The 46093-nt window shown below is 71.7% G+C and carries 48 protein-coding genes and 1 pseudogene (1 of these 49 running past the window's edge); 19 read left to right on the top strand and 30 right to left on the bottom strand.

Annotated features, from left to right (window positions below; all coding sequences use genetic code 11):
- Window positions 1–858 (top strand): aldo/keto reductase (locus VIG79_RS15585; RefSeq protein ID WP_331887313.1); only part of this gene is annotated, 858 nt, incomplete at its 5' end.
- Here the strand turns inward: VIG79_RS15585 and VIG79_RS15580 are convergent.
- The 6 genes from VIG79_RS15580 to VIG79_RS15555 form a co-directional block, all read right to left on the bottom strand.
- A complete protein-coding gene (locus VIG79_RS15580; RefSeq protein WP_331887311.1) occupies window positions 855–1436 on the bottom strand; it encodes a DUF6529 family protein in 582 nt (193 codons plus the stop codon). The two genes, VIG79_RS15585 and VIG79_RS15580, sit on opposite strands and share 4 nt — an antisense overlap.
- A 79-nt stretch (window positions 1437–1515) precedes the next feature.
- Entirely contained in the window at window positions 1516–2151 is a 636-nt protein-coding gene (locus VIG79_RS15575) for an MBL fold metallo-hydrolase (protein WP_331887309.1), read from the bottom strand.
- 19 nt (window positions 2152–2170) lie between these two features.
- A complete protein-coding gene (locus VIG79_RS15570; protein ID WP_331887307.1) occupies window positions 2171–3205 on the bottom strand; it encodes a sulfate/molybdate ABC transporter ATP-binding protein in 1035 nt (344 codons plus the stop codon).
- Window positions 3202–4008, bottom strand: coding sequence for a sulfate ABC transporter permease (locus tag VIG79_RS15565; RefSeq protein WP_331887305.1), 807 nt, complete (start codon window positions 4006–4008; stop codon window positions 3202–3204). Before VIG79_RS15565 ends, VIG79_RS15570 begins: the two co-directional genes overlap by 4 nt.
- Entirely contained in the window at window positions 4005–4868 is an 864-nt protein-coding gene (gene cysT / locus VIG79_RS15560) for a sulfate ABC transporter permease subunit CysT (RefSeq protein ID WP_331887303.1), read from the bottom strand. Before cysT ends, VIG79_RS15565 begins: the two co-directional genes overlap by 4 nt.
- A gap of 4 nt (window positions 4869–4872) precedes the next feature.
- The gene (locus tag VIG79_RS15555) at window positions 4873–5925 is read right to left on the bottom strand and encodes a sulfate ABC transporter substrate-binding protein (protein ID WP_331887301.1); all 1053 of its coding nucleotides are present in this window, start codon (window positions 5923–5925) and stop codon (window positions 4873–4875) included.
- A 168-nt stretch (window positions 5926–6093) separates the two neighbouring features.
- On the opposite strand from VIG79_RS15555, the gene VIG79_RS15550 reads away from it, so the two are divergent.
- Both VIG79_RS15550 and katG read left to right on the top strand, forming a co-directional pair.
- Window positions 6094–6528 (top strand): Fur family transcriptional regulator, encoded by a 435-nt coding sequence (locus tag VIG79_RS15550; protein WP_331887299.1) that lies wholly within the window; start codon window positions 6094–6096, stop codon window positions 6526–6528.
- Between the two features lie 3 nt (window positions 6529–6531).
- The gene (gene katG / locus VIG79_RS15545) at window positions 6532–8769 is read left to right on the top strand and encodes a catalase/peroxidase HPI (protein ID WP_414672643.1); all 2238 of its coding nucleotides are present in this window, start codon (window positions 6532–6534) and stop codon (window positions 8767–8769) included.
- An 81-nt stretch (window positions 8770–8850) separates the two neighbouring features.
- Here katG and VIG79_RS15540 read toward each other — a convergent pair whose 3' ends face one another.
- The 5 genes from VIG79_RS15540 to VIG79_RS15520 form a co-directional block, all read right to left on the bottom strand.
- Window positions 8851–10215: an FAD-binding oxidoreductase gene (locus VIG79_RS15540; RefSeq protein WP_331887295.1), complete on the bottom strand. Its 1365-nt coding sequence runs from the start codon at window positions 10213–10215 to the stop codon at window positions 8851–8853.
- Window positions 10216–10231: 16 nt separating this feature from the next.
- On the bottom strand, window positions 10232–11431 hold the full coding sequence (gene serA, locus VIG79_RS15535) for a phosphoglycerate dehydrogenase (protein WP_331887293.1): 1200 nt from the start codon (window positions 11429–11431) through the stop codon (window positions 10232–10234).
- 4 nt (window positions 11432–11435) lie between these two features.
- Window positions 11436–12167, bottom strand: coding sequence for a GAF and ANTAR domain-containing protein (locus tag VIG79_RS15530; protein ID WP_331887291.1), 732 nt, complete (start codon window positions 12165–12167; stop codon window positions 11436–11438).
- A 53-nt stretch (window positions 12168–12220) separates the two neighbouring features.
- Window positions 12221–12946, bottom strand: coding sequence for an ANTAR domain-containing protein (locus VIG79_RS15525; protein WP_331887289.1), 726 nt, complete (start codon window positions 12944–12946; stop codon window positions 12221–12223).
- An 85-nt stretch (window positions 12947–13031) separates the two neighbouring features.
- Window positions 13032–14120 (bottom strand): acyl-CoA desaturase, encoded by a 1089-nt coding sequence (locus tag VIG79_RS15520; RefSeq protein WP_331887287.1) that lies wholly within the window; start codon window positions 14118–14120, stop codon window positions 13032–13034.
- A gap of 80 nt (window positions 14121–14200) precedes the next feature.
- On the opposite strand from VIG79_RS15520, the gene VIG79_RS15515 reads away from it, so the two are divergent.
- Window positions 14201–15298, top strand: coding sequence for an alpha/beta fold hydrolase (locus VIG79_RS15515; protein WP_331887285.1), 1098 nt, complete (start codon window positions 14201–14203; stop codon window positions 15296–15298).
- A gap of 222 nt (window positions 15299–15520) precedes the next feature.
- Here VIG79_RS15515 and VIG79_RS15510 read toward each other — a convergent pair.
- The 3 genes and pseudogenes from VIG79_RS15510 to VIG79_RS15500 all read right to left on the bottom strand — a co-directional run.
- Window positions 15521–15640, bottom strand: a pseudogene (locus VIG79_RS15510) (Ppx/GppA family phosphatase); the annotation flags it as partial.
- A 122-nt stretch (window positions 15641–15762) separates the two neighbouring features.
- On the bottom strand, window positions 15763–16656 hold the full coding sequence (locus tag VIG79_RS15505; protein WP_331887281.1) for a Gfo/Idh/MocA family oxidoreductase: 894 nt from the start codon (window positions 16654–16656) through the stop codon (window positions 15763–15765).
- Entirely contained in the window at window positions 16653–17894 is a 1242-nt protein-coding gene (locus tag VIG79_RS15500; RefSeq protein WP_331887279.1) for an MFS transporter, read from the bottom strand. The genes VIG79_RS15505 and VIG79_RS15500 overlap by 4 nt, the downstream gene beginning before the upstream one ends.
- Window positions 17895–17996: 102 nt before the next feature.
- On the opposite strand from VIG79_RS15500, the gene VIG79_RS15495 reads away from it, so the two are divergent.
- From VIG79_RS15495 to VIG79_RS15485, 3 genes are all read left to right on the top strand, one after another.
- Window positions 17997–19325 (top strand): D-arabinono-1,4-lactone oxidase, encoded by a 1329-nt coding sequence (locus VIG79_RS15495; protein WP_331887277.1) that lies wholly within the window; start codon window positions 17997–17999, stop codon window positions 19323–19325.
- On the top strand, window positions 19322–20506 hold the full coding sequence (locus VIG79_RS15490) for an amino acid deaminase/aldolase (RefSeq protein ID WP_331887275.1): 1185 nt from the start codon (window positions 19322–19324) through the stop codon (window positions 20504–20506). The genes VIG79_RS15495 and VIG79_RS15490 overlap by 4 nt, the downstream gene beginning before the upstream one ends.
- Before the next feature lie 235 nt (window positions 20507–20741).
- Entirely contained in the window at window positions 20742–20954 is a 213-nt protein-coding gene (locus VIG79_RS15485; RefSeq protein WP_331887273.1) for a hypothetical protein, read from the top strand.
- Here VIG79_RS15485 and VIG79_RS15480 read toward each other — a convergent pair.
- Window positions 20951–21547 carry a hypothetical protein gene (locus VIG79_RS15480; RefSeq protein ID WP_331887271.1) on the bottom strand — a complete coding sequence of 199 codons (597 nt, stop codon included), beginning with the start codon at window positions 21545–21547 and terminating at the stop codon, window positions 20951–20953. The two genes, VIG79_RS15485 and VIG79_RS15480, sit on opposite strands and share 4 nt — an antisense overlap.
- A 65-nt stretch (window positions 21548–21612) precedes the next feature.
- Here VIG79_RS15480 and VIG79_RS15475 point away from each other — a divergent pair, with 65 nt between their 5' ends.
- Window positions 21613–22125: a VOC family protein gene (locus tag VIG79_RS15475; RefSeq protein WP_331887269.1), complete on the top strand. Its 513-nt coding sequence runs from the start codon at window positions 21613–21615 to the stop codon at window positions 22123–22125.
- A gap of 461 nt (window positions 22126–22586) precedes the next feature.
- Here the strand turns inward: VIG79_RS15475 and VIG79_RS15470 are convergent, their stop codons facing one another.
- Together VIG79_RS15470 and VIG79_RS15465 are read right to left on the bottom strand one after the other, a co-directional pair.
- On the bottom strand, window positions 22587–23870 hold the full coding sequence (locus VIG79_RS15470; protein ID WP_331887267.1) for a DUF2064 domain-containing protein: 1284 nt from the start codon (window positions 23868–23870) through the stop codon (window positions 22587–22589).
- 5 nt (window positions 23871–23875) lie between these two features.
- A complete protein-coding gene (locus VIG79_RS15465; RefSeq protein WP_331887265.1) occupies window positions 23876–24535 on the bottom strand; it encodes a glycosyltransferase family 2 protein in 660 nt (219 codons plus the stop codon).
- Window positions 24536–24638: 103 nt separating this feature from the next.
- Between VIG79_RS15465 and VIG79_RS15460 the strand changes: the two genes are divergently transcribed.
- Window positions 24639–25346 (top strand): response regulator transcription factor, encoded by a 708-nt coding sequence (locus VIG79_RS15460; protein WP_331887263.1) that lies wholly within the window; start codon window positions 24639–24641, stop codon window positions 25344–25346.
- On the opposite strand, the gene VIG79_RS15455 is transcribed toward VIG79_RS15460, so the two are convergent.
- Window positions 25310–26851 (bottom strand): glycosyltransferase family 39 protein, encoded by a 1542-nt coding sequence (locus VIG79_RS15455; RefSeq protein WP_331887261.1) that lies wholly within the window; start codon window positions 26849–26851, stop codon window positions 25310–25312. The genes VIG79_RS15460 and VIG79_RS15455 overlap by 37 nt on opposite strands.
- A 177-nt stretch (window positions 26852–27028) precedes the next feature.
- On the opposite strand from VIG79_RS15455, the gene VIG79_RS15450 reads away from it, so the two are divergent.
- Window positions 27029–28192, top strand: coding sequence for a HAMP domain-containing sensor histidine kinase (locus tag VIG79_RS15450; protein ID WP_331887315.1), 1164 nt, complete (start codon window positions 27029–27031; stop codon window positions 28190–28192).
- Here VIG79_RS15450 and VIG79_RS15445 read toward each other — a convergent pair.
- The 3 genes from VIG79_RS15445 to VIG79_RS15435 are packed head-to-tail and all read right to left on the bottom strand — an operon-like array spanning window position 28189 to window position 29748.
- Window positions 28189–29199 carry an NAD-dependent epimerase/dehydratase family protein gene (locus tag VIG79_RS15445; RefSeq protein WP_331887259.1) on the bottom strand — a complete coding sequence of 337 codons (1011 nt, stop codon included), beginning with the start codon at window positions 29197–29199 and terminating at the stop codon, window positions 28189–28191. The genes VIG79_RS15450 and VIG79_RS15445 overlap by 4 nt on opposite strands.
- Window positions 29200–29257: 58 nt before the next feature.
- Window positions 29258–29536, bottom strand: coding sequence for an ANTAR domain-containing protein (locus VIG79_RS15440; protein WP_331887257.1), 279 nt, complete (start codon window positions 29534–29536; stop codon window positions 29258–29260).
- Window positions 29537–29562: 26 nt separating this feature from the next.
- Window positions 29563–29748 (bottom strand): hypothetical protein, encoded by a 186-nt coding sequence (locus VIG79_RS15435; RefSeq protein ID WP_331887255.1) that lies wholly within the window; start codon window positions 29746–29748, stop codon window positions 29563–29565.
- Window positions 29749–29793: 45 nt separating this feature from the next.
- On the opposite strand from VIG79_RS15435, the gene VIG79_RS15430 reads away from it, so the two are divergent.
- Together VIG79_RS15430 and VIG79_RS15425 are read left to right on the top strand one after the other, a co-directional pair.
- Complete coding sequence (locus tag VIG79_RS15430; RefSeq protein WP_331887253.1) at window positions 29794–30717, top strand: acyl-CoA dehydrogenase family protein; 924 nt, start codon at window positions 29794–29796, stop codon at window positions 30715–30717.
- A 48-nt stretch (window positions 30718–30765) separates the two neighbouring features.
- A complete protein-coding gene (locus tag VIG79_RS15425; protein ID WP_331887251.1) occupies window positions 30766–30975 on the top strand; it encodes a DUF6582 domain-containing protein in 210 nt (69 codons plus the stop codon).
- 167 nt (window positions 30976–31142) lie between these two features.
- On the opposite strand, the gene VIG79_RS15420 is transcribed toward VIG79_RS15425, so the two are convergent.
- The gene (locus VIG79_RS15420) at window positions 31143–31418 is read right to left on the bottom strand and encodes a hypothetical protein (RefSeq protein WP_331887249.1); all 276 of its coding nucleotides are present in this window, start codon (window positions 31416–31418) and stop codon (window positions 31143–31145) included.
- A 125-nt stretch (window positions 31419–31543) separates the two neighbouring features.
- Window positions 31544–34552, bottom strand: coding sequence for a helix-turn-helix transcriptional regulator (locus VIG79_RS15415; protein ID WP_331887247.1), 3009 nt, complete (start codon window positions 34550–34552; stop codon window positions 31544–31546).
- Between the two features lie 85 nt (window positions 34553–34637).
- On the opposite strand from VIG79_RS15415, the gene VIG79_RS15410 reads away from it, so the two are divergent.
- Window positions 34638–35318, top strand: a complete 681-nt coding sequence (locus VIG79_RS15410) for a DUF899 family protein (RefSeq protein ID WP_331887245.1) — start codon at window positions 34638–34640, stop codon at window positions 35316–35318.
- An 18-nt stretch (window positions 35319–35336) separates the two neighbouring features.
- Here VIG79_RS15410 and VIG79_RS15405 read toward each other — a convergent pair whose 3' ends face one another.
- Both VIG79_RS15405 and VIG79_RS15400 read right to left on the bottom strand, forming a co-directional pair.
- Window positions 35337–36911 (bottom strand): alpha/beta-hydrolase family protein, encoded by a 1575-nt coding sequence (locus VIG79_RS15405; protein ID WP_331887243.1) that lies wholly within the window; start codon window positions 36909–36911, stop codon window positions 35337–35339.
- Window positions 36863–37129, bottom strand: coding sequence for an alpha/beta-hydrolase N-terminal domain-containing protein (locus tag VIG79_RS15400; protein ID WP_331887241.1), 267 nt, complete (start codon window positions 37127–37129; stop codon window positions 36863–36865). The genes VIG79_RS15405 and VIG79_RS15400 overlap by 49 nt, the downstream gene beginning before the upstream one ends.
- A 19-nt stretch (window positions 37130–37148) precedes the next feature.
- Between VIG79_RS15400 and VIG79_RS15395 the strand changes: the two genes are divergently transcribed.
- From VIG79_RS15395 to VIG79_RS15385, 3 genes are all read left to right on the top strand, one after another.
- On the top strand, window positions 37149–37601 hold the full coding sequence (locus VIG79_RS15395; RefSeq protein WP_331887239.1) for a GyrI-like domain-containing protein: 453 nt from the start codon (window positions 37149–37151) through the stop codon (window positions 37599–37601).
- A 78-nt stretch (window positions 37602–37679) separates the two neighbouring features.
- A complete protein-coding gene (locus VIG79_RS15390; protein WP_331887237.1) occupies window positions 37680–38885 on the top strand; it encodes a molybdopterin-dependent oxidoreductase in 1206 nt (401 codons plus the stop codon).
- Window position 38886: 1 nt separating this feature from the next.
- A complete protein-coding gene (locus VIG79_RS15385; protein WP_331887235.1) occupies window positions 38887–39312 on the top strand; it encodes a hypothetical protein in 426 nt (141 codons plus the stop codon).
- Between the two features lie 159 nt (window positions 39313–39471).
- On the opposite strand, the gene VIG79_RS15380 is transcribed toward VIG79_RS15385, so the two are convergent.
- From VIG79_RS15380 to VIG79_RS15365, 4 genes are all read right to left on the bottom strand, one after another.
- Window positions 39472–40230, bottom strand: coding sequence for a DinB family protein (locus tag VIG79_RS15380; protein WP_331887233.1), 759 nt, complete (start codon window positions 40228–40230; stop codon window positions 39472–39474).
- 204 nt (window positions 40231–40434) lie between these two features.
- Window positions 40435–41922 (bottom strand): MFS transporter, encoded by a 1488-nt coding sequence (locus tag VIG79_RS15375; RefSeq protein ID WP_331887231.1) that lies wholly within the window; start codon window positions 41920–41922, stop codon window positions 40435–40437.
- 550 nt (window positions 41923–42472) lie between these two features.
- Complete coding sequence (locus VIG79_RS15370; RefSeq protein WP_331887229.1) at window positions 42473–42733, bottom strand: hypothetical protein; 261 nt, start codon at window positions 42731–42733, stop codon at window positions 42473–42475.
- 161 nt (window positions 42734–42894) lie between these two features.
- On the bottom strand, window positions 42895–43665 hold the full coding sequence (locus VIG79_RS15365) for a hypothetical protein (protein ID WP_331887227.1): 771 nt from the start codon (window positions 43663–43665) through the stop codon (window positions 42895–42897).
- A 115-nt stretch (window positions 43666–43780) separates the two neighbouring features.
- Here VIG79_RS15365 and arr point away from each other — a divergent pair, with 115 nt between their 5' ends.
- On the top strand, window positions 43781–44734 hold the full coding sequence (gene arr / locus VIG79_RS15360) for an NAD(+)--rifampin ADP-ribosyltransferase (protein ID WP_331887226.1): 954 nt from the start codon (window positions 43781–43783) through the stop codon (window positions 44732–44734).
- A 53-nt stretch (window positions 44735–44787) separates the two neighbouring features.
- Here the strand turns inward: arr and VIG79_RS15355 are convergent, their stop codons facing one another.
- Window positions 44788–45204, bottom strand: a complete 417-nt coding sequence (locus tag VIG79_RS15355) for an organic hydroperoxide resistance protein (protein ID WP_331887224.1) — start codon at window positions 45202–45204, stop codon at window positions 44788–44790.
- A gap of 60 nt (window positions 45205–45264) precedes the next feature.
- On the opposite strand from VIG79_RS15355, the gene VIG79_RS15350 reads away from it, so the two are divergent.
- Entirely contained in the window at window positions 45265–45705 is a 441-nt protein-coding gene (locus VIG79_RS15350) for a MarR family transcriptional regulator (RefSeq protein ID WP_331887222.1), read from the top strand.
- 139 nt (window positions 45706–45844) lie between these two features.
- Window positions 45845–46093, top strand: partial view of a dihydrofolate reductase family protein gene (locus VIG79_RS15345; protein ID WP_331887220.1) — the 5' portion only. 414 nt of this gene lie beyond the right edge of the window; the window shows 249 of its 663 coding nt (coding positions 1–249); the start codon lies at window positions 45845–45847; its stop codon lies beyond the right edge, outside the window.

Here is a 46093-nt window from a genome sequence, read left to right as displayed (position 1 = left end):
CGCAGGCTCGGACGTCTCGGCCACGACAGCTCAGTGCTCATCTACGGGGCGGCCGCACTCAGCGACGTGACCCAGGACGTCGCCGACCGGTCGATCCAGGAGGCCCTGGACGGCGGCATCAACCACCTGGACGTCGCCGCGAGCTACGGCGACGCCGAGCTGCGGCTCGGGCCGTGGATGCCGCAGATCCGGGACCGGGTCTTTCTGGCCACCAAGACCGGACAGCGGGACCGCGACTCGGCCTGGCGCGAGATCAACGCGTCCCTCGAGCGGCTGCAGACCGACCGGGTCGACCTGATCCAGCTGCATGCGGTCGGCGACCTCGGTGAGCTGGACCTGGCGACCGGCGCCGACGGCGCGCTTGCCGCGGCTACGCGGGCGCTGGACGAGGGTCTCGTGGGCGCCGTGGGCATCACCGGTCACGGCTGGACCGCACCCGCCACGCACCTCGAGGCGCTGCGCCGGTACCCGTTCGCGACAGTGCTGACGCCGCTCAACCCCGTGCTCTGGCGCGATGACGCCTACCGCGCGGACTACCAGGCGCTGGTCGACGAGGTCCGCCGGCAGGACGCCGGGCTGATGACCATCAAGACCGGGTCGCGCCGGAACTGGCCCGAGGGCGCCGAGAAGACGCATACGACCTGGTACGAGCCGTTCGACGAGCAGGACCGCATCACGGCCGCGGTGTCGTGGGTGCTTTCGCACGACGAGGTCACCGGCATCCCCACGGCGGGCGACGTCTCGCTGCTGCGCCTGTTCCTCGAGGCGGAGCGGAACCGCGTCTCCCCCGCCGACGGCGAGGCCTCGTTGTCGAGCGACACCGACTACGCGTCGCCGTTCGTCGCGATGCCCTTCTAGCCAGACGTCGGCCAGCCTCGAGTGCTGACGTACCAGCCGGCCGAGGTCAGCACCGCGGCGATCAACAGTGCGAAGAGCAGGCCACCGGCCAGGGGCAGGAACCATCCTGGTGCGCGCCGCGACCGGACGGCGGCCGCCTTGACGACGAACGCGCCCATGACGGCGCAGCCGAGCACCCCGTGCACGACGGTCCGGGTCCCGACCGGCTCACCGTCCTTGAGCGTGCCGCTCTCGAGGCCGAGCGCCCACAGGCAGCTGTAGGCGACGAACACGGCGAGGATGACGGCGATCGCGCCGGAGAGGCGGTGGGCGGGGCCGACCCAGGCCGGCGCCGGGCGGCCGAGCCGGCCGTAGATCCAGAGACCACCGAGGATCTGAAGCACGGCGAGCACGCCGACGACGGTCGCCAGGACGACCTTCATGTCGATGACGGTGCGGAAGCCCAGCGTCGTCGTCCCCTGGAGCGTCGGGTCGTGGATCTTCCCGAACACGCCCACGAGGACGGCGACCACGGCGCCGACGGCGAACGCGGTGAGGGGAACGGCGAGGCTCTTCGTCGGAGCGGTGGTGTCGGCCACGAGACCAGAGTCCTCCGCGCAGGGCCCCGTTGGGAATCACCCCGCCGGCATGCGTGTCGGCGCGGGTCGGCGGCGTGGGTCAGGCCGACGTCCGGAGCAGCTCGGCGATCGAGCGCGAGGCACCCGCGAACGGGTCACCGTGGGACGGGACGCCGTGCTCCAGGCCGCGGTCGGCCAGCGCGTGCAGCGTCGCCTCGGCCTGGTCGGCGTTCTCGGTGAACTGCGCCGGTCCACGCTCCAGGCGACCGATGTTCCCGACGACGTCGCCGAGCAGCACCGTCGAGGATCCCGGGTCGACCAGGCATACGTGCCCGGCCGTGTGGCCCGGCGTGGGTACCACCTCGAGTCCGAGCACCGAGTCGCCGGCACCCACCACGTCGACAGCCACTCTGGTGGCCTCCGCGATGACGCGGGCGTCCCCGGCGCCACCGAGCACCTGTGCCTGTGGTGCCCGGCTGACCACCTCCGCCAGGCCGCCGGTGTGGTCGGGGTGGTGGTGGGTCAGCACGATGTAGCGGATCGCCTCGAACCCGGAACCCGCTCGCGCCAGGGCCTCGGCGATGAGGTCGACGTGGCCGGGCTGCTGCAGTGTGTCGACGAGGATGATGTCGTCGCCGTCGCGCACGACGAAGGCGTGGACGACGAAGGACACCGGATCGGGCCCCGCGACCCCCGCGGGCATCACGATGTCGGCGCGCGCCGGAAAGAGCTCCACTCGCCCAGTATCGGCGTGGTCAGTGCGCGACGGGTACCCGCAGGACGTCGGCGAGCTCGGCGCCGGGTTCGGGAGCCGGCGCGTCCGGAGGCGGGGTCTCCGCGACCGGCGACGGGCGGACCGTCCTGGCCACGACCACATCGCCCTCCTGCAACGACAGGGCGTCGACGTCGCCGCGGGTCAGCTGGGCGGTGAACTCGCCGTCCGCGTCGTCTCGCAGCTCGACCCGGACCTCGAACCCGAGCCGGACGATCCGCGTCACCGTCGCGCGGACGCCGTCCCGATCCACACCGGTCGAGCGCTGCAGGACGATGTCGTGCGGCCGGACGAGCTGATCTCCGAGCCGGGACACCGAGCCGAGGAACGACATCACGAAGGCGTTCGCGGGGCGGTCGTAGAGGTCGTCCGGGGTGCCGACCTGCTCGATCCGACCCTGGTGCAGCAACGCGATCCGGTCGGCGACGTCGAGCGCCTCCTCCTGGTCGTGGGTGACCAGGACAGTGGTGACGTGCACCTCGTCGTGGAGTCGGCGCAGCCACGCCCGCAGGTCGGCGCGGACCTTCGCGTCGAGGGCGCCGAACGGCTCGTCCAGCAGCAGGACCTTCGGGTCGACGGCGAGCGCGCGGGCGAGGGCCATCCGTTGGCGCTGTCCGCCGGACAGCTGGGCGGGGTACCGGTGCTGGAACACCTCAAGCCCGACGACCTGGAGCAGCTCGTCGACGCGGCGCTGGATCTCGGCCTTGGGCCGGTGCCGGATGGACAGGCCGAAGGCGATGTTGTCGCGCACCGTCATGTGCTTGAACGCCGCGTAGTGCTGGAAGACGAAACCGATCCCCCTCTTCTGCGGGACGACCCGGGTGACGTCGGCACCGCCGATCATCACGACGCCGCTGTCCAGGTCGTCGAGCCCGGCGATCGCCCGCAGCAGGGTCGACTTGCCCGAGCCGCTGGGCCCGAGCAGCGCGGTGAGCGACCCCTCGGGAATGTCGAGCGAGACGTCGTCGAGCGCGCGGAACTCGCCGAACGCCTTGCGCGCGTGGGAAACCGTGATCATCGGGTGGACCTCTTCCGGTCGAGCAGGGTCATCAGCGCGAGCGCGACGATGGCCATCCCCATGAGCAGGGTGGCCGCGCTGTAGGCGCCGAACGTGTTGTGGTCGTCCAGGTAGCGGCCGTGGACGAGCAGGGTGAGGGTCTGGGACACGCCGGGGAAGCCCGAGGACACCATGATCACGGCACCGAACTCACCGAGCGACCGCGCGATGGTGAGGACGATCCCGTAGGTGAGCCCCCAGCGGATGGCGGGCAGGGTGATCCGCCAGAACGTCTGCCACCCGGAGGCACCCAGGGTCGCCGCCGCCTGCTCCTGCTCCTCGCCGATCTCGTGGAGCACGGGCTCGACCTCGCGGACGACGAAGGGCATGGTCACGAAGATCGTGGCCAGCACCATGCCGGGCAGCCCGAAGATGACCCTGAAGCCGAGGGCCTCGACCCCGCCGAACCAGCCGCCCACCCCCCACAGGAGGATCAGGGCGACGCCGACGACGATGGGCGACACCGCGAAGGGCAGGTCGACGACGGCCTGCAGGGCCGCCCGCCCGGGGAACCGGCCCCGGACCAGGGCCAGCGCCACGGTGATCCCGAAGACGACGTTGACCGGCACCACGATCGCGACGATGAGCAGCGACAGGTTGAAGGCCGAGATCGCCGCAGGGGTCGTGACCGAGGCGACGAACGCCCCGATCCCCTCGCCGAACGACCGCCACAGGATCACCGCGACGGGCAGCGCCACGAGGACGCCCAGGTAGGCCAGGACGATGGTCCGCGCGGTCAGGCGGGCACCGGTGCTGAGCCTCACGGCGCCTTCTCCTCGCGACGCTGCTGCACTCCCGCGACCAGCCGCAGGACGAGGAGCACCAGGAAGGCGACCAGGAGCAGCACGACCGACACGGCGGCGGCGTTGGCCGGCCGGTCGATCTCGATCTGCTGCTGGATGTACTGCGACGCGACCTGGGTCACGCCCGGGATGTTCCCCCCGATGAGCACCACGGAGCCGTACTCGCCGATCGCCCGCGCGAACGCGAGCCCGCCGCCGCTGAGGATCGCGGGCGCGAGGGTCGGCAGGAGGACCCGACGGAAGATCGTCCAGTTGCTCGCTCCGAGTGACGCCGCCGCCTCCTCCACCTCCCGGTCGGCCTCGATGAGGACCGGCTGCACCGCCCGGACGACGAAGGGCAGGGTCACGAAGGCCAGGGCCACGGCCAGCCCGGCCGTGGTCGCGTTGAGGCGCACCCCCACCGGGCTGTTCGGGCCGTAGAGCGACAGCAGCACAATGCTCGCCACGATGGTGGGCAGGGCGAACGGTAGGTCGATGAGCGCGTTCACCAGGCTCTTGCCCCGGAAGTCGTCCCGGACCAGAACCCAGGCGATCAGCGTCCCCATGACGACGTTGAACAGGGCGACGACCGCCGAGGCCCCGAGCGTGACCCGCAGTGCCGCCAGCGCCGCGGGAGCCGTCACGGCGTCCCAGAACTCCCCCAGGCCCCCCGACAGGGCCGTCAACGTGAGCGCCGCCAGCGGCAGCAGCACGATGACGCTCAGCCAGAGCACCGACACCCCGATCGCCAGGGGACCGACGGTGCCGGTGACCCGGCGCATACGAGGGGGTCGCTCGACGCGCTCCGGTGCCGGGGGTGCGGGTGCGGTGGTGACGCTCATGACGTCACTTCGTGGCTGCGTCGTAGATCACCGCGATGGTCCCGGTGTCCTTGGCGAAGAGGGCCTTGTCGACGGTCTTCCAGCCACCGAGGTCGGCGATCGTCCAGAGCTTGGCCGGCGCCGGGAAGCTGGAGGCGTACTCCTTGGCCACCGCCTCGTCCACCGGGCGGAACCCGGCCTGGGCCAACAGGGTCTGCGCCGCCGGCGTGTAGAGGTAGTCGTTGAACGCCTGGGCCGTGGCGAGGTTGGTGCTGGTCTTGACCACGGCGAGCGGGTTCTCGATCTTGAACGTCGTCGGCGGGGTAACGTGCTCGACCGGGTCGCCGCCGCGCTCGAGGAAGATCGCCTCGTTCTCGTAGCTGATCAGGGCGTCGCCGGTGCCCTGGAGGAACGTGTCGCTGGCCTCACGACCGGACTTCGGCTGGGTCGTGACGTGGTCCTTGACCAGGGCGCTGACGTAGTCCAGGCCGGCCTGCGCGTTGGTGCCGCCGTCGCTCTTCGCCGTGTACGGCGCCAGCAGGTTCCACTTGGCGGAGCCGGAGCTGAACGGGTTGGGCGTGACGACGTTGACGCCCGGCTTGAGCAGGTCATCCCAGTCCTTGATCCCCTTCGGGTTGCCCTTGCGGACCACAATGGTCACGACCGAGCCGAACGGGATCCCCTTGTACTGGCCCGAGTTCCAGCCGGCGTCGACCAGCCCGGCGTCGACCAGCCGGGTCACGTCGGGCTCGACGGAGAAGTTCACGATGTCGGCGGTGGCGCCGGCCGCGACCTTGCGCGACTGGTCGCCCGAGGCGCCGTAGGACTGCTGGAAGGTCACACCCTGGCCGGCAGCCGTCGCGGTGAAGGCCGGGATCAGCTTGTCGAAGCCGGGCTTGGGGACGGCGTACGCGTACAGGTTGATGGTGCCGCCCGACCCGCCGGCGGCCGGGGCCTGAGTGGCGGCCGGGGCACCGACCACGTCACTGGACCCGCCGCTGCAGGCGGAGGTCGTCACCAGGGCGAGAGCCGCGCCGAGCGCGGCGACGAGGGTGGGACGACGACGAGGGATGGACATGATGCTCCAGAGGCCACGGGGTCGAGTCGTATAACTCGATATTTCCCATCAGATAAGTAGGACTTATCAATCGTGGACCAGCCGCCGAGGCCTCGGCACACCTCGTCCGGATCCTGGACGCCCAGGGAGTCTTGATGCGTTCCAGAAGACAGGGGCATAGTGAGCGGCGTGTCGACGACCGCCGACCTCGAGCGCCGGTTGCGAGGAGCGTCCCTGCGGGTGACCGTGCCCCGGTTGGCGGTGCTCGCGGCGGTGGATGCCCACCCCCACGCCGACACCGACTCGGTCATCGGCGCCGTCCGCGCCGAGCTCCCGGCCGTGTCCCACCAGGCGGTCTACGACGTCCTTCGGGCCCTCACCGCGGCTGGACTGCTCCGGCGGATCCAGCCGTCGGGGTCGGTGGCGCGGTACGAGGCGCGGGTCGGGGACAACCACCACCACGTCGTATGCCGGTCGTGCGGGTCCATCGCCGACGTCGACTGCGCCGTCGGCGAGGCGCCCTGCCTCACCACGTCCGCGGACCGTGGCTTCGTCATCGACGAGGCCGAGGTCACCTACTGGGGCCTGTGCCGGGACTGCGCGGCGGTCCCGGCGACCGTCTGACCCATCGAGAACATCATCCGGAGCACGGCCCGAGGAGAGGCAGCGAACGTGTCCAAGCACGGCAGCGAGAGTGAGAACCCGGTCGTCGACGCACCGGAGCCGACGGCGAGTCGACCGCATACGAACCAGGACTGGTGGCCGAACCAGCTGAACCTCCAGGTCCTGAGCCAGCACTCGCCGAAGTCCAACCCGTTGGGCGCGTCGTTCGACTACGCGTCACAGTTCGCGGGCCTCGACGTCGAGGCGTTGAAGCGGGACGTGCTCCAGGTGATGACGTCGTCGCAGGAGTGGTGGCCGGCCGACTACGGCCACTACGGGCCGTTGTTCATCCGGATGAGCTGGCACTCGGCCGGCACGTACCGGATCCACGACGGGCGGGGCGGCGCCGGCGACGGTGCTCAACGGTTCGCCCCGCTCAACAGCTGGCCCGACAACGTGAGCCTCGACAAGGCGCGCCGGCTGCTGTGGCCGGTCAAGCAGAAGTACGGGCAGCGGATCTCGTGGGCCGACCTGCTGGTGTTCAGCGGGAACGTCGCGCTCGAGTCGATGGGGTTCCAGACGTTCGGGTTCGGGTTCGGGCGGGAGGACACCTGGGAGCCGGAGGAGATCTTCTGGGGGCCCGAGGACACCTGGCTCGGTGACGAGCGCTACAGCGGCGAGCGGGACCTGTCCGGACCTCTCGGAGCCGTCCAGATGGGGCTCATCTACGTGAACCCCGAGGGCCCCAACGGCAGTGCCGACCCGTTGGCGTCGGCGCACGACATCCGCGAGACGTTCCGCCGGATGGCGATGAACGACGAGGAGACGGTCGCCCTCATCGCCGGCGGCCACACGTTCGGCAAGTGCCACGGCAACGGCGACCCGAGCCTGCTCGGGCCGGAGCCGGAGGGCTGTCCGGTCGAGCACCAGGGCTTCGGCTGGTCGAACGCCAACGGGACGGGCAAGGGCAAGGACGCGATCACCAGTGGCCTGGAGGGCGCCTGGACGCCGACGCCGGTCACCTGGGACAGCAGCTACTTCGAGACCCTGTTCGGCTACGAGTGGGAGCTGGGTCAGAGCCCGGCCGGCGCGAAGCAGTGGCACCCCAAGGGCGGTGCCGGTTCTGACGCGGTGCCGGACGCGCACGACGCGTCGGTGCGACACGCCCCGATGATGCTGACGAGCGACCTGGCGCTGCGGATGGACCCGGTCTACGAGCCGATCTCGCGGCGGTTCCTCGAGCACCCGGACGAGCTGGCCCTGGCGTTCGCCAAGGCCTGGTACAAGCTGCTGCACCGCGACATGGGACCGGTGTCGCGATACCTGGGGCCCTGGGTCGCCGAGGCCCAGCTCTGGCAGGACCCGGTGCCGGCGGTGGACCACGAGCTGGTGGACGACGCCGATGTGGCGGCGCTCAAGGCCGCGGTGCTGGCGTCGGGGCTGTCGGTCGCGCAGCTGGTCGGGACGGCGTGGGCGTCGGCGGCCAGCTTCCGCGGCACAGACAACCGCGGCGGCGCCAACGGTGCGCGGATCCGGCTGGAGCCGCAGCGCAGCTGGGCGGCCAACGACCCGGCCACCCTGGCGACGGTGCTGTCGACCCTCGAGGGCGTCCAGGCGGAGTTCAACGACGGCGCCGGCAGCAAGCGGATCTCGATGGCCGACCTGATCGTGCTGGCAGGAGGGGCGGCCATCGAGCAGGCCGCCGCGGCGGGCGGCCACCAGGTGACCGTTCCGTTCGCGCCGGGCCGCACCGACGCCTCGCAGGACCAGACCGACGTCGAGGCGTTCGCCGTGCTCGAGCCGCAGGCGGACGGCTTCCGCAACTTCCTCCGCGCGGGCGAGAAGCTGGCGCCGGAGACGTTGCTGCTCGACCGGGCCAACCTGCTGCGACTCACCGCACCCGAGATGACGGTGCTCGTCGGCGGCTTGCGCGCCCTCGGCGCCAACGCGGGAGGCACGTCGCTCGGCGTCCTCACCGACCGGCCCGGAACGCTGACCAACGACGTGTTCGTGAACCTGCTGGACATGGCGACCGAGTGGAGGCCGTCCGAGTCGGCGGAGAACGTCTACGACGGCCGCGACCGGGTCTCGGGTGAGCCTCGGTGGCAGGCAACAGCGGTCGACCTGGTGTTCGGCTCACACTCCCAGCTCCGGGCGCTGGCCGAGGTGTATGCCAGCGACGATGCCCAGGCCAAGTTCGTCCAGGACTTCGTGGCCGCATGGGTCAGGGTGATGAACCTGGACCGCTTCGACCTCGCCTGACGCGCAAATCCCGATCGGGGAGCGATTTCGGTGTCATCACACCGATTTCGCTCCCCACTGGTATTCCGGGGGCGGCGGGACTCAGATCCCTCGGCCGGGCGAGAGGATGTGGTTCGGGTCGAAGGCGTCCCTGACCAGCCGGTGCGCGGCCAGCGTGGGCGGGTCGAGCTGCTTGGACAGGGCGTGGTGCTTGAGCGAGCCGATCCCGTGCTCCCCCGACAGCGTGCCGCCGAGCGCCAGCGCCGCGTCGCTGACCCGGTCGAGGACCCGCTCGCCGTGCTCGCGCGCCACCGGGTCGGCGGGGTCGACGATGACCGACGGGTGCAGGTTGCCGTCGCCGGCGTGCGCGAAGGTCGGGATGCCGACGCGCTCCTCCCGGCTGATCTGCTCGATCACGCCGAACATCTCGGCCAGCCGCGCGATCGGCACGGCGACGTCGGACGAGACGCGCAGCCCCTCCGCCGACAGCGCCCGCCCGGTGACCCGGCGGGCCTCGAGGAGGATGTCGCCGTCCGCCTCGTCGACGCCCGTCGCGCCGGCGTCACGGCACAGCCGGGCGACGTCGGCGGACTGGACCCGGGCCGACGGTCCGATGAACTGCCCCACCAGAACCGCCGCCGCCCCGTCGGTGCTCAGCCCGGTCGGGTGGTGCCTCTCCACCGCGTCCACACTGGGCCGGTCCATCAGCTCCATGACCTCGGGGACCGCGGTGGTCGCCATGATCGCGGTGACCGCCTCCCCCGCGCTCGCCAGCGTCGGGAAGACCGCGCGGAACGTCACCGTGTCGCCCGTCGGCCGCGGCACCAGCCGCACCGTCGCCGCCGTCACGACACCGAGCGTGCCCTCCGACCCGACGAACAACCGGGTCAGGTCGTACCCCACCACGTCCTTCCGGGTTCGCCCCCCGGTTCGGACCACATCGCCCGAGGCCAACACCACCTCGAGTCCCGCCACACTGTCGGCGGTCACGCCGTACTTCACGCACCGCAGCCCACCCGCGTTGGTCGCGATGTTGCCGCCGATCGTCGACTCCCGGTGGCTGGCGGGGTCCGGCGCATACATGAGCCCGTATGCGGCTGCGGCCCGGTCGATCTCGGCGGTGACGACGCCGGCCTGCACGTCGGCGAGCCGGTTCGCCGGGTCGATGCCGAGGATCCGGTCCATGGCGGCGAGGGACACGACCAGCCCGTCCGGGTAGGCGACCGCACCGCCGGTCAGGCCGGTGCCACTGCCGCGCACGGACACCTTGACGCGGTGCCGGTTCGCCCAGCGCAGAGCGGTCGCCACGTCGTCCGTCGAGCGAGCGGTGACGACGGCGAGGGGCAGCCCGTCGAGACTTGCCCGCGAGGAGTCGGTGCAGTACGCGCCGACGTCCTCAGGTGCGGTGAGCACCCGCCCCGGGAGAGCGACGAGCAGCTCTTCCAGGAACGGGGTACGCGTCGACACCTGTGCTGCTCCCGGCTCACGCCGGCCAGGTGCGCAGCCAGATCGCCTCGGGCGACTGGCGCAGGGCGGCCAGAGTGGTCTCGGGCAGCGCGACGTTGGTGTCGGTGACGACGTAGCCGTGCTCGCCGCGGGTGGACAGTGACTGACCGACGACGTTGGCACCCGCGTCGGCCAGCGTCCGGTTGATCGAGGCCAGGACGCCGGGCACGTTCTGGTGCAGGTAGCCCATCCGGAACGCACCCTGTGGGGGCGGCGGCACGACCTCGGGCAGGTTCACCGCGAGGGACGTCCCGCCGGCGGCCACGAACCCGAGCAGCTTGGTCGACACGAACGACCCGATCTCCTGCTGGGCCTCCTGGGTCGACCCGCCGACGTGCGGCGTGAGGATCACGTTGTCCAGTCCGCGCAGCGGCGACTCGAACGGGTCGCCCTGCGCCTTGGGCTCGGTGGGGAACACGTCGATGGCCGCTCCGGACAGGTGCCCGGACAGGATGTGGTCGCGCAGTGCCTCGTCGTCCACGACCATGCCGCGGGACGCGTTGATGAACACCGAACCCGGCCTCATCAGCGCGAACTGCTCGGGCCCGAACAGGCCGGCGTTCCCCGGCCGCCCGTCGACGTGAATGCTGACGACGTCGGCCTGCGCGAGCAGCTCGTCGAGCGAGCCGACCGGACGGGCGTTGCCGTGCGCGAGCCGGTCGGCGGTGTCGAAGAACACCACCCGCATACCGATCGCCTCGGCGACGTTGGACAGCTGGGTGCCGATGTTGCCGTAGCCGACGATCCCGAGCGTGCGTCCGCGGACCTCGTGGCTGCCCTTCGCCGACTTGTCCCAGATCCCGTCGTGCATGCGTTGGGTCTTCTCGGGGAGGCGGCGAGCCAGGGAGAGGAGCTCACCGAGCACCAGCTCCACGACGCTGCGGGTGTTGGAGAAGGGCGCGTTGAAGACGGCCACGCCACGGGCGGCCGCCTCGGTGAGGTCGACCTGGTTCGTCCCGATGCAGAAGCACCCCACGGCGAGCAGGTCCTTGCCGGCGTCGAGGGCGCGCGCGGTCACCTTGGTGTTGGACCGGATCCCTAGTAGGGAGACGCCGGCCAGCGCGTCGACCAGCTCGCCCTCACTGAGCGACCCCGAACGCGCCTCGACGTCGTAACCGTCGCGCCGGAACGCCTCGGCGGCGACGGGATGGACGTTCTCCAGCAACAGCACCTTCACGCGGTCAACCTAGGTCAAGGCCCGTCAGCCCCGGCTGGCTGGCCGGATCGTGGATGACGGCGAGGGCCAGGTCGGTGAGCTTGAGGTGGTTCTGCCGGGCGTGCGTCCGCATCAGGGTGAACGCCTCGTCCACCGACACCCTGCGCATCCGCGCGAGCGCTCCCTTGGCCTGTTCGATGGAGACGCGGGAGGCCAGGGCGACCTGGAGCTGCTCGGTGAGGATCTCGCCGTGCGCGATGGCCCGCTGCTGCAGCAGCCCGATGGTCGCGACATCCGCGAGGGCCTGGATGACCTTCCCGTCGTTGGCGTCGATCCGCCCCTCGCTGGTACTGAACAGGTTCAGGGCGCCGATGACCTTGTTCCGGTGCCGCAACGGGAAGGCGTGCACCGCGCGGTACCCGGCGCGGACGGCCTCCGGAGCGAACCGGGGCCAGCGTTCGGCCGCTCGGGCCAGGTCGGCGTTGGCCACCGCAGCACCGAAGCGGAAGCAGTCGAGGCAGGGTCCTTCCTCCGCCTGCAGCTGGAACAGCTCCAACAGCTTGACCGACTCCTGCGACGCCGCCATGAACTGGAGCTGGTTCCGCTCGTTCGCGAGCACCAGTCCCGCCGCCTGGGCGCGGGTCATGTCGGCGCTGCGCGCGGTGACCATCTGGAGGAAGTCGACGATGTCGAAGTCGACGACGAGCGTGTCGGCCACCTCGACGAACACAGCGGCAAGCTTTTCTACGGCGATCATGCGGGACTCCCTTCGGTGCTCCGAGTGTGTCCCGGGACGGCCGGGCTCGACAACTATGGATCCAACCGCACGCGGCCGGCCACGACGTCGCGGGCCACCTCGGCGACGGGTCGTCCCTCGACGAAGGCGTAGGCCCGAAGCCTCACCAGGGCATCGGCCAGGGTCACGCCCAGGTCGACCATCACCATGCCCTGAGCCTGGTAGACCTCCATCGCGGGCGTGAGCAGGGCGTCCAGCGACGCGACGCCGACTCCAGCGGCCGACACCGGGTCGTCGCGCACCAGCATGGTCAGGGCGATGTCGGCGAAGATCCGCCCGTCGTCGATGGTGGCCGGCGACACGGGTTCGATCCCGTCGCGGTAGACGTCGAGCGCGCCGAGGCAGGCCACCCCCACCCGCAGCGGGAACGCATACACGCCGCGGATCCCCCGCTGGTGAGCGGCCGGTGCGTATGCCGGCCAGCGCCGGACGCCCGACGAGGCGAGGTCCGGCTCCATCACCGGACGCCGGGTCCGCACGGAGTCCACGCACGGACCCTCACCGAAGGTGAACTGGAGTCCTTCGAGCTCGCGCGCGTGCGCGTCCGAACCGGTCAGCGCCCCGCTGATCTTCCCGTCCTCGGCCAGGCTGAGTCCGGCCCACGTCGCCGGGAGGACCTGGGTCACCGTCACACACAGCCGTCGAAGGCGACCCGAGGCGCCCGGCTCGTCGTCGTCGGCGATCGGCTGGCCGTCGACGAGCGCCGTCAGCTGGTCGACACGGTTGGGATGCTCCACCACCGGTCCTCCTCGCCGACCCAGGATTCTTGCCCGCCGGGTCCGAGGCGAACAACCTCACCGTACGCGGATCGGCCGCGACTGCCCGTCAGCGGAAGTCGGTCACGAAGGGGCACGAGAACGGGTCACGCTCGCCGAGCCCCACAACGTTGAGATAGTCGATGACGATCGCGTAGGAGCCCACCAGCGACGCCTCCGTGTAGGGGATGTCCTTCTCCAGGCAGTACGCGCGCACGACCGACTGCGCGTGACGCAGGTTGTCGCGCGGCATGCTCGGGAAGAGGTGGTGCTCGATCTGGTAGTTCAGTCCGCCCATGGCCACGTCCACGAAGGGGCCGCCCCTCACGTTCCGGGACATGAGGACCTGGCGACGGAGGAAGTCGATCTTGGCGTCGCGCGGGACGACCGGCATGCCCTTGTGGTTGGGCGCGAACGCGGCACCGAGCAATAGTCCGAACGTGGCCATCTGCACGCCGAGGAACGCAGCCGCCAGTCCCGGAGGCATGACGAGGAACAGCAGAGCCAGGTAGGCCACGAAACGCACCGCGATGAGACCGCCCTCGAGGGCGCGGTGACTCAGGTCGGAACGCTGCAGCAACGTCCGCACCCCGGCGGCGTGGAGGTTGAGGCCCTCCAACAGCAGCATCGGGAAGAACAGGTAGCCCTGGTGCCGCCTGATCCACCGTACCCTTGGCGACCGCGACTGGGCCTCCTCCGCGGTGAACACCAGGCCACCAGGGGCGATGTCGGGGTCGCGACCGATCTGGTTCGGGCTGCGGTGGTGCGCGTTGTGCTTCTTGACCCACCATCCGTAGCTCAACCCGATGACCACTGTCGACATCAGCCTGGCGTTCCACTCGTTCGCCCGGTTGGTCTCGAAGATCTGCCGGTGCGCCGCGTCGTGGGCCAGGAACCCGTACTGGCTGAGCACCACCCCGAGAACGGCGGCGACGACGAGCTGGTACCACGAGTCACCGAGCCAGAGGACGGCGGCGAGCGTCAGCAGGAGAGCGGCACCCAGGGCGGCCGACCGGACGGCGTAGGCACCGCGTCGACGCCGCAGCAGCCCGAGCCCACGCACCTGCGCCATCAGCTCGGAGTAGTCACTGGTCATCGCGGTGCGGGTCGCGCGCTGCGGAGCGGAGGGAGCGACGGCCGGGACCGTGGGTAGAGACATGTCACCTCGATGCGTCCGGACGAGCGCCGTGCCGGGTCCGGGGCAGCGAGCTGGCCTCATGAGATCACGGGAGATGCTCGGTGGCAACCACAGCCCCGCGCGCCGGTCCCCGGATCATGGCTCTCGACACGGCGGACCCGACCGAGGACTCTTGGACGATGGGGTCGTTGCCCGCTGCGGGGTTCCTCAGACTCGGCGCCCCCGTGCTCGGGATGGCGGCCGTGGGGGCGCTGGTCCAGGCGTGGGCGACGCGACGGGACGAGCGGCAGTACCCGCCTCCAGGCGTGCTCGTCGACATCGGGGGGCACCGGCTCCACCTGGACGTCCGCGGCGAAGGTCCCAGGCCGACCGTGGTGCTGGAGGCCGGGATGGGCTCGTTCTCACCCAACTGGTACTGGGTCCAGAGCGAGCTCGCACCGGCGCTGAGGGTCGTGGCATACGACCGCGCCGGACTGGGGTGGAGTGAGCGAGGCACCGCTCCGCGCGACGCCGACACGCTGGCCGTCGAGCTGCATACGGCCCTGCAGGCGGCCGGGGTGCCCGGGCCCTACGTGTTGGCCGGTCACTCGTTCGGCGGACTGCCGGTCCGGGCCTTCGCCCAGCGGTACCCCGGCGAGACCGCGGGCCTGGTCCTGGTGGACGCCTCGAACCCGGACCAGTGGGTGCGCTGGCCGGTGCGAAACGCGGACCGGATGATCGTGGCCTCGCAGCGGGTCACGGCCGTGCTGGCCCGGGTCGGCCTCCTCCGGCTCGTCGACCTGTCCAGGGCGATCTCCGCCGGGCTGCCCGACCGACCGGCCGCCCAGCTGCGAGCCCGCAGCGCGCTGCCCGGCACGTCGGCCGTGGAGGCCGACCAGATGGCCGCCTGGCCGACCAGCCGCGCCCAGCTGGTGTCCGACCTCGGCGCCCTCCCCCTGGTCGTCCTGGGCGTGACCGAGCAGCCCAGAGGAGCGGAGACGCTCACCGCCCTGCAGATCGAGTTGACCGGCCTTTCGACTCGCAGCGTCCGGCGGGTGGTCCAGGGAGCGACCCACGAGTCGCTGGTCGCCCGTCGCGAGCACGCGCTCGCCGTGGTCGCTGCCATCCGCGCGGTCGTGGCCGACGACCTCGAGTCGCTCCCGGACCCGATCCTGCCGGTGGGCACCCCTACGCCAGGTGGTCGAGCCGCCGCAGGATGATGCCCTCGCGCAAGCGCCCACGGACCGATGGTCAGGTCGTCGACGGCGAGCAGGTCGAGCGCCGCCTCGGCGACCAGGGCGCCGCCGAGCAGCTGCCCGGCGCGGTCCCGCGACACCCCCGGCAGGCCGGCGCGGGCGGAACGGTCCAACCCGGCGAGTCGGGAACCCAGGCGGTCACATCGGCGGGGGACAGCGAGCGGGCGACGTACGGCCGCTCATCCCCTCCGACAGGCGGAGCGCGATCTTGTGCGACGACGACGGCAGCGGGTGGGCACCGGGGTAGGCGTCCACGACGAGCAGGTGCACCGTGTTCGACCCGATGTCGATGACGCCGAGCCGCATACCCTCACCGTGGCGATCGCGGGGTCAGAACCGGCGGAGTGCGTCCGGCGCCGACGGCCAGGCCGCGAGCCCGTGACCGGGATCGGGGTGACGCGCTGCACGGCCACGGCCGGCCTTTCCAGTCAGGGAAGGAGGACGGGCTGACCCGTGCCGACGGACACGGCCGCCGCCTCCAGGACGCGTTGGAGGCGGACCCCGTGGTGGACGTCGAGCGGGTGCGGCTCACCGCTCTCGATGGTGTGGGCGAACTCGTCGGTGATCGCTCGCCACACCGATGCCTCGTCGGCCGGTCCGGTGGGCATCGACGCGAACCCGCTGTTGGTGACGACGTCGAGGGTCACGCCGCCCGGTCCGTCCGGCGTGGTGACGGACAGCGCGACGTGCCCGACGGCGCCGTGCCGGTGAACGGTGGAGGCCGTCGTGACCCCGCCGCGCGCTGCCGCCCGGACCTCGGTGACCGGCCCGGCCACCGCCTCGAGCAGGTCGAACGTGTGCGGCCCGACATCGAGGAGCGCCGCGCCGGACGACTGCCGCCACGGCGTCGCGAACGGCGAGCCGGCGAGGGCGCCAGGACCCACGCACGAGCCGCGGACGTAGGTCACCGTCTCCGCGGGAACACCGCGAAGAAACGCGCGGACCTCCGGCCGGTACCGGATCGTCAGCACCACCTGGGACCTCACCCCGGCCCGAAGCACCGCAGCGGCGACGCGTTCGGCGTCCCCGAGGGTGGTCGCCACCGGCTTCTCGAGGAGCAGGTGTCGCCCGGCGTCAGCCGCCCGGACGGCCAGCGCCGCCTGGACGTCGGGCGGGACGGCGAAGGCCACGGCGTCGCACCGCTCGAGCAGCTCGTCGAACGAGCCGACCGCCTGCGCGCCGAAGCGCTGCGCGAGCGCCGTTGCCGCCTCCGGCCGCCGGGCCCACACCACGCTCAGGTCCAGCCCGGACGCGCCGGCCAGCATCGGCGCGTGGAACATGGTTGCCCACGGTCCCGCACCCACGAGCCCGACTCCGGTCATCGGCCGGTCACGCTCGCCGAGCCGTCGGAGGTGGTGGCCGGGTCGTCGGAGGTGGTGGCCGGGTCGCGCGCCGGCTCGCTCAGGTGCGGTCGCAGGCTCCAGACGCCGGGAACCGCGAGGAGGCACAGGACCGCGCAGGTGGCGAAGGCCAGCCCCGGCTGCCCGACCAGAAGTCCGACCACGAGGCTGACCACCAGCCCGCCGAGGTTGCCCGACATCCACACCAGGCCCGCAGCCGTACCTTCCGCCTCACCGGACCGGCGACCGACCAGCTCGAGGACGATCGGCAGCGCTGGCAGCAGCAGGAAGCCGACGACGGTCATCGAGACGAAGCCGCTCACGACCGCCGGGACGACGGCGAGCAGCAGGCAGGCCACCGCGCTGAGGACCAGGCCGACGGTCATCACCTGCAGCTCTGCCCCCCGACGGGCCGCCACGACAGGAACGACCGCGCAGCCGGCCACGCCGGCGACGACGGCGACCAGCAGGATCACGCTGGCCGTCGTCGCCGAGACGCCGGCGGGTTCGAGCAGCGCCTGGCCGAACGTGGTCAAGGCGATGAACGTCCCGAAAGGGAAGAGGACGAGGAGGCAGACCTTCCGGACGAAGGGATCGCGGACGGCGGTGCGCAAGGCGTCCGTCCCCTGCGCCGGCCGGGTATGCCGCTGCTCGCCCGGCCGCCGGAGCGCCACCGAGACCGCGACCGCACCGGCGACCGAGACCGCCGCGCCGATCGCGACCAGCGTGGTGAGCTGCCCGGCGTCCGGTAGCGCGGCCCCGAGGACGAAGGCGACCACCATGCCGGCGAAGGTGCTGGCCGTCCCGACCGCGATGCCGGTCGGGCGGTCCTCCTCCCGCAGGTAGCGGCCGGCCACCCCGGTGATCGCGTTGAGCACCAACGGCTGCGCGATCGCGGCGAGGCACTGCCCGGCGAGCGCCCACGCGTACGAGTCGCCGGCCAACCGCAGCAGCGCGCCCCCTGCGGTGAGCACCGACCCGGCGACGACCGCGCCGCGGAACCACCGGTCGAGCAGGACGCCGGCCGGGATGGCCAGCAGGACGTAGAACAGCGGGAAGAGGTTGGCCAGCCATCCGACGGCGTTCTCGGAGACGCCGAAGTGCTCGGCGGCGGCCGTGGTGACCGGCGCGTAGGTGAGCCAGACGATCTGGGTGGCCGCGCCGACCACGGTGAAGGCCGCGACGACGGACCACCGGCTGGCGGCAGGCGACGTGTTCATCGGGAGAGAGTGTCTCCCACGAATACGTCGTCCAAGGCCACCCCACGACATTCTCCACTCCACTCCGATACTTCGCGGGGACCCCGACTAAGGTCGCGACCCGTGACAACACCCACGACCTGGCAGAACTGGAGCGGCCGGGTGCGCTCCGCGCCGGAGCGCATCGCAGTACCGGCCGACACCGCCCACGTCGCCGCGACCGTGAAGTCCGCGGTCCAGGACGGCCTGCGGGTCAAGGCGGTCGGGTCAGGGCACTCGTTCAGCGAGATCGCCGCGGCCGACGGCGTCCAGGTCCGGCTGGACCGGCTCGGCCGGCTGGTCGACGTCGACGCGGAGTCCGGCCTGGTGACGGTCGGGTCGGGCATCCCGCTGCACCGGCTGACACCGCTGCTCGACGAGCACGGGCTGGCCATGGAGAACCTCGGCGACATCGACCGGCAGACCCTGGCCGGCGCGACGTCCACCGGGACGCACGGCACCGGCGGCCGGTTCGGGGGGATCGCGACACAGATCCGTGGGCTGGAGATGGTGCTCGCCGACGGTTCCGTCGTCACGACCTCGGCCGACGAGCGCCCCGAGCTGCTGGAGCTCGCCCGCGTCGGGCTCGGGGCCCTCGGCGTCATCACCGCGATCACGCTGCAGTGCGTGCCGCGGTTCGCGCTCCACGTCGTCGACGAGCCGATGCCGATCGACCGGGTGCTCGACGAGGTCGACGACCTGGTGGAGACCAACGACCACTTCGAGTTCTTCTGGTTCCCCTACACCGACACGGCGCTGACCCGCCGGTTCCAGCGGCTGCCGGCCGATACGGAGCTGGAGCCGGAGGGGCGTCTGGCCCACTGGTTCGACGAGGCGGTGGTCAGCAACGTCGGCTGGGACGCGCTCCTGCGGGTCGCCGCCCGGCGTCCGGCGTTCGTGCCGCGAGTCAACCGGATCGTCACCGGAGCGCTGAGCCGACGCGAGTACTCCGACCTGTCCCACCGCGTGTTCGCGTCACGACGCGACGTGCGGTTCAACGAGGGCGAGTATGCGTTCGAGCGCGGACGGTTTCGTGACGTGTTCGGCGAGCTTCGTTCTCTCCTGGGCGGACTCGACCATCCGGTGGCCTTTCCCTTCGAGTGCCGGTTCGTGGCCGCCGACGACATCCCCCTGGCCCCGACGTACCGGCGACCGAGCGCATACATCGCCTTCCACCAGTACCGGTCGATGCCGCACCAGCCGTTCTTCGACCGGGTGGAGGACGTCTTCGACGCGGTCGACGGCCGGCCGCACTGGGGCAAGATGCACCGCCTGGGCGTGCCGGAGCTGAGCGCGCGGTACCCGCGGTTCGCCGACTTCGTGGCCCTGCGGGACGAGCTCGACCCGACCGGCGTCTTCACCAACGACTACCTGGACCGGGTGCTCGGCGCTCCGGTCGGAGCCGCCCGATGAGCCGGTACGCGTCCCTGGCGGCGGCCACGGAGCACCTCGAACCGCCCTACGCGGTGGTCGACCTCGAGGCCCTGGGGTCGAACGCCCGAGCCATGGCCGAGCGGGCCGGCGGAACGCCGATCCGGTTGGCCAGCAAGTCGGTCCGGTGTCGGGCGATTCAGCGTCAGGTCCTGGCGATGGACGGCTACCGCGGCATCTTGGCCTTCACCCTCCCGGAGGCGCTCTGGCTGGCCGAGGAGGTGGAGGACGTCCTGGTCGGCTACCCGACCGCGAACCGGGCGGCACTGCATACCCTCGCGCACGACGAGGAGCTCGCGCGGCGGGTGACCGTGATGGTCGACTCGCCCGAGCACCTGGCGTTCATCGCGGCCGCGGCCGGTGAGAAGGCTGCGCCGGTCCGGGTCTGCCTCGACCTCGACGCGTCCCTGCACCTGGCGGGTGACCGCGTCCACATCGGGCCACGCCGGTCACCGGTGCGGTCGGCCGACGACGCGACGGCCCTGGCCCGGGCCGTCGAGGCGTACCCGGGGGTGCGGCTGGTGGGGCTGATGGCCTACGAGGGGCAGATCGCCGGGGTCGGGGACAACGCACCGGGCTCGCCGGTGCGACGGACCGCGATCCGCGCGATGCAGCGCGCCTCCGCGGCCGAGCTGCGTGAGCGGCGGGCGGATGTCGTCGCCGCGGTCCGCGCGCTGGTCCCACTGGAGTTCGTCAACGGCGGCGGCACGGGCAGCCTCGAGGCGACGGGCGCCGAGGACGCCGTCACCGAGCTGGGGGCCGGGTCCGGCCTCTACTCCCCCGGGTTGTTCGACACGTACCGCGGGTTCCGGCACGAGCCGGCGGCGTTCTTCGTGCTGCCGGTGGTCCGCAAGCCCACGCCGGACACCGCGACCGTGCTCGGCGGCGGCTGGGTCGCCTCGGGAGCAAGCGGGAGGGACCGGCTGCCGTCACCGGCGTGGCCCGGCGGCCTCCACCTCACCACGACCGAGGGCGCCGGCGAGGTGCAGACGCCACTGCTCGGACCGGCCGCCGCACACCTGGACGTCGGCGACCGGGTCTGGTTCCGGCACGCCAAGGCCGGCGAGCTGTGCGAGCACGTGAACGAGCTGCACCTCGTCCGTGACGGCGCGGTGGTCGAGGTCGTCCCGACGTACCGGGGCGAGGGGCGCTCCTTCGTCTGAGGGCCCGTCAGACGGGTCCGAGGAGGTCCAGGACACGAGCGGTCAGCAGGTCCGCGGCGGCCTCATCGAGTGCGGCCGCGACGAGTCGGCGACGAGGTGCACGTTCCCCGGGTAGACGGACAGCTCGGCGTCCGGCACCAGCGAGACGAGCTCGCGGGGGCGTCGAAGTCACCCTCCCCGGCGAAGAGCAGCTCGGCGTCCATGCCGGGAACCTGGACCGGTACGCCCTCGGGCCATGGCCCCCGACCGCCCACTCTCCGGTCACGGTACCCAAGAACCGCACATCATCGCTGCGGCTGATCGCACCCGGCTCACCGGGACGACGGGAAACCCCTACTGGTACGCCGAGCAGCTGGCGGTCATCCCCGCCCCGTTCCGCGTCGTCGGAGGGGTGGAGCTCCAGCACACCATCGCCGGCCTGGGCCGGCGGCTGCTCGACGCGAGCTAGCTCGCGAGGTACTCGCGGTTGTCGCCGGTCATGCCCGGCGCGACCCCTGCATCGACCAGGTCGAGCAGGTCGACCAGGTCGGCCACCGGCCGGTCGGCGCGAGCGGCGGTGATCACCTCGAGGTACTCGGGGGCCGGGTCGGCGAGCGGGAGGACATGGCTCGTCGTGACGGTGAATGCCGGCGCACCGTCGATGTCCGGCAGCCGCAGGACGGCGTTGTACTTGCCGCCGAAGCCGTCGTCGGCCAGTGACACCGGCAGCGGGGTCCACTCGCCGACCTCGGTGTCCGGCAGCTCCCACGGCAGTGAGCGACGCCCGTTCTCCAGCGCGAGGACGGTGGTGAGCTCGTCGACGGACACGGCGTACGCGCGGGCAGTGGTCGCCGGCTCGGGCGCCGGGAACAGTCCGCAGAAGGCCACGGCCCCGCCCCAGTTCCTCGACGCCCCGGCGAAGTAGACGGGATAGTCGAACTCGACCCACCGGCTGACGCGGCGGCCCTGACCCCCGTCGCCGTCCTCGTCGCCGAGGTAACGGGTGAAGCGGTCCTCGCTCAGGTTGGAGCCGTAGCCCACATACCAGACGGTTTCCGCCATACCCTCAGGATACCGGTCGGCTGGGTGCAGGATTCGTCCATCACCCGAACCGAGGAGAACAAACGATGAGCGACGGCCCTCCGGACGGCCCCACCCTGGACTCCCTCGAGGCCCGACGCGCTGAGCTGCGGGAGCGTCACCTCCTTCCGCCGGACCGCCGCCCGGCCTCGACCGCCCGAGGGCTGCACCACACCGCCCTGATCAGCAGCGACGTCGAGCGGACGATCGCCTTCTACCAGGACCTGCTCGGCTTTCCGCTCACCGAGCTGATCGAGAACCGCGACTACCCCGGGTCGTCCCACTTCTTCTTCGACATCGGGCACGACAACCTGCTCGCCTTCTTCGACTTCCCCGGGCTCGGCGTCGGTCCCTACGCCGAGGTGCTCGGCGGGCTGCACCACATGGCCATCTCGGTGGAACCCGAGCGATGGCGACAGATTGCGGCGCGGTTCGACGACGCCGGCGTGGAGTATGTGGTGCACAGCGAGGTCTCGATGTACTTCACCGACCCCGACGGCGCACGGATCGAGCTGATCGCCGACCCGTTGGGCGAGATGTACGGCCAGCACGTCCTCTAGGTCGTCGGCGGCGTCCGAGCTCAGATGTTTGGCGGTTTTTGGGACGACCGCCCCTCGAAACCGAGGAACATCTGAGTTCGGACGGTGCTGGCGAAGGGGTCTGCTATGCGCGTGACGAGGTCGACGGTGGTCGTGCGGTGATGCACCCGTGAGCCTCACGGTCACCGGCACCGTGGTCGACGAGAACGGCACCGGGCTGGGCGGCCTCCTCGTCGAGGCCCGCGGTGACTGGCTGCTCACCAGCGAGGTCGTCGACTCGACTACGACCCCGCAACACCGGCGACTTCACCCTGGTCCTGTCCGGGATGGTCGGCGCACCGACCCACCCGTCGACGTGCCGGGTCCGGGTCGTCGACGACCTGGGGCGCCCGGTCGGTGACGACCACGAGGTGCCGGGCACGGACGGCAACCAGTCGCTGGGCCCGATCACCGTCCGCGACACCTGCTCTACTGCGAGCCGGTCACCCGGCGTGCCGGAGCATGACGAACGCCCGACCGCTCACGTTCCACTCCTCCACGGCGACGAACCCCGCGCTCGCGGCCAGGTCCACGACGGCCGCCGACCCGAGCACCGCCCACGGCACCGGATGCGACCGGCGGCCCCAGGGGCCGTGCAGGGTCACCGTGGTCCGGATGTCGTGACCTCGGTCGGGACTGGTCTCGACCAGGGCCACGGCACCCGGGCGCAGCACGGCTCGGCAGCGGCGAAGCAGGGTGAGGGGGTCGCCGCCGATACCGATGTTGCCGTCGGCCAGGAGCACGGTCCCCCAGCGCCCCTCACCCGGCACGCGGTCGTGCACGTCGCGCAGCAGCGCGAACCCGCCGCGGCCACGGGTCTGGCGCACCGCCTCGCGGCTCAGGTCGACGCCGAGGGCGGGTATGCCCGCGCACGCCAACGCCTCGACGAACCGGCCGGGACCACACCCGATGTCGAGCACCGGACCCTCGCAGCGAGAGACGACCACCTCGTCGGCCTCGGTCAGCCGTCCCCACGGGGTGGCGTCGAGCATCCCTGCTCCGAGGAACCCGGCCGCGTGCTCCTTGCCGTCCGCCACGCGAATCTCGACCGGAACCCCGGACAGCGCCGCGTCGAACAGCGTCGCGGGCGAGCAGGGGGACCCGACGAGCCGCCGGTGCAGACGGCCGAACCGCGTGGCGGGCGCTGCGGCCGCGACCGCTGCCGCGTCCTCGGGGTCGTCGACGTCCCGCATCATGGGCAGAAGTCCCACCCGAAGGCCGAGGCGCTCGAGTCGGACGAGCTGGTCGCCTCCGGTCCGCGCGGTCGACATCGGCACGCCGCGGATCGCTCCCGGCACGTGTCGGCGGAAGCCGATCGACCAGTACCCACCGTCGCACGACGGTCCGAGTACCGCGTCGTCGTCGCCCCACGGCACATCGAGGTCGGCGGCCAGCAGATGAGGCGTGTCCATCCCGACGAGCAGCACACGGGCGGGGGCGCCCTCGGACGCGTACACGTCATCGAACACGTGCTCCAGCCGCTCGTCGAGCGTCGTACCCCGTTGTGGCAGAACGCATACCGACGACGGCAGCCACGGCACTCGCGGGCCGTCCCATGCGACCACCGTCCGCCGTGGGCCGAGGTCGCCCACCGCGTCGAGCGTGTCGCGGATGGCGGCAGCCGCCAGGGCAGCGGCCTCGGCGCCGCTGAACGCCGGTTGCAGCCGGGTCTTGACCCGGCCGGCGACCGGTGACTTGGCGAGCACGACGACGACCTCGGGCTTCATCCCGTTCACCGACTCAGCACGGCGGTCATGTCACGGACCGCACGGGCGGCGCCGAGCGGGGTCCCGGTGACCTTCGACCGACCCGACCGTGCGGCGTACGGGACGTCGACCTGCACGACGAGCCACCCCGCCTCGGCCGCCCGCACGACGGTCTCGACGGGGTAGCCGGACCGCCGGTCCTCGAGCCCAAGGGCGAGCAGGGCCTCGCGGGGGGCGACCCGCATCGGCCCGATATCGGCCAGCGACAACCCGGTTCGCCGGTTCACCCTCCCGGCCACCACCCGGTTGGCCACTCTCAGATGCCAGGGCCAGCTCGCCGCACTGACCGGAACACGTCGGCCGACGGCCAGGGTGGGCACGTCATCGGACGCCACCGCAGCGACGAACCGCTCCAGCTCCTGGGGGTCCAACGTCGCGTCGCAGTCCATCACCGCGACCAGCGGGGCGGTGGCGGCCTCCAGCCCTGCGTGACAGGCTGCGCCGTAGCCGCGTCGCCACTCAGAGACGACCGTCGCCCCCAGCCCGACGGCCACGTCTGCGGACCCGTCGGTCGAGCCGTTGTCGACGACGATCGGTCTGGCTCCGACCGGCATCCGGGACAGCACCCACTCCAGCGCCGCCGCCTCGTCCAAGCACGGCAGCACCACGTCCAGGGTGCAGTCCATTCCCGCACGGTATGGGTGACGCCTCGCCCCCGTCGTTCGGCGCCGATGACGAAGCCCTTACGGCGGCTTACCGTCGACCCGGTACGCCGCTAGCCTCGTCGTCGTGGCCGCCACCGTGATGGTCGCCGAGGACGATCCCACCGTCTCCGGCGTGCTCCTGGCGTACCTCCGCAAGGCGGGCTTCGACGCGTTCGTCTGCGAGGACGGTCCGGGTGCGCTGGCCGAGTGGAGCCGGCGGAAGCCGGACGTCGTCATCCTCGACATCATGCTGCCCGGCATGTCCGGACTCGACGTGCTGCGCCGCCGGCGAACGGACGACGACACCGCCGCCGTGATGATCCTCAGCGCTCTCGGCGACGAGGACGACCGCCTGCTCGGCCTCGACCTCGGCGCGGACGACTACATGGTCAAGCCGTTCAGCCCCCGGGAGGCAGTCGGCCGGGTCCAGTCCCTGCTCCGGCGGGCCGAACGCCTGGGCTCCGCTCCTCTGGTCCCGCGCCGGTTCTCGGCCGGACGGGTCACCCTCGATGTCGGGGCCCGGCGAGTCACCGTCAACGGGGCCGAAACCGCCCTGACGCCAAGGGAGTTCGACCTGCTCGGCTATCTCATGGCGCACCCGGGCGAAGCGTTCACCAAGGAGCAGCTGATGCGCCGGGTCTGGGGCTGGGACTTCGGCGACACCTCCACCGTCACCGTCCACGTGCGTCGGCTGCGCGAGAAGGTGGAGGTCGACCCGTCCGACCCGCAGCTGGTCGTGACGGCGCGGGGCGCCGGCTACCGCTTCGACGGTGACGTCGCCGCCGAGAGCTGACGAGACCCGTCACCGGCCAGCAGCGCCGTCGTCCGCACGTAGAGCAGCGCCGGGTGCGTCGGCAGATCGGTCTCGGGCAGGAACACGCCGTCCGGGACGACGGTCGAGGTCACCAGCGTGAAGTCCCGGGTGAGCGCGTCGCCGAACAGCCCGACATCGGTGGCGTTGTCCAGCACCACCGCGTTCACCCCTGCGAGGCTCCACGGCAGCACCCCGGAGAGGTGCTCGGGACCGTCCTTCGCGTGCGACAGGTCGTAGATGGCGATCGCCGAGGCGTGGGTGGGAAGGCCGGCCAGCCGTAGGTAGTACGGATGGGTCGGCACCAGCACCGTGCCCGGGAGCTGGCGAAGGGTCGCGATGAAGCGGTCCCCGGCGTCCCTATCCTCCTGCGACGGGACGACGCCGAGGTGTGCCGACGACATCGTGACGACCTGGACGGCCAGCAGTGCCGCCACGACCCACGCGACCGTCGCCGTCACGGACCCGGACCTCAACCACCGGGCCAGCAACAGGCCCAGCGCCCCGGCGGCCGCCGCCTGTGCCGGCATCGCGACGTTCGCCGCCCCGCCCTCGTGGAGCCGCGCCACCCACGACGCGGCGAGCATCCCCACCGCGCAGGCGGCGAGGTAGCCGTAGTCCTCGGGCCACGCGTCCCGCTCCCCTCGCTGCGACCCCGGGCGGACCCGTCGGACCACGAACGCCACCACGACGACGGCCGCGGACACGGCGAAGGGCAGGAGCAGGTCCTCCCACCAGAACGCCCACAGCCACCGGAGCGACCACGACTGGGTGGGCAGCTGTTCCACGACGTACCGGGCGTACCAGCCGTCGGTTACCACGTTGCCGACGAGCGTCGACGCCACCACCCCGATGCCGAGCGTCGTCGTCGCACCGACCCCCACTCCGCGACGGCGTACGAGAAGCCACAGCAGCATCGGCGCAGCCACGAGCAGGGCGTTCTGCTTGGTGAGGAAGGCCAGCAGCAACATCCCTCCCAGCCCGACCCCGCCCCGCCAGGTGCGCGCCCGCATACCGACGAACACCGCGGCCAGGAGCAGCGCGAGGAGCAGGGAGTCGACGCGGGCGGTGTCGGCGAAGGCGCCGCTGACGCGGTAGGTCGCGGCGTAGAGACCCGCAGCCACGATCCCCGCGACGGTGCTGCCGCCGGCGCGCCGCACGATGAGGGCCAGGAGCACCAGGACGGCGACACTCGCCGCGACCGAGACCACGCGCATCGTGGTGAGGTCGACCCCGGTGAGCTTGGCCAGCGCTCCAGTCAGCCAGAAGTAGAGCGGGGGGTAGGGCCACGGCGTGTACTCCGTGGTGGGCGGCCCGTAGAGCGACTGACCCGCCGCGACCCGGCCGGCCACCTCCACCGTGCTCCCCTCGAAGTAGGTCAGCTCATAGGGGTAGCCGATCCGCTGGAGGACCACCACGAGATACGCGGCGACGGAGGCCAGCCCGACTCCCGCGACGGCCTTCGTCGCCGCGTCTGCTCTGGCCACGCTCGACGGTAACCGCTGACCGAGCCGCACCGACCGTGGAGCAGCGCATCGCGGGGATGACGAATCCCTTACGAACCGGCGGCGGCCATCCGACCGGTGCGACCGCACGAATACCGACGGATACCCTCGCGAACGTGACGACCGCCAGCAGGACGGAGATAGACCCCCGTGGGTGACATGCTCACCATCGTCCTCGTCACCGTCGCGGTCTGCCTCGCGACGGCGTTGCTCGGCGTCGTCGTCCTGCATCTGGTCCGGATGCGTTCGCTGACCTGGTCGATCGTCGTCGCCGCGCTCATCCCCCTCGTGGCGGTCACGGCGTCGGTGGTCCTCAACGTCCAGCTGATGTTCATCTCGGCCCACGACTCGACCGCCGTCTCCGTCGCCCTCGGCTGCGCCACGGTCATCGGGGTGCTCGTGTCGTTCGTCCTGGGCCGGCGCGTCGCGCTCGGTTCGCGTCGGCTGACCACCGCGCTGCGCGACCTGGGTAGCGTGCCGCGGCACGGCGAGGCGCAGCGACCGGTGTCGGAGATGTCGACGAGCGGACAGCCGGGCGAGATCGTCGCGCTCGCCGAGGAGCTCGCCGCCACCCGGGAGCGGCTGGCCAACGCCCAGCAGCGCGCCCGCGCGCTGGAGGACAGCCGACGCGAGCTCGTGGCCTTCCTCTCGCACGACCTGCGCACTCCGCTCGCCGGGCTGCGTGCGCTCGCCGAGGGACTCGAGGACGGCGTCCTCGAGGACCGGTCGGCGGCGCTCCGGCAGATGCGCCAGACCGTGGACCGGATGACCGGACTCGTCGGCGACCTCTTCGAGCTGTCCCGGTTGCACACCCCGTCCGCCTCGGCGGTCCACCCCAGGTCGATGGTGAGCCTCGTCGAGCTGGCGCACGACGTCACCGGCGAGCTCGCCGCCCACGCCGCGCGCCGCGAGGTGCAGCTGCGCCTCGACGTGCCGGCCGGCGACGACCGGCTCGCCGTACGCGGCAACGCCGACGAGCTCGCCCGGGCCGTCACCAACCTGGTGGGCAACGCGATCCGGCACACCCCCCGGGGCGGAACGGTGGTCGTGACGACCCGTCGCGCCGCCGACGGGCGCATCGAGGTCGCGGTCACCGACGGGTGTGGCGGCATTCCGGCTCCGGACCTGGCCCGGGTGTTCGACGTCGGCTGGCGGGCCACTCCCGAACGCGGCACGCCGGACGACGCGGGCGCCGGGCTCGGTCTGGCCATCGCCAAGGGGGTCATCGAGGCGCACGCGGGCTCGATCGACGTCGAGAACGTCGCCGGTGGCTGCCGGTTCGGAGTCCGGCTCCCGCCGGAGCCGGTCGCCGAGATCGTCTAGAGACCGCGTACGCCGTCCATCAGCGGAACTCGGGCCGACCAGCCGAGCTCCTCGCGCGCGAGGTCGCTCGACGCGGTGATGTGCCGGACGTCGCCGAGCCGGAACTCGCCGGTGACCACCGGGTCCGGGCCGCCGCGGGCCTCGGCCAGGGCCGTGGCCATGCCGCCGATGGTCGTGACGGTCCCGGAACCCACGTTGTACGCGTGGTGTCCCGGGCGCTCGGACCCCACCGCCGCGGATACAGCCCGGGCGACGTCCGAGACGTGGACGAAGTCCCGTCGCTGGCCGCCGTCCTCGAAGACCTGGGGCGCCTCGCCTTTGTCGAGGCTGGAGAGGAATCGGGCGGCCACGCCGGCGTACGGGGTGTCGCGCGGCATCCCGGGTCCGTAGACGTTGTGGAACCGCAACGAGACCGCGACCCCGTCGGTCTCCCGGGCCCAGGATCCGGCAAGGTGCTCCTGCGCGACCTTCGTCGCCGCATACGTGTTGCGCGGGTCGAAGGGTGCGCCCTCGGTGACCAGTCCGGGGGTGAGGGCGCGACCGCAGACGGGACACGGGGGCTCGAACGCCCGGCGTCGCAACGCCTCCACGCTCCGCGGACCAGGTGGCACGAGGCCATGGGTGGGGCAGGTGTAGCGACCCTCCCCGTAGACGACCATGGAGCTCGCCTGGACGAAGCGCGCCACCCCCGCAGCGGCACAGCGGCGAAGCAGAACGGCGGTCCCGAGGTCGTTGCTCGACACGTAGTCGTCCATGTCGGCGATGTCCACTCCGAGCCCGACCTTGGCGGCCAGGTGGACGACGGCGTCGGTGCCAGGCAGGAGCCGGTCCAGGAGCTCGGCGTCGCGGACGTCGCCGACAACCACGCCTGCCGGCGGAGTCCGGTCACGGTGCACGTCGGGGCGCAGGCTGTCGAGGACGACGGGCTCGAGCCCCGCCTCGGTCAGGGCGGAGACGACGACGGTGCCGATGAAGCCGGCGGCCCCGGTGACCAGCACGCGCCGCACGGACCCCCCTGCGCCAGGCACGCTGCACGGTAACAGCCGGGCGGGCCGTGACCTCGGGTCAGCCGCGGGGCAGGTCGTCGACGCCCGGCAGCTCGCCCGTCTCGACCAGGTGCTCGGCGAGGTCGGCCAGCTTCCGGTTCGTGTGCTGGCTCATCACACGCAAGAGGTCGAAGGCCTGGGTCGGCGTCAGCCGGAGGCGCTCGACGAGGATCCCGACCGCCGTCCCCGTGACGCGGTTGCGCTGCAACGCGATCTCGAGGTTGTCCGCCCGGTCGGCGTGGCCCGCTGCGTCGATTGCGACGGTCGCGTGGTCGGCCAGGACACCCGCCCGACGCACCGCGTCCTCGTCGAACGCCCAGGGACTCAGCGATCTTGCCGGACGAGACGCCGGTCCGCGGACGGCCAGGCCTCCCGCACGGCTGGGACCGTACGCAGCGCCTGCGGGCCCCAGATCCCGAGGATGAGGTTGTCGACGGGGAGGTCTCGCCACGGCCGAGGCGACCAGCCGACGCCGCGGGCATACCCGGCCTGGCGCGTCCCGACACTCACCCGTTCGGCTGCTCGACGGGGACGCCGGTGGGGTACGACTGACTCATGACAGACGTCGCGGACCGGGTCCGAGCCCTACTGGCTGTCGTGCTCCCGCTGCCCGGGCACGGCCGGACGGCCGACCGGTGGGCCGCGCTCGCCGCCGCCGCTCGGGACGACGTCGTCGTCGGTCGGCTCCTGGAGGCCCACACCGACGCCGACGCGATCCTGGCCGAGGTCGCGGGCACCCGGGTGGCGATCGGCCAGTGGTGGGGCGTCTGGGCCGCCGAACCGCCGAGCCCGGTCGTGACCGCTGAACGGACGAGCGCCGGCTGGGTCCTGGTCGGCACCAAGGCCTGGTGTTCGGGAGCCGGCCTCTGCACCCACGCCCTGGTCACCGCCCGAGTCGATGACCGACGTCCGATGTTCGCCGTCGATCTCGCCCATCCCGGTGTCTCGGTCGACCTGTCCGGCTGGGCGGCGGCCGGCATGAGCCGCAGCGCCACCGGATCCGTGACCTTCGAGCGCGTGCCGGCCGATCCCGTGGGGGAGCCGTCCGCCTACCTGGGTCGGCCCGGGTTCTGGCACGGCGGCGCCGGGGTGGCCGCCTGCTGGCTCGGCGGGGCCGAGAAGGTGGCCGACACGCTGCGGCGGGCGGGTCCGCGGCTCGACGACCACGGAGCCGCCCATCTGGGCGCCGTCGACGCCGCGCTGTCCGCGGCCCGGTGGTCGCTGACGTCCGCCGCCGCCGAGGTCGACGAGCGCCCGGAGGACGTCGACCGCGCGAAGGTCCGCACGCACCGGCTCCGAGCCACCGTCGAGGCGGCGGCCAGCCAGACGCTCGACCATGTCGGCCGGGCGCTCGGCGCCACGCCGCTGGCCACCGACCCGTTGCACACCCAGGCGGTCTCCGACCTGCTGGTCTACCTACGCCAGAGCCACGCCGAACGCGACCTGGCCGCGCTGGGACGGTTGGTCGCCGACTCGTGAGCGCCGGTTCCGGTTGCCGGTTCCGGGCGACCGTCGAAAACTGGAGGCATGGCCAAAGACCTCAGCGATGCGGACAACCGCAACAAGCTCAAGGACCAGTCGTTCGCCCTGCCCGACGAGCGGAAGTATCCCATCCCCGACATCGAGCACGCCCGCAACGCGCTCGCGCGGGTGGCTCAGAACGGCACGGCCGAGGAGAAGAAGAAGGTTCGAGCGGCGGTCGAGAAGCGCTACCCGAGCCTCAAGAAGGACGACTGACGCGACGGTGATGCCCGGCGTCCGGCGTGGTCAAACGCCGGACACCGGGCATCGGGCAGGACCCGAGGCCGGACGACGGCACCGCTCTCTGGGGGAGGCGCGGCCCGTCCGGCACGTCGCCCGACGAGGTCTGGTGGCACCCCTGCGACGCCACCGGACCGCTCGGGTCAGGCTGTGGCGTGCCCATGGGGACGGCGCGCCGCGGCGCGGACCACGACGACCGACCCAGCGCCGACGGCCAGCCCGATCAGGACGCCGCCGGCGAGGATGCGGACGTCGAGAGCCGAGTCCGTCGGGGCCGGCACGAGCAGGACGGTGCTCGGGCCGGCGTAGTTCGGCTCGGGCGCCCTCTGCGCCAGGGCCGGGGACACGGTCATCAGAAGGGCACCGGCGCTCAGTGCGGACGCAGCGGCGAGACGGACGGGGATGGTGGGGTTCGACATGGTGGGCTCCTCAGGACGGGCGTGGTGTGTTGCCCTTCCAGGTTCGGGTCCGCGCCGGGCCGTCACATCCGGCGATGAACCTTATTCATGCCGGTCGACCGCCTTACCTGGTCCCGCCCCCGACCTCAGTCGGCTTCGTGATCCATCACGGCACCGGTCCGGCGACCCCAAGCGGCGGCCTCCACCCGGGTGTGGGTCCCAGTCTTGCGAAGGATGTTGGAGATGTGGACGCTGGCCGTCTTCTCGCTGATGAACAGGGCCCGCGCGATCTCCGCGTTCGTCCGCCCGGCATCGACGTGGGCCAGGACCTCTCGCTCCCGCTCGCTGAGGACCGAAGCGGCCCGGGCGCCCGCCTGTAGCGTCGGCCGCACCACCTCCTGGAGGTTGAGGTCGGCGGCCCGAGCCAGCGCCTGGATCTCCCGGGTCAGCGGGGCAGCGCCCAACCCGGAGGCCAGCGCGTAGGCCCGTCGCAACGGTGCGTTCGCTCGTGATCGCGCACCGTCACCCCGCAGCAGCGCCTGGCCGAGCCGCCAACCACAGAGCGCCTCGTCCCACGTGAACCCGGACTCCTGGTTGACGAGCATGGCCGCCTCCCAGGCCTCCGGTTCGTCGGCGTCCCGGCGACAGCGCGCCACCTCGGCCCGGAGGCGCGCCCCCCAGCTGCCGTGGGTGACGGGGTCGTCGATCTGCGCGCGGGGGTGGCGCGCGAGCTCAGCTCCGTACCCGAGCATCTCGTCGAGGGCGGCCAGGGCTTCGCCTTCGGCGGCGGCGTCCTGACGATCCCGCGCCTCCTGGGCGAGGTCCGCGGCGGCGCTGGCCCCCAAGGCGGTATGCAGGTCGCCCTGCTGGTCGCGCCACGCCACCCGCTCATACCGCTCCCGCAGGGTGGCCAGCGCGGAGCGCGGGTCCCCACGCGCGAGCTGGAGCTCGACGATCGGCCGGTCCAAGGGCCACCCCACCCAGCTCGCGTCGACCAGCTCGAGCATGCGGTCCACGTGCGCCTGGGCCTGGCGAAGGTCACCGGTCCGCAATGCCAGCGACGACATCACGGTGCTGGCGGTGGCGCCTCCGAAGGTCAACCGGCCGGCGGCGAGCGCCGGCCGGAGCAGGCGTCGACACTCGTCCCAGTCCCCGAGCGAGAGCAGTACGCCGGCGCCGGCGCCGGCCAGGAACGTCGAGGTCACGGGGTCCCCCGCTGCGAGAACCTCCGCCGACAGGCGCCGGAACAGCGCGACGGAGTCAGCCAGTCGGGACTGGTACTGCAGGTAGTTGGTCCAGTAGATGGCCGCGGACCCCATCCTCAGCGCGTCCCCGGCCTCTGCGGCGAACGCATAGGCGTCCTGGAGGTGCGTCAGCGCTGCCGATCCCTCGTCGTAGAACTCGACGATTCCGGCAGCGCAGCCGGCCCTGGCCATCGCCTCGGGAGCCCCTGACCGCTGGGCCACCTCGAGGGCGGCCCGGCTCGCTGCCCAGCCCGGGCTCACGACACCGCCACGGTCGTCTCCGGGCTCGGCTACGTCGTTCCACACGCGGGCGATCGCCAGCTCGGCCAGCGCCACCGCCCGTTCGGCGCTGTCCGGTGCACCCTCGGTCAAGGCGACAGCGTGGAACACCTCCGGCAGGATCGTCTGCCGACCGTGTGGTGCGGCGTCCCACGACGACGTGCACCAGTCGATGAGGACGGTGCTGGCCAGGAGTGGCTCACTCGCCTCGTCGACGCATACCCGAGCGCGGTCCAGGTACGCGAGCCGCCGGTCGAGGGCGCCGGAGCGTCGGGCAGCGCGCGCCGCTCGGCGCAGCAGCGCGAGCAACCCGGGGCTCTCCGCCTGCACCTCGGCGGACACGTCGGGCCACAGCGAACAGGCCCGCTCCAAGGCGTCGTCGGCGACCGTCCACGCCGACAGCCGCTCGGCCTCGGTGGCCGCCCGCACCGCCCACCGGAACGCGGGGTCGACGTCTCCTGCGGCGTGGTGATGCAGGGCGGCGGCGGCGACCAGGCCCGGCGTCTCGCCGTGCCGTCGGATGCGGTCCTCGATGGCGGCGGCGTAGGCGGCGTGGACGGTCCGCGGGTCGACGCGCGTGGGGGCGACCCGGAGCAGGTCGGCCAGCAGCGGGTGCCGGAACCACACGCGTCCGGCGCGAGACAGGGTGAGCACCCCGGCGGTCACGCCCTCGGCGACCAACGGTGAGGTGGGACCCAGCCACGGGGCACTCGGCGTCACGACCTGCGGGAGGACGTCGACGTCGACCGGGCGGCCGCCCAGCGCAACGAGTCTCGTGAGCTCTCGGGCCGGGACGCTCAGCGTCCTCCAGCGAGCCGCCACCGCGTCCGCGAGGTCGTCGGGCAGGTCTGCGGGCAGGCCCCCATCGGGAGTGAGACGGCGCACCAGCAGCTCCGTGAAGTACGCATTGCCACGGGTGCGGGCGTACACCTCGCCCGCCAGCTCGGGGGTCGTGGCCCGGTCGATCAGGGTCGACACCAGCCGCTCCGTGTCCTCGCGGTCGAGCCGCTCGAGGAAGAGCTGATCGACGTTCGGCATCCGGCTGGTGTCGCCCAGCCACTGGTCGAGGGCGTCATGGCCACGCCGGTCCTCGTCGCGGTAAGCCAGGAGCAGTCCGAGCCGCTGGCGACCCAGACCCGCGAGGACGTAGGCCAGGAAATCCAGAGAGGCATTATCGGCCCACTGCAGGTCGTCCACGACGAGCAGCACCGGCCGATCGGAACAGATGGCCCGGAGCACGTCGTCGAGTGCGGTCAGCATCGAGGCCGGGCCGGCGGTCTCGGCCTGCCGGTTGGGGTCGGCCGCCGCGAGGAGGCGCGCGAAGTTGTCCGGGAGCGCCCCGCCGCCGTCGGCCTGCCACGACCGCAGGGCCAGCATCAACGCTCCGTACGGCACGACGGACGTCGTGAAGTGGACGCAGGTCCCGCGCAAGACCTCGATGCCGCGGTCACGGGCTTCCTCCACGGTCGCCTCGAGCAGCCGGGTCTTGCCGACCCCCGCCTCGCCGTGGACCAGCAGGGCCCCGGGTCGGTCCGTGGTCAGCCCGAGGAGGAGGTCGCCGAGCAGCACGCGTTCGCGCTCTCGGCCGACGAAGGGCCGAGAGCCGGACCCGGTGGCTGCCCAACCCACCATGCGTTCATTGTGTCGAAACGCCTCGTGTCGCGCCGCCGCTTCGCCTCGACGCGACGCCCGGTGCGCGGCTGGATAACGTGGAGCGATGACGACGGACAAGCACGACCAGCCGGACGCCGCCCCACCGGTCGTCGACCGGGCCACCTTCGACGCCGCCCTGGCCGACCAGGTCGCCCGGGAGAAGGAGGTCACCCGGCACGGTGACCGGGTGTCTGCCGCCCGCCGCCGGCTGCCCATGGTCGAGGTCGAGGACTACACCTTCGCCGGTCCGGACGGCCCGGTGACGCTCGTCGACCTGTTCGGCGACGACTACCAGCTGGTGGTCCAGAACGTCATGTTCGACCCGAGCTGGGACGCGGGCTGCCCGAGCTGCACGTGGGCGGTGGACAACCTACCGGCCAACATGGGCCGGCTCTCCGACGAGGCCATCGCCTTCGCGATGATCTCCCAGGCGCCGATCGAGAAGCTCGAGGCCTGGCGGGCCGAGCGCGGCTGGGACCACCGGTGGGTCTCCTCGTACGACACCTCGTACCACGACGACTGGGGCTGGACGCAGCAGGACGAGACGGGCCAGGAGGGGCAGCGGCCCGGCTACTCCTACTACCTGTTGCGCGACGGGAAGCCCTATCTCACCTACGCCACGACGGCGCGGGGCACCGAGGCGATCCTCCCGGTGGCGCACATCATGGACCGCACCGCCTATGGCCGGCAGCAGGACTGGGAGGACAGTCCACCGGGCTGGCCGCAGTACCCGACCTACGGGTGACCTGGACCCATCCGGGACTCACCCCGGGTTGGCGGCGTGGATCGCCGCCATGATCTGCGTGTAGTCGCCGTTGATGGGCATCCCGAGGATCCCGGCCCAGGCCGGGACCGTCTCGTTCTCGTAGTAGCGGTGACCGAACCCACCGGGTACGGAGTTGGACATCGCCATGTCGCCACTCACCTGCCAGAAGGTCACGAACGGCAGCCACGACATATAGCTCATCGGCGTGTCCGGTATGCGGGTCTCCTCGAGCCAGCTCGGGGTGCTCAGCAGGAGGCTGGGCGACCACCAGACGACCGGGTCGTTGTCATGCTGCAGGTAGGCGACGCGGGGCGCCTCCCACGGTGAGTAGGCGTGCCCGTACTCGTCCGCGCTGAGCCGGGGCACGTCGCCGGCGAAGCGGATATGACGGCCGTCGTCGATGGTCGGGTCGATCGTTGTCGAGCCGTACGTGCGGTTCTCGGTGAGCTCCGCGTGCAGGTCGGTGAACGACGGGGTACCCGTCCAGAGGGCACCGTCGAGTTTCGAGAGCATGTCGGCCGGGGACTCGAACGCGCCGTTGCCGCCGTATGCGCCCAGAGACTCTCCGCCGGCGTACAGCTTGGGCCGGGTTCCCTCCGGGCGGCCACTGACCCGCGCGGCGACCGCATCGAACAGCATGCGCCCCACCAGGGGCGGCTGCTTGCGAGACGTGATGAGCGCGAGCGCGGACGGCAGGGTGGAGTACTGCATGGTCACGATGGCCGTGTCGCCGCGCATGAGGTACTCGAACGACTCGGCCGCCCACTCGTTGACGAAGCCCGTGCTGGTCGACGTGACGACGAGGACCGCTTTGCGGTCGAGCCCGCCGGTCCGGTCGAGCTCGGCGATGGCGAGGTCGCGGGTCTGTTCGAGGGTGCGGTTGTTGTCGACGGCGACGAACACCCGGATCGGTTCCTTCGCCGGCTCGTTCACGGCGGCGGTGATCTTCTGCGCGGTGGGGCCGGAGCCGATGAAGGTCTTCCCGTCCGCACCGATGCTGTCCCAGGTGACGAGCGAGCCGGGACCGCCGGACCGCAGCGCCGAGGTCGGCGCCTTCAGCCCTCCCGGCACGCTCGCGTTCGCCGCGTCGGCCTGTGCCTTGGCCGCCGCGAGCAGGCCGCGGGCCACCACCTGGTCGAGGACTCCGCCGACCACGACCACGGTCAGCACGGTGGCGATCAGTCGGGCGGTCTTCACCCTCGTGACGCGGCGCCCGACGTGCCCCGTGACCCACCGGACGAGGGCCGCGATCGCCTTGAAGAACCCGATGAACAGGGCCATCACGACCGCGGCGGTGAGGGTGCTCCCGATCGGGTAGAGCGGGCCGGGGGGCGGATCTCCGACGTAGGCGGTCACGGCGTAGTGCCAGACCAGGTTCACCACCGGGTAGATGAGCGTGCCGATGGCCAGCAGGACGATCAGGATGATGCCCGCGACCCGCTTCGCCTTGGCGTTGATGCTCATCCGGAAGTCGGACCACCGGCCGATGGCGCGAACGGCGGACGAGATGGCGAGCCCGACAGCTAGAAGATCAGCGCGAGGATCCCGGAGATGAGCCCTTGGAAGTACCACGGGCGCGGCAGCAGCGATGGGGTGTCGGCTGCGAGGTAGCCGAAAACGGCCAGTATCAAGGGAAATCGCGGAATGCGCTTGATGCGGGTCCACAGGCGCCGGAACAGGCTGGGCTTCGCCGGACCGGTGGCGTCGGGCGGGTCCCCCTCGGCGCCCTCGAGGCCGCCCGGCTCGGCGAGTTCGGAGCGCCGGGTTCGCATCGCGCCAGTCTGGCGCACCGGCGGCCATGATGCTGGTATGGACTACGAGGTGAGCGTCGTGAGCGTCGAGGCCCGGCCGACCGCCGTGGTCGCCGAGACGACGACGTGGAGCGACTTTCCGGCCCGGTGGGGCCAGCTCTCCGGCGAGGTCTGGGACTGCCTGCGTGCGGGAGGGGTCCATCGCGGGTGTCCCAACGTCATGCTGTACCTCGACGACGTCCCCCACGTCGAGGTGGGTGTCCTGCTGACGCAGCCGTGCCCGCTGACGGGCCGCGTCGTCGCCTCGGCGCTGCCGGCCGGGCGCGTGGCGACGACGGTGCATCAGGGCTCCTTCGGGGACGTCGGAGCCGCGCACGAGGCCGTGGTCGATTGGTGCATGGCGCAGGGGCTGCGCCTCGACCGCACCCGTTGGGAGGTCTACGGCCCGCACCACGACGACCCGGCGCAGCAGCAGACGCAGGTGTTCTGGCGGCTCGCCCCGAGCGAGTAGGACACCCCCCGCCGGCGTCAGCGTTCGGTAACCGCGCGGACGGGCCCGTCGCGGCCGGCGGCCACGATGATGGCGAACGTGCCGATCCTCGAACGGTTGAACGGGCCGCGGCCCGAGCGCTGGCCGGCGTTCAACAGCCCGGTCCGCTCGACGGCGCTCACCGCCCGGATCGGCCGGGTGCTCGGCATCTGCTTCGGAATCTGTTTCGTGACAGGGATGCTCAGCTACTACCAGTACGCGCCCTGGTCGTGGCTGCCCGAGCCCGCAAGCCCCGTCTGGCTCTACCGGTTCACGCAGGGCCTGCACGTCGCGACGGGCACGGCGACCATCCCGCTCCTCCTGGTCAAGCTGTGGTCGGTCTACCCGAACCTCTTCCGGTGGCCGGCCGTGCGCTCCCTCAAGCACGCCGCCGAACGTCTCTCGGTGTTCGTCCTCATCTCGACCGCGTTGGTACAGCTGACGACTGGATACCTCAACACCCTGAACTGGTACCCGTGGCCCTGGGACTTCGTGTCTGTCCACCGGTTCCTGGCCTACGTCCTCATCGGGTCGATCCTGCTGCACGTCGGTCTGAAGCTGCCGGACATCAAGTACGGGCTGGAGGCCGACCTGGCCACGGCCGATGTGCTGACCGAGATCCCCTGGAGCGAGAACCCCCTCGCGCACAGCAACGCCGGTGACGTCCCTCCTCCCCCGACCCCCGCGCTGTCCCGCCGTGGAGTGCTCGTGGCGGGGGCCGCCGGCCTCGGCGCGGTCGTCGTGACCTCGGTCGGCCAGACAGTGACCCCGCTGGAGCCGATCGGCCTGCTCGCGGTGCGGCAGTGGACCAAGGGGCCGCAAGGGGTCCCGGTCAACAAGACGGCGGACCAGGCCGGGATCATCGCCGAGGCGTCCTCCGGCGACTGGCGGCTGCACGTTGCCGGCCGGACGCCCTACGTCCTGACCCTCGCCGACCTCGACGAGCTCGCCCAGGCGGAGGCCCAGCTGCCGGTCACCTGCGTGGAAGGGTGGAGCGTGGGAGCGCACTGGCGCGGCATACCGCTGCTCGAGGTCGTTCGCCGGGCCGGCGGGGACGCCTCGTCCCGGGTACGCGTGGTCTCGCTGGAGCAGGGCCTGTACGGCAACAGCGTCGTGGTGGGACCGCAGGTCTCGGCGGCGCTGCTGGCGACCCACCTCAACGGCGAGCGGCTGAACCTCGACCACGGCTACCCGTTGCGGCTGATCAGCCCGAACCGGCCGGGCGTACTCAACACCAAGTGGCTCACCAGCGTGGAGGTGACCTGACGTGAGAGCGTGGCGCATCTCGCTGGCGACGGCGGGGATCCTGCTGGGGCTGTACGGCGCCTTCCGGCTCCTGACCAACGTGGGGTTCGTCGAGCTCCTCGTGCTGGCAGCGTGGCTCATCGGAGCCGTCGTCATCCACGACGGGATCCTCTCGCCGGCGGTCGTGGCGGTCGGCTGGTTCCTCGCGAGCACGGTCCGGCCGCGGGCTCGCCGCTACCTCCAGGGCTTCCTCGTCGTGGGCGGACTGATGACAGTCATCGCCGTCCCGCTCATGCTGCGCAAGGACACCCAGCCGGTGAGCAAGGCGATGCTGCAGCAGAGCTACGGGGCGAATCTCACCCTGCTCCTGGCCCTCGCCGCCGCCCTGAGCCTGCTCCTGTATGCGATCCGCGTGGCCCGCCGGACGACCCCGGCTGACGCGGCCTGACGCGCGCTCAGGCCCGACGCGCGAGCTCCTGACCAGGCCGGGCCCACCACTCGGTGGAAGGTCCACCACAGCCCGCTGTCGTGCATCTTCCACCGCTCGGCGCCAGACGACCGTCTCCAGCGCCTCGGGAACCGGAGACCAGCGCGGTTGGCAGCGGGGCTACGTCGTCGTGTCCGTGGCCGCGATCGCGTCGAGGTCACGGACCGCGAACCGGTGGTGCTCCCACTCCTCTTCGAGGATCACGTGCAGGCAGGACCGGGTCGTCTCCGGGTATGCGGGTGCCCACGGGTTCGCGCGGCTCACGCTGAGCTCGTCGGCCGTGATCGTGGCCAGGACGTCACGCACCATCTCGACGCGTCCCGCCCGGGCCTCCAGCACCTCGGCGTACGACGGTGTCTCGGTCGCGAACTCCGACCGGTCCAGCCGGTCCTCGTCACCCTCACCGCCGGCGAGGCCGAACCGGTGGAAGGGCTGCTCGACCCCGAGGATCGCGCGGCGCAGCCACACGTCCGTGGCGAGCACGAGGTGCCGGAGGGTCTGCGCGAACGTCCACTCGCCGGCCACGGACACGTCGACCGTGCCGGGCGGCATCGCGTCCACGCGGTCGAGGGTGGCGGCCCACGTGCGTTCGAGGGTGGCCCAGGCCGAGCGGAGGCCGGCCGGGTCGGCGGCTCGCCGGTCGGCCCGGCCGGGGAACCGGCGGTCGAGCTCCGCCTCGACGAAGGGGATCACGTCGACCCCGTTGACGAGCAGGCGCTCGCCGTGGACGAGCCAGGGTGCGTCGATGTCGACCTTGGCGACCTCCACCCCGCGCATCACGACGCCGGTCAGGTCGGTCTCGACGAACCGGGCGCCGGTCAGGTCCGCGCGGACGAACTCCGCGCCCGCCAGCTCGTCCGATCGGGTGAAGGTGGCCACGACTGCTCCTCAGGGGCGGTTCGGTCCCACGGCCACCGCCGGTGCCCGGGTCACCCGCCTCGAGCGACCCGGCACGAGCTCTCGCCGAGGGTCGGCGCTGCCGTGTCGGCGACGACGATCCCATAGGGCACCGACGTGCAGGTGACGCCCTGATGGCGCCATCGAACCGGTTCGCACGTCAGGACCGAAGGGTCTCGCCGACCGTCAGGCGGTTCTGGACGCTTCTTCGTGACCGGACGCCGGGGCGTCGTCGTCCTCGGCGGTCAGGGGTTTGGCGATGCTCTCGAGCGACTTCTGCTCGGCGTGGACGCCCAGGAAGATCGCGATCACGCCCGCCACCAGCATGAGGGCCGCCCCGACGTAGTAGCCGGGGGCGAGTCCGGTGATGTCCTTGCTGGCGGTCGCCTTCTCGATCAGGCCACCGAAGTACAACGGCCCGGCGATCCCACCGGCAGCGGTGCCGATCGCGTAGAAGAAGGCGATGCACAACGCTCTCGTCTCCATGGGGAACACCTCACTGGCGGTGAGGTAGGCCGCGCTGGCACCGGCCGAGGCGAAGAAGAAGATGACCATGCCCGCTGCGGTGAGGGTGACGGCGGTGAAGGAGTGGAGGTAGAAGCCGGCGACGGCGAGGAGGACGCCGGACACGATGTAGGTGGTGGCGATCATGCGAACCCGGCCGACGGAGTCGAACAACGGGGACAGGGCCAGTGCGCCGACGAAGTTGCTGGCGGCGAACGCGGCGATGTACCAGCCCACCGACGTGACCCCGAAGAAGGTGCTGAGGGCGTCACCGAAGGTGAAGAAGAACGCGTTGTAGAGGAACGCCTGACCGATGAAGAGGGCGAAGCACAGGACGGTGCGTCGGGGGTACGTGGTGAAGACGGTCTTCGCGATCAGGGGCAGCCCGATGGTGTGACGCTGCCGGACGGTGATCGACTCTCCAGGCGGCTCGAGCCGGTGGCCGCTCTCCTCCTCGACGGTCTTCTCGATCTCCTCGACGATCTGCTCCCCCTCCTCCTCGCGGCCGTGGATGAACAGCCAGCGGGGGCTCTCGGGCACGTTGCGCCGCACCAGGAGCACGACCAGGGCGAGGACTGCGCCCAGTGCGAACGCCCCCCGCCACCCGTACGCGGGGTTGACCGTCCCGTTGGTCAGCGGCACCGTGATCAGCGCGCCGACGGCCGCACCGACCCAGAACGACCCGTTGATGGCGATGTCCACCCGGCCGCGGTACTTCGAGGGGATCAGCTCATCGATGGCCGAGTTGATAGCCGCGTACTCGCCGCCGATTCCCGCACCAGTGATGAAGCGACAGGCGAAGTACCAGATCGGGTTCATCGAGAAGGCGGTCAGGACGGTGCCGACGAGATAGATGCCCAGCGTGATCATGAACAGCTTCTTGCGACCGAAGCGGTCGGTGAGCTGCCCGAAGAACAGGGCGCCGATACAGGAGCCGGCGACGTAGATCGCCCCGGCCAGCCCGATCTGGGAGCTCGAGAGACCGAGACCGTGGTTGGGGTCCTTGAGGACGTCCGACAGCGACCCGACGATGGTCACCTCGAGCCCGTCGAGGATCCAGACGGTGCCGAGCCCGACGACGATCAGCCAGTGCCACCGCACCCATGGCAGCCGGTCCATGCGGGCCGGGATGTCCGTGGTGATCCGTCCCAGCTCGGTCTCGGGCGACATCAGTCCTCCTATGTAGGCGCGTTCACGCTAGCCACCTGTGGCGGTTCCCGCGCGTCGGAACGAGGCGGTCACGGCCGACGGCGCTGGTTCACGCCGGCCGCTTAGTGCACCCCGAGACAGAAAGGGTGCCCGGCCGGGCCGGCGTAGACGGCGAACACCTCGTCGCCGTCGGGGTTGTCAGGCGGACGCCGGGGCGCCTGCAGCCGCCGGCCTCCTCGGGCGACCGCCATGCGACCGGCTAACCGTGACGCTCGGGCCCGGTCCCGGTCCCGGTCTCCTGACCATCATCGTCCAGGGCGGAAGTACGACGGGCTCGGTCGACGGACCCACCACCGCCCGTGCCGGCCTCAGCGGTCCCGCGGGACCGCGCCAGGTGACGGTCAGGTCGACGGCAGCGCTCGGCCCGGTGTCGATCACGCTGCCCTGACGACACAGAGCTCCGGCCTCACCCCTCGCTGCCGGTGAGCTGGGTGCCACCCCACGCCGCGGACGACGGCCACCGCTGCGCCCCCGGGCCGGTCAGCGGTGTCGGGCGCACCAGGGCGGGGCTCTACCGCAGCCCGTCCTCGGGCATGAGGAACCAGTGCCGGCCGAGCGGGCATTTCAGCTTCACGTGGACCACGGGGCCGCCGGTGCCGACGACCATGTCCCGCCACTCGATGGTGGCCGGCTCTCCGCAGGCCGGGCAGTCCACCGTCGGCTGCGACGTGTTCTGCGGTGCGGGCCGGCCGGGTGTCGTCAAGGGGTCGATGTGGCCTTGGGTCGTACGCGTGTGGGCCTTGGTGTGAGCCGTGGCTACCAGGGTGGTCATTCGAGATGTTTCCTGTCTCTGAGGTTTGTTGTTGCGAGCAGGAAAAGGATGACTCGGCGGCCAGGACGTCTCCGTCGGCTGGGCGGTGGACCGGGCGGGTGAGTGCAGCGTCCCCCGAACGGCGGACGGGTCGGGACATCCGGTTGTGCCTACCCGGGCCGCTACGGTCGGCCGGACGCGATGAGCTGCCGAATCGCGGCCACGATCGCCGGGCTTGTCTCGTAGTGCTCGGTCAGCCAGGTGAGGGTCCGGCGAGCCGCCTCGACGTTGTGGGCGTAACCGGGGACCATGTCCGCGAGCGGCAGGGCGGCAGCCGGCTGTGCGCTCTCGATCCGCCGGGTCGCCTCGAACGGGTCGGGCTGGTCCAGCACCGTGGTGGGCGAGAGCCGGATCAGGGCCAGGATGCGGTCGACCGCGTAGACCTGGATGAAGCGCATTGCGGTGAGGTCCTCGCCGCGCAGGTGACGATGCAGGCCGACGTAGAGGTTGGTGAGGGCCTCGTTGACGTGGAACTCGACGGTGTCGATCGAGGGCGCCGGAGCCCGGTTCGCTGGTGCGAGGACGAACGCCGGTCGACCCCAGACGACGCGCGCTCCCGCGAACGGGAGCGGCGCCAGCTCGGCGGGGGTGAAGATCGCATACTCGACGAACAGCCCGTCCTCGAAGAGCGCCTTACGGCCGTTGGGGTCGTGAACGAAGCTGTAGGCGACCTGGCCGCCGAACCCGCCCAGCCACGCCGGGTCAGCGAGGTAGCGACTTTTGGTCTCGACGTCGTCCACGACGAGGAAGAAGTCGATGTCGGAGTGCTCGTCGAACCGGCTGGTCTCGACGCCGGCGGAGCCCAGGCCGAGCACCGCCTGCACCCCCGCGTCGCGCGACAGGTGCTCAGCGAGGTGGTCGAGGCGTCGGAGAGTCACGGGCAGCTCGACCATGAGCGCACCCTCTCAGACGCCGACCGAGAGGGTCAGCGCGCCACCGGGTTCTCGCCGTCCGGTCAGGGGTCAACGTCCCGAACGACGAACCCCGCGTTGTGCGAAACTCCAGCAGATGCAGACACGCTCGGGTGACATCGCGTTGACGATGGACGAGCTACGAGCGGTTGCCGGGTATGCCGTGGCGTGCGCCGCACCCGCACTCGTCATCTTCCAGAAGGTCTGTCCTGACGACGGTCGCCCGGCGGCTGCCCTCGACGCCGCTCGAACCTTCGCCGAGGGGGCCCGCCGCTCCCGCCTTCAACGCACGGCTGCAGCCGACGCTCACCGTGCCGCCAGGAATGCGACGACGGAAGCCGCCCGGCACGCAGCGGACGCCGCCGGAGCCGCGGCTGCGGCGGCATACCTCCATCCGCTGGCGAACGCGACGCAGGTACGCCACATCCTGGGATCGGCGGCCCATGCCGCGCGAGCGGCCGAGCTCGCACGGGGTGACGACGCCGTGGTGGCGGAGTACGTGATCACCGCCGCCGCGAAGCGAGCGACGCCGGTCGTTCTCGACGTGCTGTCGCGCTACCCGCGGGCGCCGACGGGCCGCACCCGGGTCGCGGACCTCATGGAACGGCTGGACCGCCTGCTTCGGGACCCACCTCCGACGCCACGCGTGGTCGACGACCCCGGGCCGTTCTTCCACGGGACCAAGGCCGACCTGCATCCGGGCGACCTGCTCACGACCGGCTGGCGGTCGAACTACGGTTCGGGGCGCCAGTCCCGACACCTGTACCTGACGGCCAGCCGCGACGGCGCGCCCCTGGCGGCCGAGCTCGCTCGCGGCGCCGGACCGGGCCGGGTCTATCGGGTCGAGCCACTGGGCCGGATCGAGGACGACCCGAACGTCACCGACAAACGCTTCCCCGGGAACCCGACTCGGTCCTACCGGACGACCGAGCCCCTCCGGGTCCTCGAGGAGATCACGGGCTGGACGCCTCCCCCGCCGGAGATGGTCCGGCACCTCCGCGAGCGAATGGGCGAGCTGGCGGAGCTGGGGATTGAGGCGATGGACGACTGACGGCAGCGCCCGCCACCAGGTGGTGACGGTCGAGGCTTGGTGGCGCGGTCCGGTCAGGCGACGGAGAGGATGACGTCCATGTTGCCGCGGGTGGCGTTCGAGTAGGGACAGACCTGGTGCGCCTGCTCGGTCAACCGTTCGGCGGTGGCCCGGTCGACGCCCGGCAGGTTGACCTCGAGCCGGGCGCTGAGGCCGAAACCGCCGTTCGGAAGGCGGCCGAGTGAGACGTCGGCCACGACCTCGGAGTCGGACGTGTCGACCTTCTCGCCAGCCGCGACGATCTTGAGCGCGGAGTGGAAGCACGCCGCATACCCCGCGGCGAAGAGCTGTTCGGGGTTCGTCCCGCCACCCTGGCCGCCGAGCTCCTTCGGGGTCCGGACGGGCGTGACGAGCTGGCCGTCAAGGGTCTGGACGTGGCCGTTGCGGCCATCACCCGTGGCAACGGCGGACGTCGTGTAGAGCGGTGTCATACTCAAAACTATATTGCGCACAATTTAATTGTGCAAGTTGGGTTGCGTTATGCTGGTGTCGTGCCCCGGTCACGTCGTGCCCTCGACCTCGACGTCCAGCTGTGCTTCCCGCTCTATGCGACCACGCGGGCGGTGACGAAGAGGTACGGCGAGCTCCTCGCCGATGTCGGCCTGACCTACCCGCAGTACCTCGTGATGCTGGCGCTCTGGGGAGACAGCCCGCAGACGGTGGGTGCGCTCGGTGACCGGCTGCGCCTCGACTCGGGGACCCTGACTCCCCTGCTCAAGCGTCTGGAGGCCGCCGGGCACGTGACGCGCCGACGCGACACCCAGGACGAGCGTCGCGTTCTCGTCGAACCCACCGATGCGGGTTGGGAGCTGCGGGACCGCGTGGCCCACGTACCCGATGCTCTCGCGCGGTCGATGAAGCTGACCCGGCAGGAGTACGAGCAGCTCCAGCAGCTGCTGGCCGCCCTCCTCGATCACCTCGACGCGGAGTAGCCCACCATTCCTGGCCCCATCGACCCGGGCGGTCCCGGCGTGGACTGGCGCCAGGCTTTGCCCGGCGGCCCGATGAGTTGCACCGTGGCGGTGAGTCGACGTCCGTGGAGCCCGTCCATCTCACAGCCGAGGAGTCGCCATGCCCCGAACGAGGGTCCACAACCTGAACATCTCCCTTGACGGTTACGCCGCCGGTGAGCACGTGACGTTCGAGGAGCCGATCGGTGGCGCCGAGAGACTGTTCGAGTGGTTCGACGGTCGGGCCATCCACGGTGTCGACGGTGTCGACGACCCGTGGACGCTGGACCGTGCGCTGACCAGCTTGTGGGGCCAAGGTGTCGGCGCCGAGATCATGGGACGTGGGAAGTTCGGCCCGCAGGTCGGCGAG

This window comes from Lapillicoccus sp. (genome assembly GCF_036559105.1).
Lineage (GTDB): Bacteria > Actinomycetota > Actinomycetes > Actinomycetales > Dermatophilaceae > Lapillicoccus.
The sequence above is the reverse complement of the archived record's forward strand: the minus strand, read 5'-3'. Positions and strand labels throughout refer to the sequence as shown.

Bases quoted from the DNA above. Each gene is read 5' to 3' on its own strand.
- VIG79_RS15570 (WP_331887307.1), bottom strand. From the start codon at position 3,205: ATGATCACGGTTTCCCACGCGCGCAAGGCGTTCGGCGAGTTCCGCGCG.
- cysT (WP_331887303.1), bottom strand. From the start codon at position 4,868: ATGAGCGTCACCACCGCACCCGCACCCCCGGCACCGGAGCGCGTCGAG.
- VIG79_RS15555 (WP_331887301.1), bottom strand. From the start codon at position 5,925: ATGTCCATCCCTCGTCGTCGTCCCACCCTCGTCGCCGCGCTCGGCGCG.
- VIG79_RS15530 (WP_331887291.1), bottom strand. From the start codon at position 12,167: ATGATCGCCGTAGAAAAGCTTGCCGCTGTGTTCGTCGAGGTGGCCGAC.
- VIG79_RS15520 (WP_331887287.1), bottom strand. From the start codon at position 14,120: ATGTCTCTACCCACGGTCCCGGCCGTCGCTCCCTCCGCTCCGCAGCGC.
- VIG79_RS15505 (WP_331887281.1), bottom strand. From the start codon at position 16,656: ATGACCGGAGTCGGGCTCGTGGGTGCGGGACCGTGGGCAACCATGTTC.
- VIG79_RS15500 (WP_331887279.1), bottom strand. From the start codon at position 17,894: ATGAACACGTCGCCTGCCGCCAGCCGGTGGTCCGTCGTCGCGGCCTTC.
- VIG79_RS15490 (WP_331887275.1), top strand. From the start codon at position 19,322: ATGAGCCGGTACGCGTCCCTGGCGGCGGCCACGGAGCACCTCGAACCG.
- VIG79_RS15485 (WP_331887273.1), top strand. From the start codon at position 20,742: ATGGCCCCCGACCGCCCACTCTCCGGTCACGGTACCCAAGAACCGCAC.
- VIG79_RS15480 (WP_331887271.1), bottom strand. From the start codon at position 21,547: ATGGCGGAAACCGTCTGGTATGTGGGCTACGGCTCCAACCTGAGCGAG.
- VIG79_RS15475 (WP_331887269.1), top strand. From the start codon at position 21,613: ATGAGCGACGGCCCTCCGGACGGCCCCACCCTGGACTCCCTCGAGGCC.
- VIG79_RS15470 (WP_331887267.1), bottom strand. From the start codon at position 23,870: ATGAAGCCCGAGGTCGTCGTCGTGCTCGCCAAGTCACCGGTCGCCGGC.
- VIG79_RS15465 (WP_331887265.1), bottom strand. From the start codon at position 24,535: ATGGACTGCACCCTGGACGTGGTGCTGCCGTGCTTGGACGAGGCGGCG.
- VIG79_RS15450 (WP_331887315.1), top strand. From the start codon at position 27,029: ATGCTCACCATCGTCCTCGTCACCGTCGCGGTCTGCCTCGCGACGGCG.
- VIG79_RS15430 (WP_331887253.1), top strand. From the start codon at position 29,794: ATGACAGACGTCGCGGACCGGGTCCGAGCCCTACTGGCTGTCGTGCTC.
- VIG79_RS15425 (WP_331887251.1), top strand. From the start codon at position 30,766: ATGGCCAAAGACCTCAGCGATGCGGACAACCGCAACAAGCTCAAGGAC.
- VIG79_RS15420 (WP_331887249.1), bottom strand. From the start codon at position 31,418: ATGTCGAACCCCACCATCCCCGTCCGTCTCGCCGCTGCGTCCGCACTG.
- VIG79_RS15415 (WP_331887247.1), bottom strand. From the start codon at position 34,552: ATGGTGGGTTGGGCAGCCACCGGGTCCGGCTCTCGGCCCTTCGTCGGC.
- VIG79_RS15410 (WP_331887245.1), top strand. From the start codon at position 34,638: ATGACGACGGACAAGCACGACCAGCCGGACGCCGCCCCACCGGTCGTC.
- VIG79_RS15395 (WP_331887239.1), top strand. From the start codon at position 37,149: ATGGACTACGAGGTGAGCGTCGTGAGCGTCGAGGCCCGGCCGACCGCC.
- VIG79_RS15375 (WP_331887231.1), bottom strand. From the start codon at position 41,922: ATGTCGCCCGAGACCGAGCTGGGACGGATCACCACGGACATCCCGGCC.
- VIG79_RS15370 (WP_331887229.1), bottom strand. From the start codon at position 42,733: ATGACCACCCTGGTAGCCACGGCTCACACCAAGGCCCACACGCGTACG.
- VIG79_RS15365 (WP_331887227.1), bottom strand. From the start codon at position 43,665: ATGGTCGAGCTGCCCGTGACTCTCCGACGCCTCGACCACCTCGCTGAG.
- arr (WP_331887226.1), top strand. From the start codon at position 43,781: ATGCAGACACGCTCGGGTGACATCGCGTTGACGATGGACGAGCTACGA.
- VIG79_RS15355 (WP_331887224.1), bottom strand. From the start codon at position 45,204: ATGACACCGCTCTACACGACGTCCGCCGTTGCCACGGGTGATGGCCGC.